A 57,671-nucleotide genomic window follows, 5' to 3' on the forward strand; every position below is an offset into this window, starting at 1 on the left:
CCGAAACCCGAAACTTCGGCCAAAAGGCAGCGGTATGGAGCCACCACGCAGTACGTAAATCACGCCCATGCCGGCCAATTACGCACCCATCCGCTCAGATCACCAGGTTGATGGAGGTGCCCACCTGTGTCCCGCCCCGAACAGACGGCGCACCGTGCTGACAAGGCGAGCATCTGCAAGAATTCGCTTCGATCCACGCAGCGGAGACACGCATGAAGAACAGGCGCAGCCGGCTTCGACGGCATCAGGGTCGAAACAGTCTCGCACCTGAAGATCCTACGATCGTGAACCGGCTAAAATCGGTAATCTGCAGGAATACGCAGATCATTTAGGCGGCCGGGCACGCAATGCGACGATAACGCACAGGACAATATAGGATGTCGGCCAGAAGATCGCAAAAATCCTGTCACCGAAGGTAATTTTAAAGCGATCTCTCGCTTTGTTCTGCTTTCGCCAAAGGGAAACTCCGCCAGCCAGCCACACTGCCAGGAATAATCCGGCAGCAATATACACAATGCTCGTAGTCATAAATAGCCATGATTACGGCAAAGTTCACAAGTCAACAGCACGGTCCGACCCATCGCAGTACAAATATATTGCAATATCAATTAGGCGCTAAAGGTGACCATTTACTTAATCCCGGAGTTACCGTCATATCCGCTCGACCCGATCCGCGTGATCACCAGGCCTGTCCCGACAAGATCGCCCGCTCGATAGATGTTGCGAAGATCAACAAGCGCATTGCCGTTCATGGTCGCTGCAATGCGCTTGAGGTCCAGTGCGCGGAAGATATCCCACTCGGTGACCAGCACGACGGCGTCGGCGCCCTGCGCTGCCTCATAGGCGTCCTTCACCATGGTGACGCTGGCCATCATGGGGGCGGCGACTTCCATGCCTTCGGGATCGTAGGCGACGATGGTCGCGCCGGCATCTTCGAGCGCCTGGACGATGGCGATGCTGGGCGCGTCGCGCATGTCGTCGGTATTGGGCTTGAAGGTGAGGCCGAGCAGGGCGACCTTTTTGCCGCGGGCGTCGCCGCCCAGCGCCTTGACGATCTTGCGGCCCATGGCGCGCTTGCGCAGGTCGTTGACCTGCACCACCGTCTCGACGATGCGGCTGGGGGCGTCATGGTCCTGGCCGGTCTTGACGAGCGCCAGCGTGTCCTTCGGGAAGCAGGAGCCGCCATAGCCGGGGCCGGCGTGGAGGAACTTGGAACCGATACGGTTGTCGAGGCCGATACCGCGTGACACGTCCTGCACTTCGGCGCCCACCGCCTCGCAAAGATCCGCCATCTCGTTGATGAAGGTGATCTTGGTCGCGAGGAACGCGTTGGCCGCATATTTGATCAGTTCGGCCGTCCGGCGACCCGTGAACATCAACGGCGCCTGATTGAGGCTGAGCGGGCGATAGATCTGGCTCATCACTGCAATGGCGCGTTCCGATCCGGTGGTGCCGACCACGACGCGGTCAGGGCGCTTGAAGTCGCCGATCGCCGCGCCTTCGCGCAGGAATTCGGGATTCGAGACGCACTGGATGTCGAGGTCCGGGCGCAGTTCGCGGGCGATGCGCTCAACCTCGTCGCCGGTGCCCACGGGCACGGTCGACTTGGTGACGATCACCGCCGGGCCGTCGAGCGCTTCGACGATCTCGCGCGCGGCGGCATAGACATAGCTGAGGTCGGCATGGCCGTCGCCACGACGCGACGGCGTGCCGACCGCGATGAAGATCGCGTCCGCGCCCTTGACGCCTGCCGCCAGATCGGTGGTGAAGGTCAGGCGACCCGCCGCGGCATTGCTGCCGACGAGCTGGTCGAGGCCCGGCTCATAAATCGGCATCCGACCGGACTCGATGGCCGCGATCTTGCCCGCATCCTTGTCCACGCAGACGACGTCATGCCCGAAATCCGCGAAACAGGCTCCCGACACCAGACCTACATAACCTGTGCCGATCATCGTGATTTTCACTTATGCCCCACCCACCAGCTCCGACGAGCCAACTATTATCACTCTGCTGGCGCTGTAAAAAAAACTACCGATTTTGTAAAGTGTTATACACGCGCGGTACGAACAGCGCACAGTTGCGCGGCTTCAGCCAAGCAGTGAACAGGCGGCCAGTCTAGTGCGTGAAGCCAAAGCACGCCTTCAGTTGCTCTCTCGTGGCAATTTTTCTGGGCGCGGAAGTCGATCGCGAGACATATTCGTAAACGCCCGGTTTGATTTCTCGCCACCAGGGCAGATCTATGGCAGCGTTGCTCCGAAGATGCTCTAGATATTCCTCCAGGCTTCCGAACGCGCGCCCTCGCGCGTAAGGCAGGCCGGACACGGCGCCTGTCGCATCATCTTTCTGCCGCCGGGGAAAGGTCTTGCAGGGCTGAACCGGGCTGCCCTCGTTTGTCACCTTGCCACCCCCGTCCAAAGCGCTGATCGACAGAAGAAGAGCAGTTGCGAACAGCATGCTGAGAAGATGGCATAATAGCTTTGCAAGGTCCATTGACAATCTGCCGCTTTAAGTCCTTCATCTCCCCCAGCGGATTGGGGCACTGCTAAAGAGGGGAGTAAACCATGTCATCTCCGTTCATTGTCGTCGAAAAAGATGCTGCTGGAAGCTATTCATTTCTGGACGCGAAAAGTCTGGGGCTTTCACAATCGTTGCGGAAGACTTCTGCGCTATCGGATAATGGCGCGCATAATTACGCTTCCGTCTCGACCGGATTGTCGGGCGCCAACCTGTCGTATCAGCCGCATATTGCAATGAGCGCCGCCATCATGACGGACGGCAGTATCTCTGCCGGAGAGATCGACGCTTATGGCATGGACCTTGTCGCAGGACAGACTTATCTCTTCTCGGTGCGCGGCAGCGGAAGCAGCCCGCTTTCCGACACCTTCGTCTATCTCTTCGATAACACGCTCAGCGCTGCAGGACTGCTCCTCACCGATGATGACGGGGGAGATGGCACCAACTCCCTCATAACCTATACCGCCAGCTATACCGGCACACATTATCTGGGCGTGGGAGCGTATCCGGATTCCGGTCTGGCCGGAAGCTACACGCTGGACATGGTCACCCCACCATCTGCCGATGCCGTACCGGACAGTTTCGCTTCAGCGCCTGCGCTGGCGCTGAACGCCGTGACCTATGGCTTCATCGACGCTGGCACCGGCCCTTATGGACCTGATTATAGCGAAGTGGACACCTACGCCATCGAGGTGGTCGCTGGACGATATTACACGGTCGAGATGGCTGGCGGCGCCGACTATGCATCCGATTATGGAAATTTGCCGGCCGGAGAAGTTGATCCGAGACTGGCTCTTTATGACGCGCAGGGCAACGTCGTAGCGTTCAACGATGACATCAATTTCGCCTCTGGCGACCTCAGTGCGAAAATCGGCTTCTTTGCGCAGGAATCCGGCACATATTATCTCGATGCCCACAGCTGGGCGCCATGGACCGGCGGATATTCCATCACGACCCAGGAAGTGGATATCGAAGACAAGAACCCGCTTGACTCGATCGACTGGGAAAGCGCCAGCAACGTGCCGTTTGTTGACGTGAACGGCACGCCGACCGCTTTCGTCTACTTCGGCGATTCGGACGAGAATTTTAATCAGACCGCCGATGACGGCGTTTCACCCATGATCACCTTTGACTGGAACAACTTCGAAAAAAGCCAGATTATGGCAGCACTCGAGCAGTATGAGGCAATTCTCGGCACAAATTACGAGATCACGACTGACCTCGACCAGGCCACTTTCCGGCTCCTGAAAGCTGAGTCCGAGGATTATGGTGCATATTTCTTCCCCCAAGATCCCGTATACGGGGCTGACCAGGGCGTTGGCGTCTTCAACATCCTGAGCGGCGGATGGAGCTTTGATCAGCAGCAAAGCCTCCAGCAGGGGGGCTATTCTTTCGGGGTCATCCTTCACGAATTTGGTCATGCACATGGTCTTGCGCATCCTCACGACAATGGCGGCGGGTCTGAGGTCATGCTGGGCGTGACGGCGGCAACCGGATCCTACGGTATCTACGACCTGAACCAGGGCGTCTACACCGTCATGTCCTATAACGACGCCTGGGATTTTCATCCTGACGGCCCCTCGCCCTATACCGGAGCAGGCATCGACAATGGATGGTCCGGCACGTTGAGCGCCTTCGACATCGCCCAGTTGCAGATCCGATATGGTGTCCATGAGCATAATGGAGGGGCAAACGTCTATCGGCTGACCGACGTGGTCAACGACGCTTTCTACCAGACGATATGGGACACCGGGGGCGTTGACGAGATTGCGTATAGTGGAACGCTAAACGCAACCATCGACCTTCTGGCTGCGACACTCGACTATTCTCCCACAGGCGGCGGTGTCCTGTCCTACCTCAACGGGCCTGGCGACAGCGGCCTGCGCGGCGGATACACCATTGCAAATGGCGTCGTTATCGAAAATGCAACCGGCGGTTCTGGCAACGACACGCTCCTGGGCAATGACGGTGCCAACAAGCTGGTTGGCAACAGCGGGAATGACAGCTTCTATGGCCGGGGCGGCGACGATATCATCGTGGGGGGGGCAGGATATGATACTGCCGTCTATACCGGGGATATCGACGACTATGTCATTCTGCGCGAGCAGGATGGATCGTTCAAGGTCATCGATCGCGACCCTGGCAGAGATGGTAGCGACGTGCTGACGGGTATCGAGAAATGGACATTTGCTGATGCCTGGCTGACGACCAACCAGTTGCCGGCAACCCAGATCGTGCGTGGAACCGCTGGTAACGATGATGTGCGAGCCAATTCACGCTACGAAAGCTATCTGGAGACAGGCAGCGGAAATGACGTTTTGCGTGGCGGCAAATTCGATGACATACTTCTCGGCGGTTCGGGAGACGATCAGCTCTGGGGTGGCGGCGGCGCCGACCAGTTCCGCTTTTATGGTAACCAGATTGGCGGAAGCTCTGATCTGGACCGGATATATGATCTCAACTTTGCACAAGGGGATGAGCTCGTATTCGGCGCATTTGGCGACGATACCTTCTACGACTCTGCCCATGTCAATGCATTTGACGGTGGAAACTCAGCGATAATCGCAAGTCTGGAGGGGCTGCGCGAAGCGGATCTCGGGTCTAGCCGGATCAGCGTCTCGCGGCAGGCGCTGGGTAACAACAATCTCGCGGTTGCGCTTACCAATGAGGATGGCCAGGTTCAGCGGATCGTGATCACCAATATGTGGTCGACCTACATCAATTCCTTCTCGGATGCGAACCAGGCTGGGCAATTGCTGGTGTAAACCTTTCCCGGACGACAGGATGCGCTGCCTGGTATCGAGCAGCGGATCCTGGTCCGTCATGCCCCGCGCCTTGCAGCTCTTGCTGACAGAGTTTCGCGATTGTGCAGCTTGCATTCCTGACCCTTGGTACATGTCCGCGGTGCTGGCAGAGATTGCACAGAGACCCGGACCCCCACTGTCCTGTAAAAGGACAGTGGCATCAGATTCCCGGCTCGTCCATGAAGGGCGCACGTTCAGATAACAGTCCGCTCTGGATCGCCCGGCCCAGCGCAAACGTCTCGCTTCAGACAGCAGCCGGAAGAACAGTGATTTCTGCTCTCCAGCCGGGAGATTCTGCTGCCTGGCACCGTCCTTATCCTGATGTCCCTCCTCCTTCCGCCGCGTTTTGCCGGCGACAGACTGTCACGGACGGCGAAGACCAAGGAGCCTAATGCCGACCGCCAGAACCTGCGACCAAGCTGCGGGAGGACCGGAACGTACTGAGGTCCATGTCGCGGGATGCAGATTGACGGGGAAGCTTCCGATCATGGGGTTGATGCCCTCACGCGCACCTGTCGCCAAAGCAGCAGCCCTGTCGTTCTAACCCGTGCTATGGCAATGATGCGGCCCGCCACCATCTGGGGATGCAGGGTGTTTCCCGATGCCCCTGCAACCTCCGGTCACTGATGAGCCTTTCCTTGCCATATCCGCCGATGTCCCGTCGCACCCGCGTCAGGGACGCCCGTGCCCGGTCGGTCCGGTCGCACGGCCATAAGGCAAAGCCGCGCGATCCTCCGGCCGCTTCCCGGGCCTTGCGAAACTCGCAGATGGCTGGCCGGCAATTCAAGGCAACCTAATCTGAAGCTGGCTGATCATCTTTGATCGTTATCAGATCGCGGAAACTGACGACCTCGACCACTTTACCGTCTGCGTCTGCGATCTCGATGCGATCATGCAGGTGGATCGGTTCTCCAGCCAGCAGTTGCTCCGCCATGACAGCCCTTCCCCCGCGGACGGCTTCCCTCATGGCGTCGGAGCGATCGGCAAACTCGGTGCCGTCGATATCGATCTCCTGACCGCCATGATAGAGATTCAGGTGATAATGAGGCATGGCTGCGTGTTTCGGAAAATCCCGGACAGTGATTTCACTAAGTCGCGGACAGGCATTTCATTAAATACGGGACAGTGATTTCGCTAAATCCCGGACAGGGTTTGGGACGGGATCAAGGTTGGGCTTTGTGATGCGCCGCTCTGGCATTGTTGCTCCTCATCGTTGCGATGGGAGGGGTGATGCCAAGGCGGAAGCAGACGAGACGAACCGACGTGAAAGACATGCGATCGATCCTCCGGCTGACCTACGAGCAGGGTTTGTCGGTACGGGCCGTGTCAGAGCGGCTGAAGCTGAGCAAGACGACAGTGTCGACGTACCTGCTGCGCGCGCGGCAGGCGGGGCTAACAGTCTGGCCATTGCCGCCGGGCTATGACGATGACGCTGCGGTTGAACGGCTTGTATTCCGGCGCGTGGGCCGCCCTGCGCAGGATCGGGAAGAACCGGATTGGCCGCTCGTTGCGCGGGAGATCAAGCGCAAGGGCGTGACGCTGGTCTTGCTATGGCAGGAATATCGGGCCGCTCATCCCAACGGGTACGGCTATACCTGGTTTTGCGATCGATTCCTGTCCTTCCAGCGGCGGACCCATGTCAGCTTCCGCAATCGGCATGAGGCGGGCGCCGTGATGCAAACCGACTATGCTGGTCAAACCGTTCCGCTGATCGATCCTGTGACTGGCGTCATCACTCCGGCGCAGATCTTCGTGGCGGTTCTTGGCGCTTCCTCGTTCACCTTTGCGATGGCAAGCCTGAGCCAGCAGCTGCCGGACTGGATCGACGCTCAGTGCCGTGCGCTGAGCTTTATCGGCGGGGTCCCGCGCGCGATTGTGTGCGACAATCTCAAGTCAGGCGTTGTCAAAGCGCTATGGTTCGAGCCCACGCTCAGCGCGACCTTTGCAGCGATGGCCGAGCATTACGATACGACGATCCTGCCAACCCGGAGCCGGCGACCACGCGACAAAGGAAAGGTCGAGGGCGCTGTGTTGATAGTAGAGCGCTGGATCCTGGCGCGTCTGCGCAATCGGCGCTTCTTCAGCCTGGCGGATCTCAATGCTGCGATCGCGGACCTGCTGGTTGATCTCAATGATCGGCCCATGCGCCATGTCGGCAAATCCCGCCGGGCGATCTTCGAGGAGATCGAACGGACAGCTCTGGCAGCGTTGCCCACGTCAGTGTTCGAATATGCCGAGTGGAAAACGGCCCGCGTTCACCCTGATTATCATATCGAGGCGGATAAGACCTTCTACTCGGTACCGCATCGGCTGATCGGCCGGCAGGTGGATGTTCGGCTGACGCACCGGGTGGTAGAAATCTTCTACGATCATGTGCGGGTCGCCAGCCATATGCGGACATCTCAGCGCCGCGGGCATGTCACGGTGAACGAGCATATGCCCAAGTCGCATCAGCGCTATGCGAACATATCACCAGCAAGCCTGATCGAACGTGCCAGGAAAACCGGTCCTAACACAGCGATTTTCGTGGAAAGGTTGATGGTCGACAAGCCGCACCCCGAGCAGGGTTATCGCTCTGCGATGGGCATCCTCTCCCTTGCTCGGCGCTATGAGCACGATCGGCTCGAAGCGGCCTGCGACCGGGCGCTGGTGATCGGTGCCGTCACCTACTCTTCAGTCAACGCCATCCTCAAAGCCGGGCTCGACAAGATCCAACCGACAACGGGGCCGCTCAAACCAACACCGGCGCACGGCAACATCCGTGGCGGGTCCTATTACCAATAATGAAAGGACGATCTTGTGCTGACGCATCCTACCCTTGATCAAATGCATAGCTTGGGGCTAGCGGGCATGGCGGCCGCGTGGCGCGACATTGCCGAGCAGGACACTTCAGGCGACCTGACCCGCGACGAATGGCTCGGGCTCATGCTGGACCGCGAGATCGCCGCTCGTGCCGACCGGCGGCTGACCAACCGGCTTGCCAGCGCAAAGCTTCGCTTCGTCGACGCCTGTATCGAGAATGTCGACTTCGCCGCACGCCGAGGCATGGACCGACGTAATATCCTCTCACTCGCGCAAGGCGCGTGGCTCAATGCCCGCGAAAATCTCATCATCACTGGCCAAACCGGCACAGGAAAGACGTGGCTGGGTTGCGCATTCGGGCGACAAGCGGCGCGTCAGGATCACTCCGTCTTATATCTGCGCATGCCGCGCCTGTTCGAAGATCTTGCACTCGCGCGCCTCGACGGTCGCTTCCCACGCGTGGTCGACAAACTTGCACGCGTCCAGCTGCTCATTCTCGACGACTGGGGCACGCACAGCCTCAATGATCAGCAGCGTCTCGACCTCTTGGAAATCTTCGAAGAACGTTACCGCCGGAAATCCACTTTGATCACTGCCCAGCTCCCCGTGGCGGCATGGCACGAAATGATCGGCGAGCCGACCATCGCCGACGCCATCCTCGATCGCATCATCCATAACGCTCATCGCATCGCCCTCGAAGGCGACAGCATGCGACGACAAAAAGCGCCTTCAGGCTTGACCCAGGATCCAAATCCGGAAATCACTCAACCCTAACAGCAACCAGGCATCCAATGCCTAAACCAGCTGTCCCGGATTTACTGAAGCGCTTGTCCGGGATTTAGCGAAGCAGCTGTCCGACTTTTGCGAAATACGCAGCATGGCAGCATAAGGCTAGGTTTTTCCATTACATTCTTCATAGCGGTCGTCACTGCCGGGAATCAATAAAGATAGTGCGGTCAGAGGCGGAAAAGTGGTTTCTCCCAGGTGACTGGGCCAGACATATGTGTTGCTCCTGATACGTAAACGCTGCTCCCGAGGCCGGCAGCCGCCACGCTTGAAGCAAGCGCTGAGGCAAGGTCGCTTTGTCCGGCTCGGCGGCAAGACGCCCATCCCGATGCATGGCGAGCCTTCGGAGGCCTGCCTGGCCGCCCGATCCTGCGATGGTGACGCTGGCGGGATCCCACTGCGCAGCGCGGCCATGTCTGGCTACCGGAAGCAGCTTTGTCCCCAAGCCTGATGCCATCACTACCCCCTACCCTGACGCCAGACGCACGAGTCCTGCGCCCGATCGCAGGTCAGTCAGCGCCCGGCAACGCAACAGGTCCGCGCAACCTGGCAAGATCAGCGATCCGCCCGAAATCGGTTATCTGGCGGACGCCCATAGTTGAACAGACGGGTACACGACGCATTTGCGGCAGGATGCGGGCCTGATGCACCTAGCCATTTCCGGCGCTCATATCGCCTGCCCAAGCTGAAGCGTAGATGGACAGCAGCGGGGCGGCAAACGCGCTGATCGGAAACAGCCCGACAATATGGGTAACAGTTCGTAAACCATCCAGTGCTAGGCAGGCGGTGGAGGCTTGGTGATGGAACACAGAGACAATCATGCGGTGCTGGAAAACGCCCGCCGGGAGGCAAGAAATATGCGCCGCGCTGTTGAAGGCGTCGACAGGACAAATTTTGTCCGCATCAACGTACAGAAGTTTGAGGCCTTGTCCCTGCTCATCGATGATCTTTGCAAGGTCATCTCCGAAAGAAGCGACCATGATATGGGCGGGACGCGCTATTGGGTTCCTCTCCCCGAATTCAGCAAGCTTCGGTCTTCACGCGAAGCTTTGTTGAGCAGGTGCGCGGCGCTTGAAGCAAATCAGAACTGGCAAACCGCGTTGCTTCCGCTCGACGATTGGGGTTGATTGTCCGACTGCTTCCATGCAGCCTTCTCCTGTTGCCAAGGGTCGCTACGCCTTGCTATCCTGAAACATCGCGGGATGCGGCGGGCAATGCAGGGCGGCTTTGTGAGAACCGCATGTGTCCCGATGACGGATCAGCGTTTCGAAGGGTCGGGACGACGCGCCCGAGTTTCCATCGAGGGTCCGCGACGTTGGCCTGCACGTTGTGCCGTCAGATACGATGTGAACAGGCCGTGTCTGGTCTGGCCTGGACCAGACAGACCGGTTCCACACCGATCGCTGCCCGGTGCTCGGCCCATAAGGGTGTGATCAGGGGCCATCGGTGTGAATCTGCACAATTTACAGGTCCTTAGGATGTTGCAGGTAGGATCGACTGGCACAAAGGAAAGAATGATGTCCGGAGCCATCAACGCTAAGATCGCGCGCGTAGGCCGCATGGGTGAACGTCACAAGATCGGACGGGCCTCCACCATGCGCGATCTCGATTTCGTGCCCACCGATGTGATCATAGACGATATTTCGAGCGACGGATGCCGGCTGTCCGCCGTTCACGGCCTCGCGCCCCGCGACCGCATCAGCATTGGCTTGCCCGGATTTGGCATGATGACGGCCGATGTGATCTGGGCCGGGGACGGGTCGGCAGGTATCAGGTTCAATGCGCCGCTCGGCCCCTATGATATCGCTGGGATCAGAGCGGCTGATACTGTCATCGCGGCACCGTTTCCAGCCTGCGCTGCGCCAAGAACAGAAAGCGCCCGCGTGGAAGGCTGGTCGCTTTCCAAACGCGCCCGAAGCCTGGTCATTTCAGCCGCTGCGTTGGCAGCATGGGCGCTGGGCGCTGGCGGCGCCTGGCTTGGCATACGCCTGGCTGGTTTCTTCTGACAGATTGGTCGCAGGCCTCCGTCTTTCCGGAAGGGCAGACAGACTGGACCGACCGGCAGGCAAATGGCAGGCGCAAGCCCGAGCAGTCATCTCGCCCCGTATTCGCTCACCAATGACAACCGGATCGAAGCGGCGCGCATGCCATCAACCGATCAATCCACAGTCGCTTCCGCCCGCAGCGGCCCCTGGTCCGCGGTTCCCAAATCAATGGCGTCTATCGCGTGCCTGACGGCATCTGCGACTACCCTTGCCAACGGCCTGGCAAACATCATCTGCGCCCGCTGAGGCACTCGCGTTTGGCGAAGCCTTGTCCGAGGCACGCTGGGCCAACCAACGTAGCCATAAGGACAGTGCGCGGCGCCCTCTGCTGCACCTTTGCGCCTGCCCGATTGCAACCAGCCCGCTCAAAGGGGGCCGGTCTTCCTCGTAAGGCGCGGCGGGAACATGGGACAGGTCGGTGGCTTGAGACACGCAGGCGCGCCAGCGCCGCTTGCGGTGGATCGGCCTGCTACCGAAACATGCTCCACGCCTGACACGATCGCGGCCTGGCTACACTTTCCCTGACCGAAGGATCGGCCGGACTATATGGTTTGCTCTGGCTCTGCGATCCGGGCGAACGGGCTCGTGCAGGCTTCCCCGCCTACAAATGTGACCGCGTCAGTTCTGGGATTGATCTTGAGATAGTCCGTCCGCGTGAGAAATGCAGTTACCACGCGCCGTTCGTATTTCTGGTAGCTTTCGCTCATTCGTGAGGGCGCCAGCCTCAACAATGTATCGGGATCCGTGATCGCCACCATATGATAGAGAGCGAATCTTACTCGCCCCTTGTCATGTGGCTCCTCCAGATCTTCTATCAGGGCCTCAAAATGGTCGTCGGCCATTTTGAAGTCGCCTACAGATCGCCGGATAATTGTTCGCACAAGTTCCTCACGATCATCGGCGAGAAAACCGACACCGGCCATTGCAGCAGCTCCTCCGACTGCTATCAGGGCCGCCACTGTCTGGCGGCGAGTTAGAGCGCCCATGCCTTGATATCCTTTAGATGAGGCTAGCTGCCCGAAGCGACAGCGCTGCGGCCGTGAGGCTCGGATTGGCTATTCCGCACGTTGGAAACGACGAAGTGCCCACAACCGTCAGATTCCGCCACCGGTGGTGCACCATCTTTTCATCAATGACAGACGTGCGAGGGTCCTTGCCCATCCGCAGGGTTCCTTGAAGATGGGACTCGGTAGCCCGCTGCGAACGGAAGGAAATCTCCTCGACCGGAAGGGGATCAAGCAACCTCGGAAGCTCGGCCAGCGCCCGCTCCTGACCCCGCCTGGCGTAGTCAGACGGGCCGGCGTACGTTACGACTGCCTCACCGGCGCTGTCGACAGTGACTTTGTTGTGATCTTCGACCGCCTCCTCGATGACGATCATGAGCGGCAGCGTCTGGCGCCATTTGCCAGGTGTCGCGCGCAAACCATGCGTCCAGCGGTTGTCGAAATAGACCAGTGCAGCGCCGGCGGTCCGACGGTGATCCCCGTCATAAAGACCATAATTCAGCCCGCTCGTAATCGTGCTGCCATCGAAATTGTCCACTCCGTCCAGGAACACTTCAACGTCGCAACCGTAAGTTTCGTGCAGGCCGGCTCCGGTCAGTTCATCAGCCATGTCGGAGCGATGCAGGATCGCGGGACTGTGAATTGCGTTTGCACCCAGAACGAACCGGTCGCCGCTGACCCGCACTTCCTTACCGCCGGTTTCCACTATGGCGGCGACGACAACATTCCCTCGCGTTTCAAGCCGAACGACCTTTGCGTCCAGCGCCAGCTTCACCGCGTCGTTATCATAGAGCTCGATCAGGCCATTGTTCAGCGTGAATTTGGCGTCGACCGGACAGAGCGTGCAACGGAAGCTGGCGCAGCACCCCGGTCGTCGCTCGGTTGCAACGCGAGCACGTGCGGTTGGCATGGGAAAATGCTGGTCAGGCTGCGCGGCCGCCATCAATTTGTCCGGCGTTGTGAACAAATGGGGTGGTTGCGGAAAAGGGGTCGAGCGGGGCAGAATCTTGCCCATCCTGTCGTCGCCGGATATCGACATGATTTCTTCAGCGGCAGCATAATAGGGCTCAAGCTCGTCATAGCCAAATGGCCAATCCATGCCTACGCCATATTTGGATCGCAGCTTGAAATCGCTGGGATGGAACCGCGGTGTCTGGGCAAACCAGCAATTGGTTCCGCCGCCCAGGCCGACAGTGAAGTTCCAGGGCTTTGAAGATTTGGAAACGAATGTCTTGTGAGCAGGGATATCACTATGCCGGTCCTGCTCGATTTGCCAGTCGTGCGGCCTATGCTTTCCCCACTCCAGGACAAGAATGTTCGAATGGGCGCCGCTATTCAAAAGTCTATGCAAATAAAATGAAGAACCAAATCCGGAACCTATGATGACGAGATCATAGGCATTGCCGCTCGCACTGCCAAGGTCGATTATGTTGGGCATAGTTTGATCAGGCGCTCCAGAGGATTATGCACGCTTGCCGCGAACATCGGTTTGAAGTCAAGGTATGACTTCGCTATTCTTCATTACTGAAGTGCAATTTGTCCGATTGCGATACATTATTGGCAGAGTAATATGCGCCGACCAGCCCGTATGATCGCCAGCTGTATCGGGTACGAATAGTGGCGGGTTCAACAGGGGTTGTGCCAGAACATGCCATGGCCCAGTTTCGACCAGCACTTCTCGAGGTGGCGATCATCGATGGCAAAGCCGTAACCCCACCCTCCATCGAGAAACGGCTTGGTCGTGATGTCCACCGTGCCATAGCCGACGGTAACAAATTCCGGGTTCAGCTTCGCGATCGCCGACGGCCACTGGTCTTTGGGAATGTAAATCCAGTCTTGCGTCGCCCGTACCGGATGAGCCGCCATCAGGAGCCGCGCATCGGCCGCGACCGCCTTGAGCGTGATCTGGTTATGCGTAGGCCGCGGCGAAGCGCTATATATTCCAAGCGCGATCAAGACGATGATTGGAAATCCAGCGCGTAAGTATCTGCTTGATCGGGCGTATCTCGGCACATCCATAAAATGGAGCCTACACCTGCCTGAAATGTCTGCAAGTCGATTACCGCGCCACGTCCCTGGCGACATCATGGTGCCGCTCTCGGTCGGCTTGCATGCTCATCATGCCGATAACTTCGCGCCGGATCTGGGACAGATCCGGTACCCCGGCTGGCAGGGGCCTGTGCGATCAAGGGCAGGTTGTCACACAGAGGACGCCCGAGTCCGGCAGCCCTGTATCCGGTGAAACCCGTCCTTCAGGTGGCCGCCAGCTGATCAATAGGCTTTCTTATGCACCACAACCCCGGCAGTTGCCAGAAGTATGCCGATATCCCTGAGTATTGACCAGTTTCTCAGATACTCCAGATCGTATCGTAAACGCTCGGTCAGATCGCGATGCGTATCTGTTGCGCCCCTGAAGCCTCTCACCTGGGCAAGGCCGGTAATGCCGGGCTTGGTTGAATGCCGGAGCCAATAACGGACATCGACATGCCAGAACAGATCGTTGCCGGCCTTCGATCCCAGAGCATGCGGCCGCGGACCAACAAGGGACATCTCGCCTCGCAGAACGTTGAAGAGTTGCGGCAGCTCATCAACCGAGGTCGCACGAATGATGCGGCCTACTCGCGTGATCCTGTGATCATCGCGCGAGGCGGACTGGACACCGTTCATGTCCGTCGCCTCGTTCCGCATGCTCCGAAACTTGAAAACATAGAAGAGCCTGTTACCGCGGCCCATCCGGAGTTGCTTGAACAGAACCGGGCCCTTGCTGTCAATTTTTATTGCAATGGCGATCACGATAAAAAGAGGAGCCAGGGCAAAGCACAACAGGCATGATATCGTTAAGTCAAATACTCGCTTTACCATCCGACTTCGTAAATCCAGGGGGCCGGTCGAGACGCGAATGGATGCCGCTTCCAGATCAAGTTTCGAGTGATCAGAAACCACCGATTGCAGCTCGGGGATGAGGAGATTTCCTATGCATCCCGCTGCCTGCAAAAACAGGGACCACTGTTCGCGATGATCAATCCGGCAATCCACCAGAACGCGATCATATTCCATGATGGTCATGCTGAGCGCGTGCAGTATGACAGGATCGTTGAGGTCGAGCTTCAGGCCAAGCTCCGTGCAGTCCACGACTTCATAACCAGCCATCTGCCGCAGGCCGACGCCGTCGACGATGAAGAGCTTTCGCACGAAGCGGTCGCCTATGACCCGATCGACAAAAAGAAAAACGGGTATACGCACCAGCATCAGGAGCGGAAACGACATCGCGCCGCCGAGGAAGAACATCGTCCGGGAGACATTGTCGGTGTATTTGATGACGAAGAAAGCGAATAAGATGATCGCCATGGTCGACATCAGCGCAAAAATGGCTCTTTGCGTGGACTTTCGCAGGGACTTCATGGAATCCAGCGTGTAGAGCCGACCGTAGAAGCCGACGACCACATAGAGCGGAATGAGAACAAGTACCCAGTCCCAGCTATCTCCCGGCGATTGCTCACCAAATCGGATCAGGCTTGCGAGGAGAAAGCTGCCCGACAGCACCAGCAAGTCCAGAAGCAGCTGAAGCGCATAAACTCCGATACGGACCTGGCTACCGCCGCCGCGAAAATTCGCAACCGCAGCATCCTTTCTGGTCATCATATGCACCGTTGACCCCTTCACTCTACCTGCCGGTCCCTCATGACCCAAGTCCCCTTCGGGCCTATTCTTGTTTTGACATCCCTAACGCTACATTCATATTTTCGCGGCCTAAACCGATTCTTTCAATAGTCCAATCGATTTCTTCGCATGTGCGAAATGCCCCGAATCGGGATTCACCGATCCCGACGAATGCGGGACAGAGCAGCCGGGCGCGTCCGCCCCGGCGGCGACACCGGAACAGCCCTTTCCTCCATGCCGCCAGAATAGCGGCTGTCCGGGCTGAGGAATGCTGCTTCAAGAATTTCTGACGCCTTCATCTTCCTGCGGAATGCACCATGAACGACGCCGGCCCTCCGCGCGCCAGGCAACCAGCGTCATGAAGCGTTGAAGCATCTGCACTGTTCTTATGGAAGTGGAGAAATCGGGGTAGTATTTCCACTCTCTGCCTGCGCCCTCAGCCATGAGCGGTATCATCAGGACAGTTTGACAGCGCAGGGAAAGGCATCCGGGACATATCGGGCCGGGGCCGGCCCGCAAGGATCCTGTCAGGCCGGGGCGCATCGCCCTGTCAAGGGCGAGGCGCCGGCGGTATGGGCCCAGGAGGGGTAATGCGCACGCCGGCGCCAGGATCGGTGATCGGACGGTCGTCGACCCGTGGTCCACCTCCAAGGTGATCCAGACCGGAAAGAAGGGGAGTGAGAAGGGGAGTATCCCCTCTCCCCCGGACCTTTTCAAAATGGACATTCGGATCGTATCGCTCGACATCGGGCACCATCTGCGTGGCGTCCAGCTCACCTACCGCTGCCAGCAGTCCAGCCCGCAGGATATACTCGTCCGCACGGGCCGAGACATATCCATTACGCACGTTCAGCAGATCGCGCGCGAGATCAAGAACGTCAAGTGTCGTGCGGGCGCCGGCGGTCTCCTGCTCCACCGCGCCGTCATAGGCCTTGCGCGCCGCCGCTACGGCTCGCTCATAATTCGCAAGCGAGTCGCGCGTCGTGGCGAGCTGCTGCCAGCTCGATGCTATTGCTTCATTTGTGTCCCGGACGGCCTGGTCAATGAGCCGCCAATCGGCCGAATTCGCCTCCTGCACCTCGCGAAGGCGCGAAAGACGTAGGTTTCCGTCCAGCAGCGGCATGGTCAGAACTACCTCTCCGCGAAGTTCTGTAGCACGCAGATTATCGGCATAGGGCGTGACAGAACCATAGCTGCCTGTGCCCCGCAGGTTGATATCCGGGCCGAACTCGGCTCGGACTGCATCGACAGAAGCGCGCGAGATCTTCTCACGGGACTGGGCCGCCCGGATGACAGGGCTGCGGCGTTCACTCAACGCGTAGGCCTGATCGATCGTCCCGAGCCCGATATCGAGTTCGGTAGGCGGCGCCAACTGGCTCGGCGCCATGCCCACCAGCTGCACGAACTGGGCTTCACTGCCGGCCAGTCGCCCCTGAGCCAGCAGCAGCTGCGCCTGGCCCAGTTCGACGCGTGTTTCGATCTGCTGCAGGTCGGCAGAGGTGATATCGCGCACCTCGTAGCGAGCGCGACTGTCAGTCAGCTGTCGTCCGAGCAGACCAAGATTCTCCTTTGCGATCGACACATTCTCTCTGTCGCGAATGACCGAGACATAAGCGGTCACCGTGTCGAGAAGCGTCTGGGTCTCGGTAAGGCGCAATGTGTCCCGGGCAAAGGCAATCTCGGCAATGGCGATCTTTTCGCCACCTGCACTTCTGCCGGACGTAAAGAGTGGCTGGGTCAATATTGCTGTCGCCGTGCTGGACCATCCCTGGTTGCCTGCCCATCCCAGGGCGGTCTGGAACCGGTCACGCTGGTATCCATATGATCCTTGCGCGCTGAGATTGAGTCCATAAGCCGCACGCGCCTGAGGCAGCCGGTTATCGGACGCACGCACGCGCGCGCGCTGGGAAAGAAGTGTGGGATTGTTCCAGTAGGTCATCCTGATCGCATCGGAGAGTGTCCGGATTTCTCCGGCGACCGGAGCAACCGCGTGCGATGGCGGACGCCGCCGCTCCAAACCGGCATCGGGTCCGGCAACCTGTGCCTGGACAGCCGATCCTGCGCAGGCGACAAGCCCCGCAAGAAGATAGTGATACGCCGTTCGCTGCATTAGATAAGCCCCCACATGATATATCCCCTGGCTGCTGCGACAGGCTTCGCGCGATAAGGGACTGACTATATTTCCGCCATGGACGGCCGATCTTTCAACCGGCCGGACGCTCATGCCCAAGCCTGTGTGCAGCGCTCGCCTCCCGCAACTCTTCCTTCCGCCCCGTCCGGCGCTTGTCCCTTATCAGATCCAGCGCCGGCTTTTCGATCAGATGCCAGGAGAAAACGGCTAGCGGAATAACGCACAGGAAGTTGATGGCGGCGAGGATCAGCGCATTGTCAAAATCAGCAAGGCTTCCCACCGCCATCATTGCAGGAAAAGCATAAATATAGATACCATAGCTGTAATCGGGCCAACCACCCGAAACGGCGCGCTTGCGGGCTGACAGGAAACCGCAGCACAAGATGGCATATCCCACAAAGACGGTCTGGACATGGATATTGACGTTCCAGTGATGGGCGATGAGATTGAGGATGAACAGCGCCCCAAGCCCGCGCCATGATAATCTGATGTAACCCTTCCATATCCTTGCAGCGATGCCGAGGGCGAACAGCGTCCACAAGCGGTCGATATTCTCCGCAAAGTACAGCGCGCCCTTCCCTCCGGAAATCCCGATCTGGCTATTGATCGCAGGGACATGACAGGCAAATGCCCCTATCAGCGTTGCAGGCAAGATCAGGCGGACCATCCATTTGCGCCCCGACATGCCGACAAGCGCCAACCCGGCAAGGACGAGATAGAACAGGGCTTCCCAGTGGAGCGTCCATAACGACCCGTTGATGATGCAGGGATGCGCGCCGCACATGATGCCGGACAGGCTGTAATGCCCCCCGAGCAATGTCAGATTATAGAAGACGAACTTCATCGTCTCGCCTGTCATATAGACGGGAAACGCCAGTGGCGTGACAAGCGCGCCTGCCAGTACCGTGAGCGACACCGACACGAGCAGGCCCGGCATCATACGCGTCAGGCGCGCCGTTATGAAGCGTCCGGCGTTGGCGCGGCGTTCCAGGCTTCCATAGACAAGAAATCCGCTCAGGAAGAAAAACCCGTCTACGGCATAGACCGAAAGCGGAACGCCGAGCCAGCGGCTCAGGCCATCCTGACCTGACACATTGTAGACCCGCCAGTAGCAGTGCGTGACAATGACGGCCGAGGCGAGGACCAGCCGGACAAGCGTCAGGTTATTGCGTTCCGGTCTCAGCCGTTCGTCCGTGATTGTCATGCCACCCCTGTATCAGCCACCCGTTTTGCGACATATCATCGAATGGAGTGATTAGAAATTATTGATTAGAAACGAATTAACTTTAGCACTAGTAGAAGCGTTGTTTCCAACGGAATCGGATCGGTAGGGTAATCAATTTGCTTAGCGGCGAGTCTCGCAGTATGTGCCATTTAACCCACGGGCTGAAAGGGACAATAGCCGGCTTGTTGTTCCTTACGACGGTGCTGGCACTGTTTCCGGTCGTGCTGGCAATTTTCAGCATCCTTCTGTTTGATGTCGCGATGGTGGGCCGTAGCGGGGAAACCCTTGTCGGTGTGATGGCGCTGACGCTTGTGGCCGTTGCGTTCATGACGGCCTTTGCATATCTGCGCTCGCAAGCCCTTCGCCATCTTGCCGACAGCCTCGATATAAGGCTCGGCGAAGCAGCGATCGAGGCGCGCAGCCATGCTGGAAACCCCGATGGCAGCCTCGCTGAAGACATGCAAATCACGCAGGCGCTTGACGCCATGCGCCGTGCATTGTCATGCCAGGGCGCCTCGGCGGCCCTCGATCTGGCCGCTCTCATTCCCCTGTTGATCGTGATGATATTCCTGAGCGCCTGGTTAGCCCTGACGCTGCTTCTTGGCGTGCTCATCATGGCGTCGCTGCTCTATCGCGCTGCAAGGCGCATCCGCGCAGCCAATCGCATGCTGCTGCCGATGCTGAGCGACCGGCATGTGGTCACCGAAAGTCACCGACGTCACTCCGAGCTGGTCCGCGGTCTGGGCATGCGTCCTGACGTCGTCATGGCTCGGCGGCGCAGTACACGGCGCTTCGCAGTGCTCGAGCAGCAGATCAGCGACGTCGAGACGGTGAACATCCTGGTCCAAGATACCATGGCCGTGATCATGTTCATCCTGTTGATGATAATCGGCGCTTGGCTCGCGATGACAGACAAGGCAAGTCCGGGCGTCGTACTGGCCGCTGCAATATTGGGCTGGCGCTCGCTTGCTCCCCTCGTGAGGGTCTCGGAATATCTGAAGCCATTGGTCGATGGGCACGACGCCTTCAGGAATCTGGGCAGACTGCTGGATGCCGTATCGGTTCGGGTCGACAGAACGGCTTTGCCTTCGCCCTCTTCCACCTTGAGCGTCGAACAGCTCGCAGTGGCGCCTCCAGGCACCCGCACGGTGGTCCTGCGCGATGCCGCCTTCCGCCTGTCAGCAGGTGACGTGCTTGGCATCATCGGTATGTCGGGTTCAGGGAAATCCTCGCTGCTGAAGGCTCTTGCCAATATCTGGCCCACCGTTGCCGGCAAAATCCGCCTCGACGATGCGGCGCTCGATCAATGGCAGCCGGACCAGCTTGCGCGGCACATCGGTTACATGCCCCAGACCCTGGATCTCTTCAGCGGCACGATCGCCCAGAATATTTCGCGATTTGATCCCGCGGCAACCGCCGAAGCGGTTATAGCCGCAGGTGCAGCGGCAAAAATCCATGATATGATCGTCCGACTGCCACAGGGGTATGAGACGAGCATAGGGGAAGATGGCGTCACCCTCTCGGTCGCCCAGCGCCAGTTGCTGGCTCTGGCGCGGGCGCTTTATCGTGATCCATTCCTGGTGCTTCTTGACGAGCCTGCCACGCATCTGGACGGGCGCGGCCAACAGGCCCTCAGCCAGGCCATAGCCGATGCAAAGGCACGCGGCGCCATCATCGTCATTGTCGGCAATGCGTCTGCGACCGTCGACGTTGCAGAGCAGATCATGGTATTGCGCGATGGTGCCGTACAGGACTTCGGTCCGAAACAGGATGTGCGTCAACGGTTGCTGGAAGGCCGCAACCCGCCCCGGTCGCAAGAGGCTTCCAGGCCATCCGCAGACGCCAAGGAGTAAGAACAGTTGAGCTATCAGTTGCCAAGCCCCTTCCCTGTCCGGGATCTCAGTGAAGAAAAGCTGTTTGCCCATCCCGAGATCGCGCTTCGGCGCAGCATCCGCATCGGGATTTTCGCGATCGGGGGATTGTTCCTGACACTGTTTCTTCTCTCCGCCATCATCCAGACGCGGGGGGCGGTCATTGGTCAGGGGGAAGTGACAGTCGAAAGTCGAGTAAAGAAGATCGGCCATCCGACCGGCGGGGTGATCTCGCAGATGTTCGTCAAGGAGGGCGACCGCGTCCGTAAAGGCCAGATCCTGATGCGCCTCGACAGCACCGTCTCCCAGGCGAGCGCTGCCAAGACCGGGGAGAGCGTGGATCAGTTGCTGGCCGCGCGCGAGAGGCTTCTGGCCGAACGCGACGGCCGGCCGCTGCGCTTTCCCGTTGACATGACCGCCAAGGCTACGCCGGCCCTGCAGCAGGCCATGGCCGAGGAAGCCAGCCTGTATGCCCTGCGTCGCCGGGCCCGCGAGGGTGAACAGGCGCAATATGCAGAGCGAATTCGACAGGCGAGCCAGGAGATAGCCGCACTGGAGGCGCAGACACAGGCTGCCCAGAAACAGTCGAAGCTCATAGTCCCGGAACGCGATGGCCTGCGCTCGCTGTACGAGCGCAAGCTGGTGACTATCTCTCGCCTGAACCAGCTCGAACGCACCGCCGTCGATCTTGACGGCACCACAGCCTCGCTCGGGGCCCAGATCGCGCAAACCCGTGCGAAGATCGCCGAGCTGCGTCAGCTCTCGATGCAGTCAGAACAGTCTGCCCGAAGCGAGGCGGGCGCACAGTTTGCCGATGTGCAGGCAAGGCTCAACGAGCAGGAGATACGGTCTGTATCCGCAGGCGATACGTTTGATCGCAGCGTCGTTCGCGCACCCTATGACGGCATCGTCGACAAACTTGCCTATACCACGGTTGGCGGCACGGTACCCTCGATGCAGACCATCATGGAAATAGTCCCCGATTCCGATCGTCTGACAGTGGAACTGCGCGTCAGCCCCTATGATATCGATCAGCTTCATATCGGCCAGAAAGCGGTTGTGCGTTTCACTGCATTCAACCTCCAGACCACGCCCGAGCTTGAGGGCACGGTGTCATATATCTCTCCCGAACGCGCCACCGACGAGAGAACCGGCAACAGCTTTTACAAGCTGCGCGTTGAGGTCGATGATGAGCAGATCAAGCGTCTCGGGCGGCTTGAACTCAAGCCGGGAATGCCGGTCGAGACGTTCGTCCAGACCGAGAAGCGGTCGCTGCTGTCTTACATCGTCAAGCCCCTGACCGATCAGTTCAGGCGTGCTTTCCGCGAGAATTGAGGAATGGCCGGGAACTTCTGACCGGCAACCCCCGAGTGCGGCGTCACGAGACTAGTGGAACGGGCATCCCCGGACGCTGTCTGTTGGACCTTGCCTCCCAGGTCCTGGGGCCGACGGACAGCGTAGCCGGTGTGCGGCCCGCCACCAGGCTGGGCTGATACCTTGAGATGGCCGGCAGACATGGCCAGCAGACATGGCGCTGGTTCTGGTCGCGGGCTACCCGGGCCGCTCCGCGCCGGATGTCCTTGAAAGATCCGGGGGCAACTGGCGTCCTGCAGCCGGCGTTGCGCTGGTGACAGGACGTCGGGCGCGAACGGCAGCCCCATGCCTGCGCACTCATGGAAGGCCATGACGCCTTCTCTCTTTTGCGATTCCCTGGTATCTGCGTGCCCGGCCAGAGAATCTCGAGCAGGGCAGGCGTTTTCGCACAGGATATCGATCCGCGGACATGTCCTATATAGGGAACGAGCGAGGCTGAATTTTCTTGTCCAACAGTAAATTAACTTACATATTGCGGTTGCTAATCCATATGACATTCGGTCATTTCAGGTCAGGGGGAATGAGCGGTGCCAATTCTTGAAACTGTAAAGATCATCGTCTCCAAGCAGCTTGGTCGCGACCCTTCGGAATTCACGGCAGAAACTGACCTGGCCGAAGCCGGTTATGAATCCCTTGATGTGATCGAGACCGTCTTTGCTGTCGAGGAAGAGTTCAATATCGATATCTCGTTCAATGCGAACTCTCCCGACACACTGGAGTTGCGGACGGTCGGGGATATTGTGAGTGTTGTCGAGGCCATGCTGGCAAAGCAAAAACCGGCATGACGAGAGTAGCGGTCACAGGTGTCGGCGCGATTTCGCCGGTCGGTAACAATGTGACTGATGCCTGGCGTGCAATCGTTGCCGGCGAGAATGGTATCGGCCCCCTGGACATTGCCCGCGGCCACCTGGTGACTTGCCCGATAGCGGCGCAGGTCCGCGATTTCCGGCCCGCTGACCATTTCTCGCTGAAACAGTTATCGGTCCTTGATCGAACGTCGCAATTTGCCATTCTGAGCGCGCGCGAGGCACTGAGCGACAGCGGCCTCGATCCCGCCGCGACCGCGTCGGCCAATACGCCTGTGATCATCGGTACAGGCGTGGGAGGCATGAATACGCTGGATGACAATTTCCATGCCATTTATGGCGAGGGGAAACCGAGGGTGCATCCACTGTCCATTCCCAAATTGATGACCAATGCGCCTGCCAGTCAGATCAGTATGGATCTTGGCCTGCATGGCATGACGCTTGCCATAGCAAGTGCCTGCGCGTCCGGCGCGCATGCAGTAGGCATGGCGTTCCAGATGATACGCTCGGGCGCCGCACGGATCGCGGTGTGCGGTGGCACGGAGGCATGCATCACCGCAGGCACAATGCTGGGCTGGGAAGCACTGCGCGTCCTCTCGTCGGACACATGCCGTCCCTTCGCGGCAAACCGATCCGGACTCGTGCTCGGCGAGGGTGCAGCTACTCTCGTCCTGGAAGAATGGGCTCAGGCTGTGGATCGCGGCGCCAGGATATATGCCGAAGTGACCGGCTTTGGCGCGAACGCGGACGCGGCCGACCTGACATCGCCTGATCCGGGCAGTACCCGCCAAGCGATGGAAATAGCCATGAAGGATGCCGGGCTCGTTGCAAGCCAGATCGACTATATCAACGCGCATGGTACCGGGACAAACATGAACGACCGGATTGAAAGCGGGATCATCTGCGATTTGTTCAGGGACGCGCCGCTGCCTCTGGTCTCGTCGACGAAGGGGGCGCTGGGCCATAGCCTGGGCGCTACAGGCGCCATGGAGGCGCTGCTGACCGTCAAGGCATTGCATCATCAGGTTGTTCCGCCGACGGCCAATTGCGAACAGCCCGACGAGACGCTGGGACTGGATCTGGTGACGCAGACCGCGCGCCATGTTCGTATCCGTCATGCCCTGTCGAACAGTTTCGCGTTCGGAGGGCTGAATGCGGTCCTCGCGTTCTCGGCCGTTGACTGAACCATCATGGTAATTCTGGCATGGTAACTCTGGCATGGTAACGCTGGACCTGCGGAGCGACATCGCCCGGGGCTATATGCTGCTGGGTGTTTTCTATCTGCATATGCTCTTTGCAATGCTCAAGACGGTGCCGGATCCGGCCTCGGCGACGGCGGCACTTCTTCAGGTGAAGCTGCTTGCCGGTCATGTGTCGGTGTTCTTTTTTCTGAGCGGCATGGGCGCGCGCGGCCTGGGTCGCAGAAGATTCGATACAGTGGCGGTGCAATCGATAATGCTGGTTGCGCTGGCCGCCCTGTCCCATGTCGGCGGATTCGTGCTCAACGCCCTGATCTACGGACCGCCCGAGACCTTGCGGGATATTTTCCGCGCGCTCGTGCGCCCTGTGGTCTACGGCACGGGCTATTCAACCTTTGTGGCCTGGTTTTTCATTGTTCTGGCTGCCGTAAGGCCGCTGGCCTATTTGTTCGAATACAGCAAATTGCGGTTCGCCATCCTCGCTGCGGGGATCGTGCTACTGATCCAGCTGGCCCATGTCATGCATTTTCCCGGAAATCTGTATGAGTGGCGCAATTGGCCATATGCCCTCTTCTTCTTTATCGTGGGGATGCGCATTCCGCGCAACCAGGACGTGCCGGCCTGGCTGGGCCTGAGCGGTCTTTCCATTTCGCTGGCCGCGGCCTGGTTCAATGGACCCGACCTGTTGAACGACGGCTTGTGCTGGACCTGCAATGCCGATTTCCTGCCTTTTCCGATAGTGGGGAGCGAGGGCTTTGTGCCGTTGGTTGTGGCGCAGGAAATTGCGTTTCTGCCATTCCTCCTGTGGGCCTCGCAACTCCGGCTCATTCCGCAGCTGCCCCAGATAGCGCAATGGTTCGGAAAAGCCTCGATCCAGTTCCTCCTCCTCCATGGCTGGCTCATCGCGGCCTTCTATCCCGCGCTTGTCAGACTCTTCCCCTTCCCGCCTGGGCCTGTCCCCTATCTGCTGACGCTCGCGCTCAACCCGATCGTGCACGCTGCGGCGTTTCTCATGCTGCGTCCCATGCTGGACCGATCGCTTGCATGGTGCTTTTCCTTCAGCAGATGGTCTGTTCAACTGGTGACGTCGTCTCTTGGGTCCCGCGGTCGCATTGCGGCATCCTAGGATTGCCCGCGGTGGCCAGTCGAAACCTCTCGCCAAGGTCGGTCAGGCGCCCGTCACCATCGACCAGTTCGGAATTGAGTGCGCTGCCGTCGAGCCCGGCATAGCTTCCGAACCATGCGTGACGCTCCACGAAAGGCAGATCGTCCAGCATCCGGACCGCCTTCTCAAAGAAGGCACGCTGCTGTGCGGCAGAAAAGCGGATTGGTCCGACCCAGTCGGCAAGCGCCCATTCTGTCACCCAGATCGGCCTGTTGTAGCGGGCATGTACATTCTGCAGAAAAGCCTCGAATGCTGCAACATCCGGATCCGTGGCATAGTAATGGACCGCCATGAAATCGATGCGATACCCCAGCGCCTCGGCACGGGACATGAAACGCTCCTGCCAGCTGCGAGGCCCCAGGGTCTCGAAACGCGATGTTGCCGGTGAGGACAGTCTGGCGCCTGTGGCCATAAGCTTTGGCCAGAGCCTGATGGCTTCGCCCACCGACAGGGCAGCCTGTCGCGGCTCATCAGGTTCGTTGAAAGCGAGGAGGATCGCAGTGCCCGGCGGCGCCGACCTGTCTCGTCCCCAGACCATCGGCACAAATCGCCTGTCATCCTGACCCTGTCCCTCGCTCCAATCGTAGAACCAGCGGGCGCCTGTCTTGTCCACGTCAGTCACCATGCGTTGCCGTCCATGCACCGGCCAGGTGCCAACACCGATTTTTTCCGGCCAATCGATCCGGTCTGGATCCACCCTCTCCTGTCCCGATGCCGGCAAGGCAGGAGCAAAGAACAATAGAAAGTAGAATAGAAGCGGGATGAAAGCTGTCGATCCACCTCGATTATGGCCCATCATGGGTCAACTTCCTTTCAGCCGGCGGTTGCGAGTCGAACGACTTTGCTGCATTCAACTTCAGTCCCGCCGGGGGACGCAGCAACGCAGTCGGGGTAGAGTGTCAAAGGGCCAATCGCAACCTCTGCCGGCACTTGCCGGCCTGCTTGGCGTGAGCCATGTCGATCTGGACGTTTGCGGCACAGGCGCTGTTGCCAGCGACGAGGCGGCCATGACCATATTCTGGCGGTCGGGCTATCCGGTGGGGCATATTCTGCAACTGGATGATGGTCGGCAACGACAGGTCTGGGGTACGCCGCAGGACCGGGGGACATCGGCGCCCTTGTCGTCCCTTTCCGCCAGTGTCGTCATCTGCACCCGCGACCGACCCGAAGAACTGGCCCGTTGCCTTGCTTCCCTGCCCCTGCAAAGCTTCCGGCCCAACGAGATTGTGGTCGTGGACAATGCCTCGAGGGACGGACGCACGCGCGAAGTGGCCATCCAGGCCGGCGTGGTATATGTCCGAGAGGATCGACCGGGTCTGGATTTTGCACGCAATACCGGGGCCAAGGCCGCGACGGGCGACATCATCGCCTATACAGACGACGATGTCCTGCTTCATCCACGATGGCTCGAGAATCTGGTTGCAGCATTTGATGCGCCCGAGATCGGCGCGGTGACCGGCCTTGTGCTCCCGGCCGAACTCGAAACCCAGGCTCAGCGTCAGTTCGAGAGCTTCTGGTCCTTCGGGCAAGGATATGACCGCGTCGATTATCCTGCCGCCGACTTTGCGCTTACTTCAGGCGCGCATGTTTTTCCGGCCTGGAAAGTCGGCGCAGGTGCGAGCATGGCCTTCCGCCGCAGCGTTTTCGAGAAGGTCGGCTATTTTGATGAAAGGCTTGATGTCGGACAGGCCGGTTGCTCGGGCGACTCTGAATACTGGTACCGTCTCCTGGCAAACAGGATCGATTGCCGGTACGAGCCAATGGCGGTCGCATTCCATTTCCATCGGCGAGCGATGGAAGGCCTGTCTTTTCAGATCTACAGCTATATGCGCGGCCACGCGGCTGCACTGATGGTGCAGGCCGAGAGAACAGGCCTCGTGGCCAACAGGCACAGGGCGCTTTGGACCATGCCGAAATGGTATCTTGGCCGTCTCTGGCGACGAGCAAGGCGCGGGCCCGCGCTGGAGGATATCTTCCTGCGTCAGGAAATCACCGGATATGCTGCCGGCCTGTACTTCTATTTTCGACAGAAACGTCCCGATGGTTGATGCCCCCCGGATTTCGGTCATCATGCCCGCTCGCAACGCCCGGACAACGATCGCGGCGGCACTGGAGAGCGTGTTGGCGCAAAGCGTCCCTGACTGGGAAGTCGTCGTTGTTGATGATGGATCAACCGACACGACCGGCGCTGTGATAGCGAATATGATGCGCGATGAGCCTCGCATACGCCTCGTCCAGGGGATCGGCGAAGGGGCCTCGGGCGCACGCAATCGCGGTATCCATTCAGCACGCGGCCGCTATCTCGCGTTCCTCGATGCCGATGACTGGATCGCGCCGGAATTCATGGCAACGATGCTGGATGCACTCGAAGATTCGGCCGCCCATGAAATAGCCTATTGCGCCTTTCGCCGGGCCATGCCTGACGGCAGGATGACGAGCGGTTTCGCAGACCCGCGGGTCGAACGCGAACCCTTCGAGATCTTTGCGCGAACCTGCGCTGTCGTGACGATCAACTGCCTCGTGATTGACCGTCAACTGGTTCTTGACGCAGGCGGCTTTGATACGTCGCTTCTCACATGCGAGGACTGGGACCTGTGGCAGCGCCTGTCCCGTGCAGGCGCGCGCTGGCTGATGGTTGATCAGCCAATGTCCTTCTATCGCTCGTCAGACGGCTCGCTCACCAGGAACAGCCGTCAGATGCTGGCGGACGGAAAGACCGTCATCAAAAGGGCCTTTGGCCCGGACCCGCGCGTCGCTCGCCCTCTTCCGGAATATGCGCAGGGGCTCCAGGTCGCCAACGGGCTGTCGGCAGACGAGGCCTTTGCATGGTTCGCCTTCTGGAACATTGTCGTGGCCACCGTCCAGGGGCAGGACGCGTTGCCGGATCTGAACGAGCTCAGGTTTCTGAGCCATGGTCCCGATCGGGCGGAGGCGATCGCCGACAATATCATCGAGGCCTTGTCTGTGACCCTGCGCGTTGTGCCGCAACAGCTTGCCGCAATCTGGCCTTGCTACGAAGCCGGGCTGGATCGACTGCTCGGCCGGCTTGGACGATTATGGCAGGATCCGGTCGCCGAACGGCGCGTTCGTTACGCACTCGACCGCAAGCTCCTGGCCTATGACGATCTGGCAGAACCCCGGCAGCTCTCGCTCACCACAGGGTTGCGTGTCCGGATCGACGCTCCGCCGGTGACATCGATGCATCAAGGCCAGGATCGGCTATACGCCTATATCGACTGGGACACGCAAACGCGCGCGATCCTCGAGATCGGCGCACTGGGCGATTATGGCCAGTTCGAATGGGTCGACCAGATTTTTTTCCCTAAGCCCTCGCGCAAGGCAATCGGACCTTTCATCGGGGCGCTGGGCCGACCGGCACCTGTTGCGGCCCTGTTGCAGGCGCACGGGCTCAAGCCGGAACGCAAATCGATATCCCGCCGTTTGCGCGAAAGGCTGGATATCATCAGGGGGACAGCGCCGTCCGCCTTTCAGACCAGCATCGCCGAAGGCGAGGCGCTGATCTTGCGACAGCAGCATATCTATGCTCCGGGCAGCCACAATCTTGCGCTTGCACGATTGGCAAATCATGCCCGTGCGCAAGCGCTGGCCCTTCCGCCTGCGCGCTTCAAGGATACAGGACAGCGGCAGACGCCTCGGGAATCAGACCGGGGCGGAGATCGCCGGCAATTCTGGGACAGCTATTTCAGCAACACCGATCCATGGAACTACGGCTCGTCCTATGAGCAGGAGAAATATCGTCTCCAGCTCGACTGCGTACCCTCCGGGCCTATCGGCAACGCCCTCGAACTGGCCTGCGCGGAAGGCATGTTCACTGTCCAGCTGGCCGAGCGGGTCGATCATCTGCTGGCGACCGATATTGCCAAGCCAGCGATTGATCGTGCTCGCCAGCGTCTTTCGGGCCGGGAGAATGTGGAGTTCGCTCTCCTCGACCTGTCGAAGGAAAGCCTGCCATGCAATCTGGATCTCATCATCTGCTCTGAAGTCCTTTATTATCTCGACGACCGTGAAGAGCTCGCATCTGTAACGGCACGGCTTGCGGCCGCGCTTGCTCCTGGAGGCGCAATCGTCACGGCCCATGCCTATCTCGCCGTGGACGATCCCGGTTCCACGGGCTTCGACTGGGCCAATCCGTTTGGCGCAAGGGTCATTTCCCGCGCATTTGCGCAGACGCCGGGCCTGGTGCTCGAACGATCCGTCCGGACCGAATTGTACCAGGTCGACCGCTATCGCAAGTGTGCAGCCCCGTCCCGTCTGCCCGAGCCGGAGATATCCCATGTGAAGATGACTGCCCAGCTGGAACCGGCTGTGGCGAGACATGTCATCTGGGATCGCACGATCATGTCACGCGGTGAGGCGGCCGCGCAGCGCCGGACCAGCCTGCCCTCTCTAATGTACCATTCCGTCTCGGACGATGGACCCGTGGCGCTGCGACGCTACCGCCTCCCGCGTGACATGTTCCAAAAGCAGGTGCGCTGGCTCCGCTCCAACGGCTATCATGCAATAACCACCCACGAGATCGCATGGCATCTGAGCAATAACGTGCCGTTTTCCGGGCGCCCGGTGTGGATCAGCTTTGATGACGGGCTGCAGGATTTTGCGGATAATGCCTGGCCGGAGCTGCGCGCTGCTGACCTGACGGCAGAAGTGTTTCTGGTAACCGATCATGTCGGAGGAGGGGCCGTCTGGGATGCCGGATATGGCCCGGCAGCGCCATTGATGAACCACGATACGATCGCGCGGCTCGCGCAAGATGGCGTTCACTTCGGATCTCATCTTGCCACGCACCGGGCTGCCGACGGGCTCTCCACCCAGGTGCTGGCAGAGGAAATGCTGCGGTCTCGCGCCATGATCGAGCGCTGGATAGGCTGGACGCCGAATGCACTGTGCGCACCCTATGGTGCGACGGACGGGCGGTTTGGAAGGTTGGCGGAGCAATGCGGATACGGTGTGGCTATCGGCGGCGGTACAGGGCCTGTTCGCCTTGGTGACGCCATGTTTGACCTCAGGCGCATGGAAGTGCGAGGCGACGGGTCGTTCGAAGGATTTACTGGCATGATGGAGGCGCTCCTGTGAGCGAGGAGCAGCTGGTGAGCATCGTCATTCCCGCCTTTAATGGCGCGTCGACGATCGATGAGACGCTCCGCAGCGTCCGCTCCCAATCACACCGGGCGCTGGAAATCATCGTCGTTGACGACGGATCACGAGACAATACAGCGGCCATAGTCACGGCGCATGCCGCTGTTGATCCGCGCATCCGCCTGATAAGGATCGCCAATGGAGGCGTGGCTGCTGCCCGAAACCGCGGCTGGCAGGAAGCGCGCTCAGATCTGATCGCGTTTGTTGACGCGGATGACCTTTGGGCGCCTGACAAAATCGCTCGCCAGCTTGAGGCGATGGCTGCTGCTGGTCCGCAATGCGGACTGGTATATTGCTGGCATGCCAAAATCGACGTGAACAGCCATGTGACGGACAATCGCGAGCGGCCGATGCGGGAAGGCAGGGTGCTCGATCACCTGTTTCGCGGCAACTTCATCGGCAATGGGAGTGCTGCCCTGGTCCGGCGCCAGGCGCTTCTCGATGCAAATGGCTTTGAGGCCAATCTCTGGCGCGCCGGCGCCCAGGGATGCGAAGACATATTATTCTATGCCCGCGTGGCCGAGTATCACGACTTTGCCGTCGTTCCAGACTTCCTGGTCGGCTACCGTTATCTGCCGGAGAATATGTCGAGCAACATGCGTCGAATGCTGCGATCCTGGATGCTGGTCGTAGACGAGATGCTCGTCCGACATCCCGACAAGCATGACATTCTCATGGAAGGCCTGTCCTCCTACGGCGGCTGGCTGACGCGACGAGCCCTGTATCTCAGGGACATGGGCCAGTTTTTCGGCGTTCTGACACTCCTCTTGCAGCGGTATCCGCGAACCGGCCTGAGCGTCATGAAGAGGGACATCCCGGCGGCAGGCGGGCAATTGCTGCAGCGCAGTGCCCGACACATATATCGAGCGCTGCGCCGCTTTCGACACCGGCGCAGAGCAGCGCCTGCTCCAGCGCCCTATATTTTCCAGATCGGGGAAATCGCGCCATGACCGAGGTGCCAGGCGAAGATATCGCGCCAAAGGCAGCAGATCGCAGCGCTGCCCTTTCATCCCTGAGCGACCTGCGAAAACTGCTCGCCATGGTGGACAAGCCTCGCTGGACCACGCCTGCGCTGATCGTGCTCGGCCTGGTCTCGTCCTTCGCCGAGACCGTGGGGATCACATTGATCCTCCTGTTTCTCTACACTGCAAGCGGCCAGGTATCAGCGGCGCAGGGCGATGGCCTCATGGGCCAGTTCCTGCGCGAGGCCGTAAGCTGGTTTGGAAGCACGACCGATCTTGCGCTGATGATCCTTCTGCTCATCATTGCCCGCGGGCTCCTGGCCCTTCTCTACACCCGCATCAGCTCGGCGATCGGTGAGCGGATCAGCGAGTCGGTGCGCAATCGCATCCACAAGCAGTATCTGACCGTCTCCTACGCCTTCGTGCAGAAACATGAACAGGCCGAACTGATGGAAGTGCTGGGAACAGAATCCTGGGTCATCGCCAGCGCCTACGCCGGCTTCACTCGCCTTATCATCAACAGCTGCTCGATCCTCGTATTTGTCGGCTTCCTTCTTGGCATATCGGTCCCCATCACCCTGACCGCCGTTTCGGGCACGTTGCTGATCGCGACCGTGCTGCGCTTTTTCGCCAATCCTGCGCGTTCCTTCGGCAGTCAGGTGAAAGGAGCGCATCGCCTTCTGGGTGAGCATATGCTGGTGACCCTGCAGGGGATGCGGACGATCCGGGCATATGGACAGGAAGACTATCATCATCGCCGGTTCACCGATGCCTCGGCCCGCGCGCGTGAAAGTTCCCTTGCGATGTTAAGGCTGTCAGCCTGGATCGGACCGTTGACCGAGATCGGCTATCTGGCAATCCTGTGTACGATCATCGCAGCGGCTGGATGGTGGCATACAAGTTTCGCCATCACCCTTGGCGCCGTCGTATTGTTGTATCGGCTCCAGCCTCATGTCCGCGAACTCGAGTCAAACCTGCTCTATATCGCGCAAGTGCAGCCACAGTTGCGATCGGTATGGGAGATGATCGAAGAGCAGGACAAGGAGTATCCAGCTGCCGGAACACTTCCCGTAGACGCGCTTCACGAACGCCTGGCCTTCTGTAATGTCGATTTCAGCTATGGCCCTGATCAGCCCAGGGTGCTCGATGGCGTGACCTTCGATATACCGGCGGGCAAGACCACCGCCCTGATCGGCGCGAGCGGTGCTGGCAAGACAACTATCGTCAACCTGCTCCTGCGTCTGTATTCTCCGGTTTCCGGGCATATCGAAGTCGATGGTGTACGGCTCGAGGACTGTTGCCGCACCGACTGGGTCCGCATGATCGGCGTTGCAGGCCAGGATGTCGATCTAGTCGAGGGAACTGTCCTCGACAATATCATGATGGCCCGCGAGGATGCGACCGAGGAGGAAGCAATCGCGGCCGCCCGTCGCGCAGGCGTTGCGGAATTTGTCGAGAATCTCCCTTACGGATTTGAGGAATGGGTGGGCCAGGAAGGTCTCCGCTTCTCGGGAGGACAGCGCCAGCGCATCGGTCTGGCCCGTGCGATCCTTCGGCGCCCGGCGTTCATGATTCTTGACGAGGCCATGAGCGCACTTGACCGCGACCTGGAGGACCGGGTTCGAGCTGCGATCGACACGCACATGCACGGCCGCACGATGCTCATTATCACCCACCGTCTCGAGACGGTAAAGACTGTCGACCACATCGTCTGGATCGATGACGGCAAGGTTCAGGGCTCCGGACCGCCTGCGGATCTCATGGCGCGGTCGCCGCGTCTGGCATCGATATTCGGGAACAGGAAAAGTGACGCTTTGACTTCCGCCTGATATGGATGCGCTCAGCCCATCCCGTGCGGGATTCCGCGCTTGTTGCGCAGCCCCGCCATCCAGCCGGACAGGCCATAGCCAAGCTGCTTCCACGCTCCCCGCCGAGCGAAACGCAGAAACAGCATCGCAAGGGAAAGCGTGACAGCGACAGGCAGTTTGGCAGGACTTGTATCACGCACCACGTTGAGCTTGTTGCGTTCGTCGAGATAGATCGGCAATCGCGGTCGCTGTTTCATGGCTCTTGCCGAACCTGTCGTACCGCCCTGGCCATGGAGAACCCGTGATCCGGGCGCAAATCCCAGGCGCATCCCCAAATGCCGGCCTCGCAAGCACCATTCAACCTCCTCGGCATAGAGAAAATAGTCCTCCCGCATCAGGCCGACGGCTTCGACATACTGCCTGCTCATGAGCATCGAGGCGCCCAGAAGATAGTTCATGCCAGCCTCGACACGATCAGCCTCGATCGGGTCAGCGCTATTGCGGCCGTGCCCGATGGACTCACATCTGGCCATCCATGGTTTCCATCGACCGCCATAGGCCTGGACCTTGCCATCAGCATGGTAGAGCAAGCTGCCCGCCGCTTCGCAGTCACCGCGTTGCAGACGTTCGACCAGAGCACCAAGCGCGGCGCTTTGCGGACGGGTATCGGGGTTGACGATCCACCAGGCATCCGCAGACGATGCTGACGTGATGCAGTGATTGACGCCGCCTGCATATCCCAGGTTGCCAGGCGCCGCCAGGATCGTGACCGGCTGGCCGCCGTTCAGGGATCCGGGCAGCAGAGTTACAAGTGCCTCATAGGCCTGAGAACCCCCATTTTCGCAGATGACCACCTGGAAATCATGATGATCACATCCTGAGAGCGCGTCCAGGCAGCCCTGGATCTCTGGCGCGTTACGATATCCCACGATACAGACACACACGTGCATCCGGTCTAGTCCTTCTGCATCAGAAGACGATGCGCATGGATGAACCGCCAGCTGCGAATACGCGCCAGCGTCACGATCGCGGCCCGCCGCTCGGCCGACGTCTGAAGGGCTCGGCTTTTCAAGACAGCGGGCAGATGACCGAAAATGGACGGAAGCAGGATCCAGCTGCGCAGCAGCCATTGCATTCGACCAAAGCGCCGCATGCGAAACAGGGCAAATGTTTCGATATTCAGTCGTTCCCATTTCCTGCGCAGGTCAGCCCAATTCTCCCGCGCCGGATGGCCCACCCGTGCGTTCCGGGCGTAGCCGATACGAAAGCCCAGGTCGCGCGCGCGATGGCACCACTCCTTGTCCTCCGACACCCCGTTACAAAAACCACCCACGCGTTCGAAAGTGGATCGTGAGGTAAAGAGATTGGCTGTTACCGTGAAAGATTCCTGTTCGACATAGCGGCGATTGTCGAAGGCGAACACGCTTTCGAACGCCTCGGCCCCGCTAATTGACCGCTGGCGGTCGACAAGTACCTTCATTTCACCGCCCACCAGATCCTGTCCGCGCAAGGCCGTCACACCCTCTGAAAGCCATTCGGGCTCGGCAATACAATCGCAATCGATAAACGCCAGTATCCTGCCTTTCGACACCCTCACGCCTTCATTGCGCGCGATCGCCGCGCCGCGCTGCTCCACCCTGACATAGCTTGCCCGGCCAGCCGTAACGGCTTCAAGCTCGTGCGGCGCGACCGGTGAGCAGTTATCTGCAACAATCACTTCGAACGTGTCGCGCGGCTGCGTTTGGCTCGCGAGGGAGGCAAGACAAAGGTCAAGAGATCGCAGATCGTTGAAATGCGGTATGATCACGCTGATTTCAACCATCTGGCAGGCTCGCGTCGAAGTCACGGACTTCCCGGGCCGGAACAGGGCCACGTCGATAACGGCCCGTGCGCCAGCGGAACCTGCAGGCACGGTCGCGGCGTGGGAAGGACGTCTGCGTCACCGCCCCCCCCCGGCGCGGTTCCTCGACCATTGCCTCAGCGCACCTGGAGAAGGATGGAAGACAAGGTCGGGATCGGTCTGGATCAGTTGCCCCAATTCCTCGACATTCAACTCCCACCAGCGGCTTGCCTCGAGCTGCTCGGCCAGTTCGGGCGAAAACCGATCGCGGAGTTTCCTTGCTGGATTGCCGGCCACGATGACATAACGGTCGACATTCCTGGTCACGATCGCTCCGGCGCCAATGATGCTGCCCCTGCCGATGAACTTGCAGCCCGGCAGGATCACGACGTTGTGAGCGATCCACACATCGTCCTCGATCACCAGAACATCGTCCCAGCTTATGTCCCTCGTCACAGCCCCGAACTTGCGTTCATACAGGGCAGGATGCGTGGTCAGGGCATCATAGGGATGGTTGATCGGCGCAGAACGCACCGTACTGGCGATCGAGCAGTAGCGGCCCACCTGGATCGGACCGGGCATCCTCCAGCGATCAAAGCATCCATAGGAGTACATGCCGACATCGATACGATAGCGATTGCTAAAATGACGGCGCAGCTCGAGATTATCATGCTGGGAGCGACGCCAGTACCAGAGCCTGCCGCGCTCGATCAATGTGGCGATAAAGCTCATGCTCCAGAAGGACTTCGCTGCTGATAGCCAGGGTTAACAGCGCCCTCGATCGACTGCATCCACAGATAGACCGGCACACCCTCCTCCACAAACCGGAAGCGCTCGCCCACTTCCTCGCCAACCGGCTCGATCAGCTGTGCCTCAAGGCCGATCCTGAGCGCCTCGCCAAGTTCGGTGCTGCTGCCCACCAGGTCCACGATGCCGGCATGGTGAAGTGCGACATCCGCCAGCTTGAGAAGCTCGGCATACTTGCCTGCGACCTGCAGCCGCTTGGCTGCACGCAGACTGCGGTCGGACAGCCGCTGGCGGGTCTCATCGATGACAAGTTTCAGCGCATTCGTGACGTCGCTCCGCAGAACCTGCGTGCTACCGCGATCCACAGCGCCGATACCCGCATGCTGTCCCAGCAAACTGGCGATATAGGGCAGTCCGCAGGATATCCGGGTTATCAGTTCAATCGCGTCGTCATCATAGCGCAAGCCGCAGCTCTCGCTGCCGCGACCGATCAGCTCACCAACCTCGGCGGCGGTCATATTGGGGATCTGCAGGCCCAGAATATTACGGCGCACCGAGGGGATATGCTCGACAAGCTCGGCCAGGTTGCCGGCGACGCCCGCAATGACCATCTGCACGCGCGTGGAGCGATCGGACAGATTCTTGACCAGCTCGGCGATCATTCGACGGAACGCGCCGCTTGGACTGCGATCAAATTCGTCGAGAATAACCAGTACGCGGGTTGACGAAAGTTTGGAGAACAGATCGCTGATCTGGTGCGGTGTGACTTCCCCGGCAGGTAACAGATCTGCCAGAGTACCGCCGCTCTCTATCTCCGACTGGGTCGGGGCATAGTCGGAGTGAAACAGCATGGGGATCGCTCCGGCAATAGAGCGGAACATGTCGCTGAAGTTCGAATTCTCACCGCACGAAGTGTAGCAGACGATGTATTTTGCCTCGTCCGCAAGCCTGGTGAGGATCCGCAGCAGCGACGTCTTTCCGATCCCTCGTTCGCCATAGACAACAACATGCAGCTGCTGATCCTCAATTGCGCGGATGAGACGCGTCAGGACCGCTTCCCGGCCGGCGAACATGGAAATGCGCGAAACCGGCTGAGACGGGGTGAATGCTTCGCGCAACTGGGCACGGGCCTTGTCCGCCTCGCTGCCGCGGCCCCGGTGAAGCTGATCGGTGGCAAGAACCTTGAAAAAGGGGAGCTCGGCGCTCCCTTCAGCCTTGCCATGCATGCCACCGATAGCTGAACGCACAATCGGATCAGGCGCAGACGCCGCACCTTTCAACTTTTTAGAGAACCAGTTCAAAATCTCGCTCCTGACCCGAATTTGCCCGACCCATCCAGGGGTCCGGCAATTTCTCGACCCGTCGTCATAATGCGCCCATGCAAAGGCCGCTGCATCCTGTATCGCGCGGCAGCCGCCCTCTGCCGCCGCACTTGCGCAACTTATGCAGGGAAATGTGCATCTGCGGCCAGCAAAATTTCATGCACGGGGATCGATTTTGGCACAGCGTTCGCCATACCCGTCATCTGGCTGCACGATGGCGCCGAGCGCTGTCAGGCAGCTTCGTTTCTGATCTCCGTCTCCACGTGGAGTTTCTGAAAATACTCGATTGTCTTGATCAGGCCTTCCCTGAGCTGAACCTTGGGGCGCCAATTCAGCTTCGCCTCGGCAACGCTGATATCGGGTCGCCGCTGGGTGGGATCATCGCTGGGCAAGGGAAGGTAGACGAGCTCGGACCCTGATCCGGTCAACTCGACCACCGCTTCCGCCAGCTCGCGGATGGTAAATTCAATCGGATTGCCAAGGTTAACCGGTCCGGTAAAGTCGCGCCCGGTGTCCATCAGGCGCAGAAACCCGTCGACCAGATCCTCATAATAACAGAAGGAACGCGTCTGGGATCCGTCACCATATATCGTTATCGGTCGACCTTCGAGGGCCTGAACGACAAAGTTGGACACCACCCGTCCGTCATTGGGATGCATGCGCGGGCCGTAGGTATTGAAAATACGGGCGATCTTTATGTCGAGGCCATGCTGCCGGTGATAATCCATGAACAGCGTTTCAGCGCAACGCTTGCCCTCGTCATAGCAGGATCGCAGCCCGATCGGATTGACATTGCCCCAATAGCCCTCGACCTGCGGGTGTATGGAAGGATCGCCATATACCTCGCTCGTTGATGCCTGGAAGACACGCGCTTTGAGACGCTTCGCAAGTCCTAGCACGTTGATCGCGCCGATCACCGATGTCTTGGTCGTCTGCACCGGATCGTGCTGGTAGTGGATTGGCGAGGCCGGGCAGGCCAGATTATAGATTTCATCCACCTCCACATAGAGCGGAAAGCAGATGTCGTGTCGAAGAAATTCAAACCGCGGATGGGTATAGAGATGATCAAGGTTACTCTTGTCACCCGTGAAAAGATTGTCGACGCACAGCACTTCGTCTCCGCGGTCGAGCAGGCGATCAATCAGGTGTGAGCCAAGGAAACCTGCGCCGCCGGTGACCAGGATTCGCCTGCGACGATAATGATTATTGCCCATGCCAAAACAACTGCCCCCTTGTTGTCAAATGCACATCGCGTGAAGCAGAATCATTCAAGCAGCGATGTTGCACCTCTATGAGCCTATATCTGTCCCTCGACGTTGATAAGAGAAATCTTCATCAAACGGAGCAATAGTCCCAAATAGAGACTGTCCAGGATCAGCCGGCGGAAGCGGCTTTGCCCTGGTCAGGCGCGCAGACCAGGCGCAGCTGCTGCCGCATCCTCCTTGCGCGCGCGGTCAATGAGCGCAACCGCTGCTCCCAGCATCGCAAAAACCAGCGGATGGTTGTCGAGCTGGCTCAGGATCGTCTTGATCACCACGAAATTCGCAAGCGCTATCGTTACGGGAATGAGCAGCATGGTTTCATGTTCCCGCGCACCCTTTACCGCCATGGCACCAGCGTAGATCGTGACGATAAACATGCCAAAATAGGCGATCAGGCCAGGTATCCCTACTTCAAGCGCCACCGCCAAGACATAGGTGTCGATCGTGCCGATCCCGGCGCGATTGACAAAGCCCAGCTGAGCGGCGCCCCGACCAAGGCCGTAACCCCATGGCCGGGCGATGACCATCGGTGTGCCCGACCGATACTGATCCTGACGTGCATTGGTACTCGCCTGCTGGGCGCCTCCGCCCCAGACCATGACGCTGATCTGTGGCACGAACATGGTGGACGCCAGGAATGCAACCAGAACTGCCGGGTAGGCGACAATCACGGCTGTTCCGATCAGGCTATCCTTGCGACGAGCCCGCCTCAGATATCCCCAGAAAAACAGGTAGAAGAGAAACGAGAGCATGAAGCCGACCACGCCCAGGCGCGAATCGGTCATGATGATGCAATGAAACATGACCGGTAGGGTGATTAGCGCTGCAAACCGGACCACCAGTTTCCTGCTCGTTACAAGAAAGTGCAGCACGAAAGGCGTTGTTATGCCCAGAAATTCCGCAAAGCCCAGGCTTGTGGTAAATTTGCTCTGGACGCGATAGATCCCGGTAGCGGCACGGGCGGCGCCTACAAGGATCCGTTGCACGCTCTCGTCCTGCACAGCCAGAAATGACGGGATATGTCCCGCCCAGGGGACCTGGCCCAGGCGGTGTTCCCAGTAAGCCAGCACAGCAAGAAATATAATTACGCCCCACATCAGCCAGGCAAACGCGGTAACCCTTCCCGGCCTCGAAAACTGGTAAACGCTCACGAAGAATATAAGCATCCAATAGAGAAGCGCCACGACAAGCTTGTTTAAGGACACCTCTACATTACTGGAATAAGCTACAGATATTGCAGCAAGTACCATGAATGTGGTGAGCCATTTCCACACTTTGGGCGGTGCTTGCAATGTCGTCTTGAGCTGGTTACGCATCGATGGCGATACAGACAGGCTGATCAGAAACAGCAGAGCAAGCGGGAAACCGAAGAGACGCAAGGCCGTGATCCAGGGCAATCCGGCGACATCGAGCGCAAGATAGTCGGGCCAGATCATCTGTGCGACGAGGAAGCTCCAGAAGAATACCGAAACCGCCCGCATCGGCGGGTTTTCAGTATCCGGCAGCATCCAGATGATGAAGAGCGCAAACAAGGCAAGAGGCGCCAGCAACGGCATCAGCATGCTGTAGGCATAAAGCGCCAGCGCTATGCCATAGAGAAAGGCGAGGTTCGCGACCAGCGCGATCTTCAGTTCCCGCCTCCACCCTCGGATGGGCGGCGCAGTGTAGCCCCCGAGAACGAATTTGGCGGGAGGCTGGGGGCGTCGCCATTTCAACGAGAGCATGGCGCTGCCTCCATGTCGAGCGAACCTCTGATGGTCATATGTGAGCTGAGGGCGAGAATTTCACGCGGGATTGATACTGGCTGGATTGCCAATTGCCCGGCTTCTGCTGGGCATATCCTTGGTAACGACTGCCCCGGGCTCGATCACGCAATCCGCTCCGATCGTGACACCTGGCATGATGATCGCGCGCGGACCGACCCGGGTCCCGGCACCAACCCTTGTATCCAGATAGACGCCCCGAGCCATGTCATGGGTGAGAAGAACCGATTCCTCGGCAAATACGCAACCCTCCGCGATATGCACCCCCTTGGGCCAGGTGCGGTCTATCAGGGCGCTCCCGGCGATATGGGCACCGGGCGCGATATCCATGCCCCAAAGATATCTCCGCACCAGCTGAGAAATCATGCCCTTCCATGAAATACGGACACTATGCGGCTGTGAAGTCATGCCCTTGGTGTAATTTGGTTTCTTCGTCCTTTCAACCTCTGCTATTGGCCTGCTCGGAGATTTTATGGCACTTCATTCCTTGAACAAGCTTCGCGCCGTGCGACGGTTTCTGGTGGGCATCCGCCGTTCGTGGCTCAGATATGGCCACGGGGTGCTTGTGGATCCGTCTGCAAGCGTGTCGCTTTCGAGCCGCTTCATCGCAGGACGGCGCAACGATATTGTCGTAGGCGCCCAATCCCTCGTGGCGTTCAAGACCCTTGTCTATACGCAGGACCACGTATCTGGAGAACATAAGCCTGTTCGTATCGGGCGTCACTGCTTTATCGGTGGCGGAAGCGTGATCATGCCTGGAGTGACTGTCGGGGACCGATCGATCGTGGCAGCAGGCTCTGTCGTCTTCAACGACGTGCCTCCCTGCTCGATCGTCGGCGGCAATCCTGCTCGACTGCTCCGTGCCGATGTAGAAGTTGGCCCATATGGCCGGCTGAAGAACGCGGACGAAAACGTGAAGCAGATGTGGCGATGACGACGCTTGACCTGGCGCCAGAACCCGATGATAGATTTTCAGTGATGGATAGATATAGATGACAGCTGGTTCTCTGATTTTACAGGAGCCTTCTTTCTCGCCACTTGCAGAGTTGAAGAGCAGACTTCGCGGGGGAATGGTGTGGGTCGGCGTCCTGAGCGCTGTTCTTAACATATTGCTGCTCAGCGGCTCCGTCTACATGATGCTCGTCTATGACATGGTTCTGCCCAGCCGATCGATACCGACGCTGATGGGACTCCTGATCATGGTGATCCTCGCCTACTCCTATCAGGGGTTCCTGGAAACTGTTCGCGCGCGGATCTTCACTCATCTTGCCTCCACGATGGAAGTCGATCTCACGTCTTTCATTCACAAGCTGGTCATCACCATGGCCCGGGGCGGTTCGGCAAAAGATCCTCTTCAGCCCATTCGCGACCTTGAACAGATGCGCGCATTTCTGTCCGGCGCCGGCCCTATGGCGCTGATGGATCTGCCGTGGATGTTTTTCTTCATAATCGTTCTCTTCCTGCTGCACCCACTGCTTGGCATCACGGTGTTCGTAGGCTCGCTCGTCCTCATCGGTCTGACGGTTCTGACCAATTCGCTCACGGCCGCACGAACCGTTGAGATGACTGGCATAACCAACGACCGCACCAGGATCGCCGACACGTCGCGTCGGCACGCGGAGGCGCTGTACGTGATGGGAATGGAAGGCCGCTTTCGCGATCGCTGGACGGCCATCAGCGGGCAGTATCTTCAGGCACACCAGAAAGTCACCAACGTCACTGCCACGATGAGCACCATCAGCAAGATGGTGCGACTGCTATTGCAATCGCTCGTTCTGACCGTGGGCGCACTACTTGTGATGAACGGGCAGGCCAGTGGCGGCGTGATCTTTGCCAGTTCAATTCTCTCGGCACGCGCCTTTGGACCGGTGGAACTTGTCATCGGCAACTGGAAGGGCCTGGTCGCGGCCCGCGATAGCTGGACGCGCCTCCAGTCCTGGCTGCCTTCGGTGATGGGGCAGCGCGCGCCGCTCAGTCTGAAACCACCGCTTCTATCCCTTTCTGTCGAGAACCTCTCGCTTGCACCGGCAGGCTCTGATGAGCGAACGGTCACTGGCGTGACGTTCCTTGCCAAAGCGGGCGAGGCGGTCGCTGTTCTTGGACCAAGCGGTTGTGGCAAATCGACCCTGGTTCGAGGCCTGGCAGGTATTCTGTCGCCGCTCAGCGGCAGTGTCAGACTGGATGGCGCAGCGCTTGATCAGTGGGATAGCGAGGCCCTTGGCCAGCACATCGGCTATGTGCCGCAGAATGTGGAGCTGCTGACCGGCACGATAGCACAGAATATCGCCCGTTTCGAACCCAACGCGCCTTCGGACCTCATCATCGCTGCGGCGCGCCAGGCGGGCGTTCACGATCTCATCCTGCATCTCCCCGAAGGCTATGAGACACAGGTCGGCAACGACGGCTCGCGTCTCTCGGCAGGACAGCGGCAGCGCATAGCGCTGGCCCGAGCGCTCTATCGAGATCCTTTCCTGATCATCCTGGATGAGCCAAACTCCAATCTCGACATCCCGGGAGAGGAGGCCCTTGGAGAGGCCGTATCTGCAGCCAGCGCACGAGGTGCCATCGTGATCGTTGTTGCGCATCGTCCTTCCATCCTCCGGGCGATCGACATCGTCCTCCTGATGCGCGACGGCCGTGTTCAGGCCTACGGTCCGAAAGAGAAGCTGGTTCCTCATCTGCTTCCAGATTATCATCCGGCCGCTTGAGCCAGACGCGCGCAAAGCATTGTTGCCCCGCACCGCCCCATTGGCTGCCTCCGCGTGTTCCTGTTGCATCTGACAACGGCTGCGCGACAGGGCAGGAAGCTTTCTCGGGTGCCCAGACCTGTCTCGTCAGGAACCCGAGGTGGGGGCACATCATGAGCCGGTAAAGCATATGTCGGCGCGCTGGCACCAAGGCGCAAAGTCTGGAATCAGTGCGAGGTCACCGGCACGGGTCACCTGATTGCCAAAGTCAGGGCCCCTGATCAATCATTCAGGCAGAATGCCGCGCAAATAGCGGCCATAATCGGACTTGCCGAGCATGCCGATCGCTTTTTCCAGCTGAGCGCTGTCGATGAAGCCTTGGCGAAAGGCGATTTCTTCGGGTGCGGCGATCTTGAAGCCCTGCCGCTTTTCCAGGACCCGAACAAATTCGGCAGCGTCGAGCAGGCTGTCGGGCGTGCCCGTGTCGAGCCAGGCATAGCCGCGGCCCATGATCTCGACATGGAGGTCCCCGTGCTCGAGATAAGCGCGATTGACGTCAGTGATTTCCAGCTCGCCGCGGGGCGAAGGCTTCAGGTTGGCGGCAATATCGACCACCTGTTCGTCATAGAAATAAAGACCCGTAACAGCCCAGTTGGACTTGGGTTGTGCGGGCTTTTCCTCGATCGTGACGGCTTTCATGGCATCGTCGAAGCTGACCACACCATAGCGTTCGGGGTCATGAACATGATAGGCAAAGACACTGGCCCCTTCTTTGCGTGACGAGGCGCTGGCAAGGATCTCCGGCAGACCGTGGCCATGGAAGATGTTATCGCCCAGGATCAGCGCGGACTGCTTGCCAGCAACGAAATCGGCACCGATGATATAGGCCTGCGCCAGGCCGTCGGGGCTGGGCTGTTCTGCATAGTCGATCGCCATGCCCCAAGCCGATCCGTCGCCCAGCAGCGACTGGAAGGCAGGCAGGTCGCGCGGCGTGGAGATGACAAGAACCTCGCGAATGCCCGCCAGCATCAATGTGGTGAGGGGATAATAGATCATCGGCTTATCATAGACCGGCATGAGCTGCTTCGAAGTCGACAGCGTCATGGGATAGAGGCGGGTTCCGCTGCCGCCAGCGAGAATGATGCCCTTCATAAATTAATGTCCTCAAAGAAAATCAGCGGGCCGCCGGTTGCAGGCGATCCATCACATCGGACAGCGATACGCGCCAGTCCGGCAAGGTAACGTTATGAACCTGTGCGATCAGTCCGCTATCGAGGCGCGAATTGGCGGGCCGAGAAGCGGGCGTGGGATAATCGCCTGTGCCTATCCGCCGGACCGTTGCCGACGGTCCGCCGCGTACCGCTGAAGCCGCAAAGACAGCTTCGGCAAGGTCCGCCCAGCTTCCTTCACCCTGTGCGGTCATATGGAACAGGCCGCGCAAGGCCGGGGAGCTATCAGCTACCATATTGGTAGCCACCTGCAGGATGGCGTCAGCGATCGCTAGTGCGCTGGTCGGATTGCCGACTTGGTCCGCGACAACCGAAACTTCGTCCCGGTCGCCTGCCAGGCGAAGCATGGTCTTTACGAAGTTGCCGCCGTATGGGCTATAGACCCACGCAACGCGCAATATCACGCTATTGTCCGCATAGGTCGCCAACACTGCCTGCTCCCCTGCCAGCTTAGAGATACCATAGACGCCGCTGGGGTTAGTCAGATCGCTTTCCCGATAGGGCCGGTCCAGCGTACCGTCGAACACATAGTCGGTAGAAATATGTATTAGCGGCACGCTCAACCTCTTGGCCGCTTGCGCAACGGCGCCGGCGCCGGCGCCGTTGATGGCATGGGCGATCTCGCTTTCGTTTTCCGCCTTGTCGACCGCAGTGTAGGCTGCCGCGGAGACAATGACGTCGGGTACCGCGCATTCCAGCGCCTTGGCCACTGATGCCGGATCGGCCAAATCCAGTTCGGGACGGCCCAGCGCGACCACCTCATATCCGGCAGCCGCACCGCGTTCGATCAGGCTGGTCACGACCTGCCCGACTCTTCCGGTGACGGCAATCTTCATGCAGGCACCGTGTAAGCGGTCGACGCGCTCGCGAGGCCAAGCCTTTGGCCGTCATACTGCTCGCGCAGCGGCTGCCACCACCACTGATTTTCCAGGAACCAGCGCACCGTCTTCTCAATGCCGCTGTCGAAATTCTCCTGCGCACGCCAGCCCAGTTCATTTTCCAGCTTGGTCGCATCGATTGCATAGCGGGCGTCATGGCCGGGACGGTCAGTAACGAACTCGATCAGCCCTTCGCGCGGCGAACCGGCTGGCACCAGTTCGTCCAGCACCGCGCAGATGCGGCGGACTACCTCTATATTAGTCCGCTCGTTGCGACCGCCGACATTATAGGTCTCGCCCGGCTCGCCCCTTTCGATGATGAGATCAAGCGCACGGACATGATCGTCGACATAGAGCCAATCACGGATATTGTCGCCCTTGCCGTAGACCGGCAGCTTCCGGCCCGCGAGCGCATTGAGGATGGTCAGCGGGATCAGCTCTTCCGGGAAGTGATAGGGGCCGTAATTGTTCGAGCAGTTCGAGACAACGACCGGCAGTGCCGCGCGACAATCAGGATGAGAGAGCAGCGTCAATCAAGATGAGAATCGCCACCTGCTGATGCGGCGTAGGGCGTAGCCCGGAGCCGGATCAGCAGGTGGCGATGTCGCCCTTTCCGGGGCGTTTCTGATGGTTGCGGCCGGTCAGGTATTCAAAGGCATAACTTCGCGAGAGGGGATGTCGTTCATGCCGGGCCGCCACGTCAACGATCATCAGATGAGGCTCTACATGAAGCTCCGACATACCCATGCCGTTCCGATCGCCGCCGCAAAGGCCAGTATCAGCACGGCGACCGCATATCGCATCGAGGGAGATCCTCGGCTTCCCTCGCAAAGGCAGGTCCAGCGAGAGCGGCGACGCCCGGACCCGTTAGCCGGGATCTTCGACGAGGATGTGGTCCCCATGCTCCAGGCTGCGCCTGGTTTGCGGTCAGTGGCAATTTTCGAGGAGATATGTCGCCGTCACCCTGAGCTTGATGGGCGCATTCGGCGCACATTGGAGCGAAGGATCCGAACATGGCGGGCGATCCATGGTCCCGAGCAGGAAGTGATCTTCCGGCAGGTGCATGAGCCGGGACGGCTTGGCCTGTCGGACTTCACCGAGATGAACGATGAGCACGTAACGATCGTCGGCGTGCCGCTCGATCATCGGCTCTACCATTTTCGGCTGATATGGTCGGGCTTCGAACACGTCCATGTCATTCTGGGCGGCGAGAGCTATGTCGCGCTTGCAGAAGGGTTGCAAAATGCCCTGTGGGCCGTCGGCGGTGCCCCGGTTGAGCATCGCAGCGATAGCCTGTCGGCCGCGTTTCGCAACTTGGACGCTGATGCCCGGCAAGATCTGACGCTGCGATATGACGCGCTGTGCGAACATTATGGCATGACGCCGACGCGCAACAACCGCGGCGTTGCCCATGAGAATGGCGGGATCGAGAGCCCGCACGGGCATTTGAAGGCAGCAATAAAGGACGCGCTGCTGATGCGTGGTTCGCGAGACTTCGATGATCTGGCGAGTTACCGGCACTTCATCGACGAAGTCGTCAGCCGCAAGAACCGGCGCAACGGCCCACGCATAGACGCCGAGCGTGCGGTTTTGCAGCCCCTGCCTGGCGCGCGCACCAGCGATTATGAGGAGACGATCGTCACGGTCACCTCGACCAGCAGCTTCACGCTTCGTAAGGTGTTCTATACCGTGCCCTCACGGCTGATCGGGCATCGGCTGCGCGTTCGGCTTTACGATGATCGCCTCGATCTGTTCATCGGCGGCACTCACCTCATGACATTGCCTCGGGGGCGGTCGTTCAATAACGGCTCCCACGGCCATGTGGTCGATTATCGGCACGTCATCCATAGCCTGCGGCGCAAACCCATGGCGCTCCTGAAGTTGGTCTATCGTGACCAGCTCTTCCCAAGGGAACCTTATCGTCAGACCTTCGACCGGCTCATCGCCGCATTGCCTGAACGGATCGCTTGTCGGCAGATGGTAGAACTGTTGGCAATGGCGCACGAAAGAGCCTGCGAAGCCGAACTCGCGGAACTGCTGGCAGCCGACGTGGCTGCTAACCGTCTCCCCGACATGGATGCCTTGCGAATACGCTTCGCTCCCGATCCGGCGGCGCTTCCCGACGTGGTGGTGGAACTGGTCCCCCTTGTCACCTATGATGTTCTCCTGGCGGGAGAAGCCGCATGAGCCGGAACGCACCCGCTATCGACGCCCAGCGTCTGAGCCTCATCCTCAACGACCTGCGCCTGCCAGCAATCAAACTGATCTGGCCCGACTTTACCACGCGGGCAGACAAGGAAGGCTGGCCTGGGGCCCGACTGCTTGCGGCGCTCGCTGAGCATGAGATCGCAGAACGGGACCGACGCCGGATCGAAAGGCATCTGGGCGAAGCCCGCCTGCCACCTGGCAAGACTCTCGACAGCTTCGCCTTCGATGCAGTGCCAATGATCTCCCGCGCCCGGGTGACGGCGCTGTGTTCTGGTGATGGCTGGCTCGAAAAAGGCGCCAACCTCATCTTCTTTGGTCCACCGGGTGGGGGTAAAACCCATCTGGCTGCCGCAATCGGCCTTGCGTTGATCGAAAATGGCTGGCGCGTCCTGTTTACCCGCACCTCCGACCTGGTCCAGAAACTTCAGGTTGCCCGCCGTGAACTGGCGCTCGAAGCCGCGATAGCCAAACTCGACAAATATCATCTGCTGATCCTCGATGACCTCGCTTACGTGACCAAGGATCAGGCTGAAACGTCCGTCCTGTTCGAGTTGATCAGCGCACGGTACGAACGGCGTTCCACGCTCATCACCGCCAACCAGCCTTTTGGTGAATGGAACCGGGTCTTCCCCGATCCCGCCATGACGCTCGCCGCCGTAGATCGCCTCGTTCACCACGCGACAATCTTCGAGATGAATGTCGAGAGCTACCGCCGCCGCTCGGCGATCCAGCGACAATCACGCGCTGGTCGGCCACCGACCTTCGCGACAATCAAGTCCAACGAGGAAATGTCGCGCAGCGACAATCAAGCCTGCGAGTAGCGCTTGCCAGCGTCAATCAAAGCAGGCACCACTTGAAAACCGCGACGATCAGTTCTCATCCTGATTGACGGAAACTTCTCATCCAGATCGCCGCGCCATACGGCAGCCCATAGGTGCGCTTCCACGCCTTGGCGAGGTGGTCAGACGCGGCCTTGGACGCCGAATAGGGCGAGCTAGGATCGTAGGGCGTAGTTTCCTCAAACAGCCCTTCGTCGCCAAGCGAACCATAGACTTCGTCTGTAGAGACGTGGAGGAAGCGAAACGCCGCTTTAGCCGCGCCTTCAAGGTCATTCCAGTAGCCGCGTGCGGCTTCCAGCAGGGTGAAGCTCCCCACGACATTTGTCTGGATGAAATCCGCTGCACCCGTGATCGAGCGATCAACATGGCTTTCAGCCGCCAGATGCATGATGCGGTCAGGCCTGAATTCTGCGATCGCTGCATCCATTGCGGAACGGTCACAAATATTTGCGTTAAGTAAGCGGTGGTTCTGTTTGCCGTCGACGGCTTTAAGAGACGCTCGGCAGCCGGCGTAGGTTAAGGCATCAATAGTAAGAACATCATAACCCTTGTCCAGCACGAGATAGCGGACAAGGGCAGAGCCGATGAAGCCGGCGCCGCCAGTGATAATCACGCGCATAAATCAGGCACTCCAACAAAAATAAGCTGGCAGATCGGATAGAAGGGGCTGCCCTCGGTCTTTGGACGAAAGCGTTTCCGCGTCTGCTGCATCGGGCCATACGATACCTATAGCCGGGTCGTCCCAAGCCAGGCCTTTGTCGCATTCGGCGCTGTAATAATCTGTCACCTTATAGGCGATGACCGTATCCGGTTCGAGCGAGCAGAAGCCGTGGGCAAAGCCCGGTGGCACCCAGAGCTGCTTACCATTATCGGGGGTCAGTGTTTCGCCGACCCATTGACCATATGTAGGTGAACCACCGCGAATATCGACCGCGACATCAAATAGCGCGCCCGCAGTACAGCGGACCAACTTGCCCTGCGCACGGGGATCGCTTTGATAATGCAGGCCACGAACTGTACCCACCTTGGCACTGCGAGATTCATTGTCCTGCACAAACGCATAGTCACCGACATGCTGCGCAAACAAGTCCGCACGAAAAACTTCGGCAAAGTACCCCCGCTCATCACCAATGTGGCGAGGCGTTAACGACGCTAAACCAGGGATACTGTAAGTCTCAATTTTTATATCTTTTCCCGGAAACGCGCAACAGGTCTACTTCAGTTGCTGTTCTGAATGACTGACACCGCAGTTGCAACCGTCAGGACCGGCGAGAAAAGCCGACTGGTCAACTAAGCGAGCTTGCTCGGCCGATCCGCAACAACATTAGGCCGACCCCTGAATAACGGCATCGGCGCTCACCATCGCTTCAGCCAAGACACCGGCTAACGCCTAAAGGGCACCCGCTCCGCCAGCACCGACTTGGTCAGGATCGGATCATACAAAAGCGTCATCCAACCATCCGGATGGATGTCCATCAGCGCCAAGCCTTCGATCCGCAAGGCAGAAAGCCGCTGTTGGATCCGGGAGAAAGTTGCCACGATATCGACATTAGGAAACGTGAAAAAACCCTAAGTCTCGTTGATGACAGTGCCTGTCACCTCGACCCGGTTCGCGCGCAAGTCAGCGATCAGCGTCCGGACATCATTGACATAACTGTCGTCCTTGCGAACGATGATCAGGGCGTAGCGCAGCAATGTCGCGAGAAGCTGCGCGTCGGCGCAGTTATTGCTGGGCGCTGTGTCCACGATGGTGATCTCATATTCGCGCAGGCAAAGGTCGACCAGCAGGTTGAGCTGCGGGCGTGCGAGCAGTTCCTGCGCATTTGACGAGGGCTCCCCGGCATAGATCACGGACAGATGCGGCAGTACGTCGTCCTGGATAATGTCGCCAAAATCCGAGCCGGCCGTTTCCAGGCATTCACGCAACCCGGACGTTCCCCGTGGCGGCACAATCATTCGCTGGATCGACGGCGCCCGCATATTTGCGTCTATCAGCAGCGTCTTGATACCTGCCTGTGCAAGGGACACGGCAAGATTGACAGCTACAAAAGCAGAACCGGCCTTGTCGTCGGGCGAAAGGATTGCGAGCGCACGTCGCCCTTCCCTCAAATGCTGCGATAGAAGCTGCGTGCGCAGTGCACCGATCGATTCGGCCTGAGCGGCGAATGTCTCGCCCTGCAGCATCACGACATCCTCCGAGAAGCGAAACGAACCGCCTTGTTGCCCTGATGGTGTCACCGCCGCCTCCATCGTTATCGCGTCATCTCTATTCATTGTGCACCTGTCTCAAAAGCGGGACGTGATTATAGGCTTCAGGCCATACCGGGTCTGCGGAAGCCAAGCCGTTGCTGCCAGCCTTTCCTTCCGGCCTTCTGGCCAAATCCGACAATGACGCCGATTACCGGAACGCCGGTCATGCCAAGATCTTCAGGCCCGCGCACGCGACGCCCCAGCAACTCGCTTGCAAGCGCAATGAGGATACCCAGGATGAAGCCCGCCATGAGTGCAACGCCCGTAATCATCGGCACATTAGGCCAACTGGGTGCAGCAGGCGCCACGGCGCTGCCCAGCATTGTCAGTCCGCTCTCGGTCGATTCCGCCTCCACTCCCAGTTCCGCGGCTCGGCCCATGACCTTCTGCGCCTGTGCTCTCAGAACGTCGATCACAGCCTGCATCTTGCGCAACTCGTCGATTTTCTCCCGGTTGGCCAGCACCTTGTTCTGTTGAGCTGCAACTTGGCCATCAATCGAGGGCCCGCCGGCAACCGAACCGCGCGCAGCTGCCAGGGCCTGCGACTGTTCGCGGGCGGCCGTCGCGGCCAGCGATGCGCGGCTGTTGCGCAAGGCGACCAGCTCGGGATGATTGGGTCCAAGCGTTCGCGCGATGGTCGTGATCTGCGCGTCCAGTTGCGCGAGCTGCGCCTGGGCCGGCGAGGCCTGGGGGATCATCGCAGGGCCAAGGGCTGGTGTGGGCAACTGGGATGAAAGCGCCTTGAGCCTGGATGTATCCGTGTCGGACCAGTCATCCTGAAGCACGATGCCATTTGCTTTTTCATAGGCCGTCTTGCGTTCCTGCGCCGCGGTCAGCTGCTCGCGCAGACTTTCCCCCTGCTGGCGGAACCATGCTGCATTGGAACTGGCCCCCTCCTGGCGGAAATTCACGCTCTGATCCACGTAGGATTTCCGAATGGCGTCCGCGACCTTGCGCGCCGCCTCTGGAGAACTGGACGAATAGCTGATGTCCAGGATCGCCGTGGCTGGAATAAGCCTGACAGCGGTGTTGGCAATGACCATCTGGGTCAGCCAGCGGCGAAAGCCGCCATCGCCGGGTCGCGCCTGCGCTTCATAGGCCTTCTTGAATGCTGGAACCTTTGCCCACCCCAGTTCGTCAACGACCGCGCCGGCAAACCGGTAATCGGTGATGAGCTCGATTTGGGTCTTTGTGTAGGCCCGTGCGAAACTGTTCGAGATCACGTCTCCGGTAATGGGATCCGGCTTCATCACGTCAAGCATCACGCGGGAGTGCGCCTCATACCGATCCGGGATCAGCTTGGCGAAAATGAATGCGCCGCCAACGCAGGCGAACGTCGTAAGAAGGATAAGGAAGCGGTACGCCCACAATATCCGAAAAAATTGCACGAAGCTCATGATAAATTCCCTCCGGATATCGCGATCAGAAGAAACGCTGGCCGACCACAATCACGTCCTTGTCACGGATCTTGTCATCCAGGTTCAGCCTGATCTCATTCCCGTCACGAGTTACCTTGACTTTCTTTGTCGAACCAAGCGTCGTGAGGCCACCGCTGCGTGCAAGTGCCATGCGAACAGTCATATCGGAATCGATCCGGTAATTGCCCGGAGAATTGACCTGACCATAGACATAGAAACTGGGCGCTGCAGGCAGAAAGATTTTGTCACCTGCGCTCACCAGCGGATCAGCTTCACCGGAACCCATGGCGATATCCTTGAGATTAAGCTTAATCTCTGCGCCTGACTGCCGCGTTATCGTCAACGTATCCGATCCACTTTCCTTGGCACCACCCACACGCGCCAGGATTTCAGAGATGCGGTAAGCCCGGTCGATCGGGACAATGCCCGGCGAACCGACCTCGCCAAGAACCACGACATAGCGGCTGGCATAGGTGACCACGGAGACGTTGACGGCGGGGTTTGTGAAATATCCGCCGCTTTTCAGTTTGGCACGGACATCTTCCCTGAGCTGGAGGACCGTCTTGTTGGCTGCCACGACATTGCCCACGAGCGGCAATTCTATCGTGCCATCAACCTGGACCTGGACGCGGGACCTGGTTTCTTCGCGACCAAGCACTCCCAGTTCCAGAACATCGCCTGGCCCAAGCACATATCCGTCCGACAGTGATCCTGGCGGTGAAGCTGGCACCGCATTCTGTGCGATGGCGGGATCGACAATCAGCAATCCCAGAAAGATCCAGCAAAAGCGGACCATAGCCTTTAAACCCATAACGCCTCCCGGACCTGCGGCCCAATCCCTAAGTTTCAGAAGCTGGTGCTTACGCCCATCCCGACCTGATAGCTGCTATAGTCATACAACCCGCCGTTCGCGTTGCGCTTCTGATAGCCGCCGGTAGCATCGAGCGACACCCGGCTTGTCAGCTGATAGGCAAGGCCAAGTGACACGCGCTTCATATTGTCGTGGACGATTCTGCTGACGGCAACGGCCGGTTCATAATCATAATCCCTTACAGCGATGCTGCCGGCCAGACTGCTTGTCAGACGAGCGCTTAGCGCATAGCGGACCGTCAGGCTGTGATTGCTTTGAAGAACATAGTTGGCATCAAAGCCCAGCGATGGATCGACGGAGCGACTTGTCTCAGCAATAAACTGCAGCTGCGTGAAGGATATGGTGGTGGCAAAACGCCAGTTCGTGCCGCTGAACGCATCACGGCCATTCCCCAGCTTGACATCAGAGTAAAGCAATTCGCCTTCCAGCTTTACCTGAGACCCGATATCGCGATTGAACAACACACCATAGCGTGAGGCGCTGAAGCTGTTCAGCGCAGTCGTCAGCAAGGGATCGCGATTGGGATAGTCGACCTCCCTTTTGCCGGCATATAATGTGATATTGCCTATCACCGGGTGCGTGTAGAGAAGTCCACCGCCGTAGGTTATCGACTTGTTGTCGGCCGTCTGGCGGAGCGAGGCGCTGTTTTGCGCGTCGGACCAGTCCACGATAGCCGAGGGCCTAAGACCAATGCTGCCCCCGCAGCTGGCCGTTGCTCCGGCTGTCACCACATTCTCGATATTTTTCGAGCTGGAAGCAGGATCGCTAGGCACTATGGCCAGATCGCCAAGGTCGCTCTGGCGACGACTGATGCCGCTGCGAAGGTCCAGGCTGCAAATCGGAAATCGAAACGAGCCTGTGGCGTTGGCCTTCAGCCGTTCGCGATTGAGACGCTCGTTGCGGGAATAGAAATCATATCCGGCGGTTCCGACCAGGGTCGCCGCATGCGGGCCGAAGGACTGGTTCAAGGTCACTCCGACGCGCGGGGAGAAGCGCACGTCCTCAGGCTTGATCCCTCGCGCGATGGCAGCCTGCTCGCTGCCACGGGCAACATTACTATCATAGAGCATGTCCGCGCCAAGATCGAACTCCAGCCGCTTTCCTTCCTGCGCAAGGGCCCTCGAAGCAACAAGGCTTGCCATCGCTCCCAGAGACAGAGTTGCGATCCGTCCAATGTTCATAGTTTTGCTGATCATCGCCCCGCTCTGCTGCCCCTTTCCCCATAGCGTAACTTTAGCTGACTGCGCTAGCTGCGCTTTATCTTCGTCCCAAGACGATACGGCGAGCCGTCCCGATGAAATTTTTCGCTTTTTCCTGCAAGGTGGCGTGACGAGAGGCCACAGCCACGTCGAGACCTTTCATTGCGGGACGTGGCTGGAACAGGATCGCGCTTGCCGCCAATCTCGATCCGACCAGGCGTTTGCGCCGGGCCTGGGCAGGCTGCATCAGGTCCACTTCCTTGATATCGAGCGGTTCTGCAACCAGTGCTCCGCTACGGAGCGCGCCGTCCAGCAGAGCCTCGCCAACCGCGGTCCGGCTCATGATCAGACTGCGGCCATCCTGCTCGTCGAAGCTGGGATAACCACTCTCGCCCCCGTACCAGGCGTCAGCGCACGCGATATCAGCGACGCCTCCGACGGCATCGGGACAGATCTTGCAGCGAAACTGCACTTGAGCCGAGAGGTGACGGCCCCAGCTTTCGGCATATCGCATCTCGCCAAGCCGCCCGTCGGCAGTTCGGGCGCGCGTCAGGCCCGGCCAGCCATTGCCGCGATAGCGGAATGCCGTGACCTCCTCCGGTTCCAGCCCCATGGCCCTGATGATACGATCCGCGCCCGCATGGGCAGGAAGGCCACCGCAGAAAAAGGACAGCTTGATCGGAATCTGCCGATCGACCCTGGGATCGGACAAAGCCAGCTGGCGCACGGCGGACACGTCGCAAGGCTTTCCGACGAACGCAAATCGTCTGCCATCATCAAGCGCCTCATCCATAAAGGCGAGTGGCGAAGATGCTGCGTAGCGTGATCCCGCGCCTTCGATGATCTCTTGCGGGCTGTGCGACCAGTGCATGATGTTGCGGGTCGGGTTGTCGGGGTCCGCCACGACGTGCAATACGCGCTCGACAAGCCCGCTGGCCATGGCCTCGATCAGAAGAGCCGAAATGGCACCTCCCGAAGAGGCCGCATGACGGACCGAGCTGTCCCCTGCATAGCCTGTCAACGTCCGGTGCCATGGCCCCCAGCTGGGATGCCGTTCAGGCGCGCGCATCCACGGCGCGACGACAGATCCCGGGCAGGCGGTCGCGACCACCTGCTCGATGTCCGGTGCCAGCGGGGCCTTTTGGACCGGGCGGCTATAGCCAGGTTCGGCTGTCTCCATTGCGATCGCACCGCGCGACAATCCTGCACACAGACCACATCCGGCACAAAGTTCGCCTTTCGCGACCCGCTCAAGAGTTGGGGATGAGGGGATCAATCTGCCCTCCTGGCCATCGCTTCGGCAAAAACCCTGTGCAGTTCGCCACGATAGATATCGAGCAGTCCGTCCACGCGCGTCATCCCGCGCCGTTCTGCTGCGGCTATCTGCTCGCGTTGCTCAACTGCACCCAGAACATAGTCGACAGCGCCATCATCGGTCATGCCCGTGACAGGCACCATCCATTCATGCTCCAGCATTCCGAAAAGGCCGCTGAACTTGCGGCTATACGCCACTGCCACCATCGGAACATTGGCAGAATAGGCGCCAATGCAGGCGTGCATGCGTCCAGCCACGAGAAAATCCAGTCCGGAAATATAGGATTTCGCTTCGCTGGCGCCGGAGAATTCAGCCACGCGCACGGCCTGAGGAAATTCGCTTGCCAGTCGCTCGGCCAGGCTGCCGTCATCATCCTTGGGATCACTCTTGCTTGTGGCATGGGGTACAAGATGGACCTCGGCACCGGCTGCAATGAGCCTGGCAATCAGCTTGCGCGTAAACTGAGCATAGTCATAAGAGAGGCCGAAGCGATTCCGGCCCGTTTCAGCCTCATGGAACAGGAGACCTGACGCGTTCACCCCTATTTTCAGCCGGCCTGTGCCTGCCGGGCCGCGCCGGCTCTGAAATGGCAGTACGAATGCGACATCGACCGCCAGTTTGATCGTGGCGGACGGAGCCATGGCCTGCGCGACCTCAAGCGACTTGTCATCCCGCGCGATGATGGCGCTCGCGCCCCGCATCGCCATTGCGCCCAGGGTCCGATATCCAGGCTGCGTAAAGGGACCGATCGTCTGGGGCGAAAGCACAAGCGGCTTGCCCCGTGCCAGCGCCATCATCTTGGTCAGCCACAGAAAGCCGAAACGCTTTGCACCGTAAATATCCGCAAAGCTGTCTCCAGCGCCGATATCCAGCACACAGTCGACCGTGCCAACCGTCCGCCAGAAGCCCGTCGGGTTCAACATCCGGCGGGAGTTGATGATATATTCCTCGATGTCGGGGCCAGTGATACGCGGCGCATCGCCATCACGCATGCCCATCACGACAAACTGCGGCGCCAGCCCCATATCATACGCGACCTGCCGCGCCAGCGCCATGTTCGCAAGGGTAAGGGCGCCGACACCCAGATTCCCAGAACTCAAGGAATGCCACAGCAACCCGATTCGTATCGGCGCAACTGATCCAGCCGATGTCGACAGAGATGATTCGGAACTTGCGCGCGACCCTGCTTCATCAAGCATGAATATCTCCAGACACCCAAACAAATATATGCACCCGCACCCGGCGGCAAACCGTGCTTTTCACATCCGCTACTACCTACCGAAGTGACGGAATGCCCTCATAAGGCCGCTTTGCAGAGGATAATAGCATCTAAGCTTTTCGACCGTCCCAAATTTGGATGCCCCATTCTTATGTTCGCACTTGCAAAATGGCCATAACCTAATTCAAAGAGACGGAACAGAATGTTTACCGGATGTTAATCATCTTTCTGTTCGGCGGACCGGGGGTACCAAGCATGCATACAAGACCGATCCGGATTTGCTTAGCGGGGTCTGGCGGAGGGCATGTCCGCCAGTTGCTCGATCTTGAACCCCTGTGGTCAGGCCGGGACTATTTTTTTGTGACCGAGAATACCGCACTCGGCAGATCGATTGCAGCTGCGCACGAGGCCTATCTCGTACCCCATGTCGCGCTGGGTCAGGCGAGGCTTGGCGCACCGTTCAGAATGATGGTCGCGGCGGCCAGAAATCTCGTGCGCTCGGCCATGGTTGTCTGGAGGAAGCGGCCCGATCTCGTCATCACGACAGGTGCAGGATCCGTCTTCTTCATCGTATTATGGGCCAGACTTCTTGGAGCAAGGATCGTCGCGATCGACTCTTTCGCACGGTTCAAGGGCCCCTCGATGTTCGCGCGGATCGTCGGGCCGATCGCACATGTTCGCATCGCTCAATCACCTGAATCTGCAAAATTGTGGCAGAATGCGCTTTGTTTCGACCCGTTCCTCATTCTTAACGAGCCACGGCCGGAGAAAAAGCCGCTGCTCTTCGCGACGGTTGGCGCCACCCTGCCCTTCGACCGGCTGGCCGAAATGGTGGCGCGGGCCAAGGCTCGCGGCCTCATCCGGGAGGACGTTCTCATCCAGACAGGCGTCGGCGGCGTCCGTCCGGCGTCGAGACGGTCGAGACCATGCCGTTCGACGAGATGAAGCGCCAGCTCTGCGACGCGGATATCGTTGTCTGTCACGGCGGGACAGGATCTCTGGTTACTGCGCTGCGCCAGGGATGCCGGGTTATTTCCGTACCGCGGCGGTTCGACCAGGGTGAGCATTATGACGATCACCAGCACGAGATAACGAGTGCGATGTCGATGCGCGGCCTTATCGCTACCGCCGAAACAGATGAGGAGTTCGCTGCCGCGCTAACCCTCGTCCGTTCACGCGACCCAATCCCGGCGACAACGGATCCGAGCGCGCTTATCGAATATCTGCGCGATTTTGTCGACGATCTCGAAACCGGTGCGTTGCCGCCAGTCCAGCCCCTAGCAACATGAACGCTGCCCCTGTCAGTTCCAG

Annotated in this window: 50 protein-coding genes and 1 pseudogene (1 of these 51 running past the window's edge); 19 read left to right on the plus strand and 32 right to left on the minus strand. The window is 59.4% G+C overall.

The annotated features are described in order from the left end of the window. Positions 1–324: 324 nt before the first annotated feature. From F4U94_RS16980 to F4U94_RS16990, 3 genes are all read right to left on the minus strand, one after another. On the minus strand, positions 325–528 hold the full coding sequence (locus F4U94_RS16980) for a hypothetical protein (protein ID WP_150412054.1): 204 nt from the start codon (positions 526–528) through the stop codon (positions 325–327). A 101-nt stretch (positions 529–629) separates the two neighbouring features. Further along, complete coding sequence (locus F4U94_RS16985) at positions 630–1,964, minus strand: UDP-glucose dehydrogenase family protein (protein ID WP_150412055.1); 1,335 nt, start codon at positions 1,962–1,964, stop codon at positions 630–632. Between the two features lie 151 nt (positions 1,965–2,115). Then, positions 2,116–2,454: a hypothetical protein gene (locus tag F4U94_RS16990; RefSeq protein WP_150412056.1), complete on the minus strand. Its 339-nt coding sequence runs from the start codon at positions 2,452–2,454 to the stop codon at positions 2,116–2,118. A 107-nt stretch (positions 2,455–2,561) separates the two neighbouring features. Here F4U94_RS16990 and F4U94_RS25380 point away from each other — a divergent pair, with 107 nt between their 5' ends. Continuing rightward, the gene (locus F4U94_RS25380) at positions 2,562–5,279 is read left to right on the plus strand and encodes a M10 family metallopeptidase C-terminal domain-containing protein (RefSeq protein WP_150412057.1); all 2,718 of its coding nucleotides are present in this window, start codon (positions 2,562–2,564) and stop codon (positions 5,277–5,279) included. Between the two features lie 832 nt (positions 5,280–6,111). On the opposite strand, the gene F4U94_RS17000 is transcribed toward F4U94_RS25380, so the two are convergent. Beyond that, positions 6,112–6,369: a DUF6894 family protein gene (locus tag F4U94_RS17000; RefSeq protein WP_150412058.1), complete on the minus strand. Its 258-nt coding sequence runs from the start codon at positions 6,367–6,369 to the stop codon at positions 6,112–6,114. A 179-nt stretch (positions 6,370–6,548) separates the two neighbouring features. Here F4U94_RS17000 and istA (F4U94_RS17005) point away from each other — a divergent pair, with 179 nt between their 5' ends. Continuing rightward, on the plus strand, positions 6,549–8,102 hold the full coding sequence (gene istA, locus F4U94_RS17005; protein WP_150412105.1) for an IS21 family transposase: 1,554 nt from the start codon (positions 6,549–6,551) through the stop codon (positions 8,100–8,102). A 42-nt stretch (positions 8,103–8,144) separates the two neighbouring features. Continuing rightward, positions 8,145–8,894, plus strand: a complete 750-nt coding sequence (gene istB / locus F4U94_RS17010; RefSeq protein WP_428842954.1) for an IS21-like element helper ATPase IstB — start codon at positions 8,145–8,147, stop codon at positions 8,892–8,894. A gap of 662 nt (positions 8,895–9,556) precedes the next feature. Here the strand turns inward: istB (F4U94_RS17010) and F4U94_RS24780 are convergent. After that, positions 9,557–9,886, minus strand: coding sequence for a hypothetical protein (locus tag F4U94_RS24780; protein ID WP_211363313.1), 330 nt, complete (start codon positions 9,884–9,886; stop codon positions 9,557–9,559). 615 nt (positions 9,887–10,501) lie between these two features. On the opposite strand from F4U94_RS24780, the gene F4U94_RS17020 reads away from it, so the two are divergent. Beyond that, the gene (locus tag F4U94_RS17020; RefSeq protein ID WP_150412061.1) at positions 10,502–10,912 is read left to right on the plus strand and encodes a hypothetical protein; all 411 of its coding nucleotides are present in this window, start codon (positions 10,502–10,504) and stop codon (positions 10,910–10,912) included. Positions 10,913–11,493: 581 nt separating this feature from the next. Here the strand turns inward: F4U94_RS17020 and F4U94_RS17025 are convergent. The 6 genes from F4U94_RS17025 to F4U94_RS17050 form a co-directional block, all read right to left on the minus strand. Continuing rightward, positions 11,494–11,937 carry a hypothetical protein gene (locus F4U94_RS17025; RefSeq protein ID WP_150412062.1) on the minus strand — a complete coding sequence of 148 codons (444 nt, stop codon included), beginning with the start codon at positions 11,935–11,937 and terminating at the stop codon, positions 11,494–11,496. A gap of 13 nt (positions 11,938–11,950) precedes the next feature. Continuing rightward, positions 11,951–13,393, minus strand: coding sequence for a GMC oxidoreductase (locus F4U94_RS17030; RefSeq protein ID WP_150412063.1), 1,443 nt, complete (start codon positions 13,391–13,393; stop codon positions 11,951–11,953). A gap of 188 nt (positions 13,394–13,581) precedes the next feature. Further along, positions 13,582–13,911, minus strand: a complete 330-nt coding sequence (locus F4U94_RS17035; RefSeq protein ID WP_150412064.1) for a hypothetical protein — start codon at positions 13,909–13,911, stop codon at positions 13,582–13,584. 315 nt (positions 13,912–14,226) lie between these two features. Next, positions 14,227–15,597, minus strand: coding sequence for a sugar transferase (locus F4U94_RS17040; protein ID WP_249042074.1), 1,371 nt, complete (start codon positions 15,595–15,597; stop codon positions 14,227–14,229). 568 nt (positions 15,598–16,165) lie between these two features. Continuing rightward, positions 16,166–17,839, minus strand: coding sequence for a TolC family outer membrane protein (locus F4U94_RS17045; protein WP_150412065.1), 1,674 nt, complete (start codon positions 17,837–17,839; stop codon positions 16,166–16,168). Next, positions 17,820–18,950: an acyltransferase family protein gene (locus F4U94_RS17050; RefSeq protein WP_150412066.1), complete on the minus strand. Its 1,131-nt coding sequence runs from the start codon at positions 18,948–18,950 to the stop codon at positions 17,820–17,822. Before F4U94_RS17050 ends, F4U94_RS17045 begins: the two co-directional genes overlap by 20 nt. Positions 18,951–19,153: 203 nt before the next feature. Here F4U94_RS17050 and F4U94_RS17055 point away from each other — a divergent pair, with 203 nt between their 5' ends. The 5 genes from F4U94_RS17055 (at position 19,154) to F4U94_RS17075 (ending at position 25,347) form a co-directional block, all read left to right on the plus strand. Further along, positions 19,154–20,824, plus strand: coding sequence for an ATP-binding cassette domain-containing protein (locus F4U94_RS17055; RefSeq protein WP_170271954.1), 1,671 nt, complete (start codon positions 19,154–19,156; stop codon positions 20,822–20,824). A 6-nt stretch (positions 20,825–20,830) separates the two neighbouring features. Then, entirely contained in the window at positions 20,831–22,177 is a 1,347-nt protein-coding gene (locus F4U94_RS17060) for an HlyD family type I secretion periplasmic adaptor subunit (protein WP_249042075.1), read from the plus strand. Positions 22,178–22,743: 566 nt separating this feature from the next. After that, positions 22,744–23,001 (plus strand): phosphopantetheine-binding protein, encoded by a 258-nt coding sequence (locus F4U94_RS17065; RefSeq protein ID WP_249042076.1) that lies wholly within the window; start codon positions 22,744–22,746, stop codon positions 22,999–23,001. Continuing rightward, on the plus strand, positions 22,998–24,206 hold the full coding sequence (locus F4U94_RS17070; RefSeq protein WP_150412068.1) for a beta-ketoacyl-[acyl-carrier-protein] synthase family protein: 1,209 nt from the start codon (positions 22,998–23,000) through the stop codon (positions 24,204–24,206). The genes F4U94_RS17065 and F4U94_RS17070 overlap by 4 nt, the downstream gene beginning before the upstream one ends. A 34-nt stretch (positions 24,207–24,240) precedes the next feature. Next, positions 24,241–25,347: an acyltransferase family protein gene (locus tag F4U94_RS17075; RefSeq protein ID WP_150412069.1), complete on the plus strand. Its 1,107-nt coding sequence runs from the start codon at positions 24,241–24,243 to the stop codon at positions 25,345–25,347. On the opposite strand, the gene F4U94_RS17080 is transcribed toward F4U94_RS17075, so the two are convergent. Continuing rightward, positions 25,280–26,185 carry a glycosyl hydrolase gene (locus tag F4U94_RS17080; protein ID WP_150412070.1) on the minus strand — a complete coding sequence of 302 codons (906 nt, stop codon included), beginning with the start codon at positions 26,183–26,185 and terminating at the stop codon, positions 25,280–25,282. The two genes, F4U94_RS17075 and F4U94_RS17080, sit on opposite strands and share 68 nt — an antisense overlap. 148 nt (positions 26,186–26,333) lie before the next feature. Here F4U94_RS17080 and F4U94_RS17085 point away from each other — a divergent pair, with 148 nt between their 5' ends. The 4 genes from F4U94_RS17085 to F4U94_RS17100 are packed head-to-tail and all read left to right on the plus strand — an operon-like array spanning position 26,334 to position 33,334. Continuing rightward, positions 26,334–27,434 carry a glycosyltransferase family 2 protein gene (locus tag F4U94_RS17085; protein ID WP_249042077.1) on the plus strand — a complete coding sequence of 367 codons (1,101 nt, stop codon included), beginning with the start codon at positions 26,334–26,336 and terminating at the stop codon, positions 27,432–27,434. Next, on the plus strand, positions 27,427–30,480 hold the full coding sequence (locus F4U94_RS17090) for a glycosyltransferase (RefSeq protein WP_170271955.1): 3,054 nt from the start codon (positions 27,427–27,429) through the stop codon (positions 30,478–30,480). The genes F4U94_RS17085 and F4U94_RS17090 overlap by 8 nt, the downstream gene beginning before the upstream one ends. Beyond that, the gene (locus F4U94_RS17095) at positions 30,477–31,493 is read left to right on the plus strand and encodes a glycosyltransferase family 2 protein (RefSeq protein WP_150412072.1); all 1,017 of its coding nucleotides are present in this window, start codon (positions 30,477–30,479) and stop codon (positions 31,491–31,493) included. Before F4U94_RS17090 ends, F4U94_RS17095 begins: the two co-directional genes overlap by 4 nt. Further along, a complete protein-coding gene (locus F4U94_RS17100) occupies positions 31,490–33,334 on the plus strand; it encodes an ABC transporter ATP-binding protein (RefSeq protein WP_150412073.1) in 1,845 nt (614 codons plus the stop codon). Before F4U94_RS17095 ends, F4U94_RS17100 begins: the two co-directional genes overlap by 4 nt. Positions 33,335–33,345: 11 nt before the next feature. Here the strand turns inward: F4U94_RS17100 and F4U94_RS17105 are convergent, their stop codons facing one another. The 7 genes from F4U94_RS17105 to F4U94_RS25385 all read right to left on the minus strand — a co-directional run bounded on the left by F4U94_RS17105 (position 33,346) and on the right by F4U94_RS25385 (position 40,577). Then, a complete protein-coding gene (locus F4U94_RS17105; RefSeq protein WP_150412074.1) occupies positions 33,346–34,263 on the minus strand; it encodes a glycosyltransferase family 2 protein in 918 nt (305 codons plus the stop codon). A gap of 5 nt (positions 34,264–34,268) precedes the next feature. Continuing rightward, positions 34,269–35,135, minus strand: a complete 867-nt coding sequence (locus tag F4U94_RS17110; protein WP_249042078.1) for a glycosyltransferase family 2 protein — start codon at positions 35,133–35,135, stop codon at positions 34,269–34,271. Positions 35,136–35,252: 117 nt separating this feature from the next. Then, positions 35,253–35,885 (minus strand): CatB-related O-acetyltransferase, encoded by a 633-nt coding sequence (locus tag F4U94_RS17115; protein WP_150412075.1) that lies wholly within the window; start codon positions 35,883–35,885, stop codon positions 35,253–35,255. Further along, positions 35,882–37,201, minus strand: a complete 1,320-nt coding sequence (locus F4U94_RS17120; protein ID WP_150412076.1) for an ATP-binding protein — start codon at positions 37,199–37,201, stop codon at positions 35,882–35,884. Before F4U94_RS17120 ends, F4U94_RS17115 begins: the two co-directional genes overlap by 4 nt. Positions 37,202–37,452: 251 nt before the next feature. Then, on the minus strand, positions 37,453–38,436 hold the full coding sequence (locus F4U94_RS17125; protein ID WP_150412077.1) for a UDP-glucuronic acid decarboxylase family protein: 984 nt from the start codon (positions 38,434–38,436) through the stop codon (positions 37,453–37,455). A gap of 188 nt (positions 38,437–38,624) precedes the next feature. After that, positions 38,625–40,208 (minus strand): O-antigen ligase family protein, encoded by a 1,584-nt coding sequence (locus F4U94_RS17130; RefSeq protein WP_150412078.1) that lies wholly within the window; start codon positions 40,206–40,208, stop codon positions 38,625–38,627. Between the two features lie 60 nt (positions 40,209–40,268). Continuing rightward, positions 40,269–40,577 (minus strand): acyltransferase, encoded by a 309-nt coding sequence (locus F4U94_RS25385; protein WP_282957474.1) that lies wholly within the window; start codon positions 40,575–40,577, stop codon positions 40,269–40,271. 157 nt (positions 40,578–40,734) lie between these two features. Between F4U94_RS25385 and F4U94_RS25390 the strand changes: the two genes are divergently transcribed. Both F4U94_RS25390 and F4U94_RS17145 read left to right on the plus strand, forming a co-directional pair. Further along, positions 40,735–41,181 (plus strand): acyltransferase, encoded by a 447-nt coding sequence (locus F4U94_RS25390; protein ID WP_282957475.1) that lies wholly within the window; start codon positions 40,735–40,737, stop codon positions 41,179–41,181. Between the two features lie 58 nt (positions 41,182–41,239). After that, positions 41,240–42,955: a type I secretion system permease/ATPase gene (locus F4U94_RS17145; protein ID WP_150412081.1), complete on the plus strand. Its 1,716-nt coding sequence runs from the start codon at positions 41,240–41,242 to the stop codon at positions 42,953–42,955. A 264-nt stretch (positions 42,956–43,219) separates the two neighbouring features. On the opposite strand, the gene rfbA is transcribed toward F4U94_RS17145, so the two are convergent. The 3 genes and pseudogenes from rfbA to F4U94_RS17160 form a co-directional block, all read right to left on the minus strand. Beyond that, positions 43,220–44,086, minus strand: a complete 867-nt coding sequence (rfbA, locus tag F4U94_RS17150; protein ID WP_150412082.1) for a glucose-1-phosphate thymidylyltransferase RfbA — start codon at positions 44,084–44,086, stop codon at positions 43,220–43,222. Between the two features lie 22 nt (positions 44,087–44,108). Next, positions 44,109–44,999 (minus strand): dTDP-4-dehydrorhamnose reductase, encoded by an 891-nt coding sequence (gene rfbD / locus F4U94_RS17155; RefSeq protein WP_150412083.1) that lies wholly within the window; start codon positions 44,997–44,999, stop codon positions 44,109–44,111. Further along, a pseudogene (locus tag F4U94_RS17160) lies at positions 44,996–45,538 on the minus strand (dTDP-glucose 4,6-dehydratase); the annotation flags it as partial. The pseudogene F4U94_RS17160 and the gene rfbD, both read right to left, overlap by 4 nt. 187 nt (positions 45,539–45,725) lie before the next feature. Here F4U94_RS17160 and istA (F4U94_RS17165) point away from each other — a divergent pair. Together istA (F4U94_RS17165) and istB (F4U94_RS17170) are read left to right on the plus strand one after the other, a co-directional pair. Beyond that, on the plus strand, positions 45,726–47,228 hold the full coding sequence (istA, locus tag F4U94_RS17165; RefSeq protein WP_150412084.1) for an IS21 family transposase: 1,503 nt from the start codon (positions 45,726–45,728) through the stop codon (positions 47,226–47,228). Next, positions 47,225–48,070, plus strand: coding sequence for an IS21-like element helper ATPase IstB (gene istB, locus F4U94_RS17170; RefSeq protein WP_150412085.1), 846 nt, complete (start codon positions 47,225–47,227; stop codon positions 48,068–48,070). The genes istA (F4U94_RS17165) and istB (F4U94_RS17170) overlap by 4 nt, the downstream gene beginning before the upstream one ends. A 55-nt stretch (positions 48,071–48,125) precedes the next feature. On the opposite strand, the gene F4U94_RS17175 is transcribed toward istB (F4U94_RS17170), so the two are convergent. From F4U94_RS17175 to F4U94_RS17210, 9 genes are all read right to left on the minus strand, one after another. Next, a complete protein-coding gene (locus F4U94_RS17175) occupies positions 48,126–48,707 on the minus strand; it encodes a dTDP-glucose 4,6-dehydratase (protein ID WP_282957476.1) in 582 nt (193 codons plus the stop codon). Between the two features lie 3 nt (positions 48,708–48,710). Next, positions 48,711–49,274: a dTDP-4-dehydrorhamnose 3,5-epimerase gene (rfbC, locus tag F4U94_RS17180; RefSeq protein WP_150412086.1), complete on the minus strand. Its 564-nt coding sequence runs from the start codon at positions 49,272–49,274 to the stop codon at positions 48,711–48,713. Between the two features lie 197 nt (positions 49,275–49,471). Then, positions 49,472–49,627, minus strand: coding sequence for a hypothetical protein (locus F4U94_RS24435; protein ID WP_170271956.1), 156 nt, complete (start codon positions 49,625–49,627; stop codon positions 49,472–49,474). Positions 49,628–49,657: 30 nt separating this feature from the next. After that, on the minus strand, positions 49,658–50,362 hold the full coding sequence (locus tag F4U94_RS17185) for a CpsD/CapB family tyrosine-protein kinase (protein ID WP_150412087.1): 705 nt from the start codon (positions 50,360–50,362) through the stop codon (positions 49,658–49,660). Positions 50,363–50,400: 38 nt separating this feature from the next. Further along, positions 50,401–51,735 (minus strand): Wzz/FepE/Etk N-terminal domain-containing protein, encoded by a 1,335-nt coding sequence (locus F4U94_RS17190; protein WP_150412088.1) that lies wholly within the window; start codon positions 51,733–51,735, stop codon positions 50,401–50,403. Between the two features lie 25 nt (positions 51,736–51,760). Next, complete coding sequence (locus tag F4U94_RS17195; RefSeq protein WP_249042079.1) at positions 51,761–52,567, minus strand: polysaccharide biosynthesis/export family protein; 807 nt, start codon at positions 52,565–52,567, stop codon at positions 51,761–51,763. A gap of 35 nt (positions 52,568–52,602) precedes the next feature. Further along, positions 52,603–53,823 (minus strand): outer membrane beta-barrel protein, encoded by a 1,221-nt coding sequence (locus tag F4U94_RS17200; protein WP_150412089.1) that lies wholly within the window; start codon positions 53,821–53,823, stop codon positions 52,603–52,605. A 61-nt stretch (positions 53,824–53,884) separates the two neighbouring features. Further along, positions 53,885–54,937, minus strand: coding sequence for a Coenzyme F420 hydrogenase/dehydrogenase, beta subunit C-terminal domain (locus tag F4U94_RS17205; protein WP_170271957.1), 1,053 nt, complete (start codon positions 54,935–54,937; stop codon positions 53,885–53,887). A 161-nt stretch (positions 54,938–55,098) separates the two neighbouring features. Continuing rightward, positions 55,099–56,340, minus strand: a complete 1,242-nt coding sequence (locus F4U94_RS17210) for a polysaccharide pyruvyl transferase family protein (RefSeq protein WP_150412091.1) — start codon at positions 56,338–56,340, stop codon at positions 55,099–55,101. A gap of 335 nt (positions 56,341–56,675) precedes the next feature. On the opposite strand from F4U94_RS17210, the gene F4U94_RS25050 reads away from it, so the two are divergent. Beyond that, positions 56,676–57,305, plus strand: coding sequence for a UDP-N-acetylglucosamine transferase subunit ALG14 (locus F4U94_RS25050; RefSeq protein ID WP_249042080.1), 630 nt, complete (start codon positions 56,676–56,678; stop codon positions 57,303–57,305). Continuing rightward, positions 57,302–57,649 (plus strand): glycosyltransferase, encoded by a 348-nt coding sequence (locus F4U94_RS25055; protein ID WP_249042082.1) that lies wholly within the window; start codon positions 57,302–57,304, stop codon positions 57,647–57,649. Before F4U94_RS25050 ends, F4U94_RS25055 begins: the two co-directional genes overlap by 4 nt. Here the strand turns inward: F4U94_RS25055 and F4U94_RS17220 are convergent. Further along, positions 57,573–57,671: the end of a hypothetical protein gene (locus tag F4U94_RS17220; protein WP_150412092.1), read on the minus strand. 492 nt of this gene lie beyond the right edge of the window; the window shows 99 of its 591 coding nt (coding positions 493–591); its start codon lies beyond the right edge, outside the window; the stop codon is at positions 57,573–57,575. The two genes, F4U94_RS25055 and F4U94_RS17220, sit on opposite strands and share 77 nt — an antisense overlap.

This window comes from Sphingobium limneticum, assembly GCF_008710155.1.
Classification (GTDB): domain Bacteria; phylum Pseudomonadota; class Alphaproteobacteria; order Sphingomonadales; family Sphingomonadaceae; genus Sphingobium; species Sphingobium limneticum.

Bases quoted from the DNA above. Each gene is read 5' to 3' on its own strand.
- F4U94_RS17185 (WP_150412087.1), bottom strand. From the start codon at position 50,362: ATGAATAGAGATGACGCGATAACGATGGAGGCGGCGGTGACACCATCA.
- F4U94_RS17070 (WP_150412068.1), top strand. From the start codon at position 22,998: ATGACGAGAGTAGCGGTCACAGGTGTCGGCGCGATTTCGCCGGTCGGT.
- F4U94_RS25055 (WP_249042082.1), top strand. From the start codon at position 57,302: ATGAAGCGCCAGCTCTGCGACGCGGATATCGTTGTCTGTCACGGCGGG.
- F4U94_RS17000 (WP_150412058.1), bottom strand. From the start codon at position 6,369: ATGCCTCATTATCACCTGAATCTCTATCATGGCGGTCAGGAGATCGAT.
- F4U94_RS17090 (WP_170271955.1), top strand. From the start codon at position 27,427: ATGGTTGATGCCCCCCGGATTTCGGTCATCATGCCCGCTCGCAACGCC.
- F4U94_RS24780 (WP_211363313.1), bottom strand. From the start codon at position 9,886: ATGGTCGCTTCTTTCGGAGATGACCTTGCAAAGATCATCGATGAGCAG.
- F4U94_RS17200 (WP_150412089.1), bottom strand. From the start codon at position 53,823: ATGATCAGCAAAACTATGAACATTGGACGGATCGCAACTCTGTCTCTG.
- F4U94_RS17025 (WP_150412062.1), bottom strand. From the start codon at position 11,937: ATGGGCGCTCTAACTCGCCGCCAGACAGTGGCGGCCCTGATAGCAGTC.
- F4U94_RS17130 (WP_150412078.1), bottom strand. From the start codon at position 40,208: ATGCTCTCGTTGAAATGGCGACGCCCCCAGCCTCCCGCCAAATTCGTT.
- F4U94_RS17190 (WP_150412088.1), bottom strand. From the start codon at position 51,735: ATGAGCTTCGTGCAATTTTTTCGGATATTGTGGGCGTACCGCTTCCTT.
- F4U94_RS25385 (WP_282957474.1), bottom strand. From the start codon at position 40,577: ATGGATATCGCGCCCGGTGCCCATATCGCCGGGAGCGCCCTGATAGAC.
- istA (WP_150412105.1), top strand. From the start codon at position 6,549: ATGCCAAGGCGGAAGCAGACGAGACGAACCGACGTGAAAGACATGCGA.
- F4U94_RS16990 (WP_150412056.1), bottom strand. From the start codon at position 2,454: ATGCTGTTCGCAACTGCTCTTCTTCTGTCGATCAGCGCTTTGGACGGG.
- F4U94_RS17125 (WP_150412077.1), bottom strand. From the start codon at position 38,436: ATGGGCAATAATCATTATCGTCGCAGGCGAATCCTGGTCACCGGCGGC.
- istB (WP_428842954.1), top strand. From the start codon at position 8,145: ATGCATAGCTTGGGGCTAGCGGGCATGGCGGCCGCGTGGCGCGACATT.
- F4U94_RS17115 (WP_150412075.1), bottom strand. From the start codon at position 35,885: ATGAGCTTTATCGCCACATTGATCGAGCGCGGCAGGCTCTGGTACTGG.
- F4U94_RS25380 (WP_150412057.1), top strand. From the start codon at position 2,562: ATGTCATCTCCGTTCATTGTCGTCGAAAAAGATGCTGCTGGAAGCTAT.
- F4U94_RS17050 (WP_150412066.1), bottom strand. From the start codon at position 18,950: ATGACAATCACGGACGAACGGCTGAGACCGGAACGCAATAACCTGACG.
- istB (WP_150412085.1), top strand. From the start codon at position 47,225: ATGAGCCGGAACGCACCCGCTATCGACGCCCAGCGTCTGAGCCTCATC.
- F4U94_RS17040 (WP_249042074.1), bottom strand. From the start codon at position 15,597: ATGATGACCAGAAAGGATGCTGCGGTTGCGAATTTTCGCGGCGGCGGT.
- F4U94_RS16980 (WP_150412054.1), bottom strand. From the start codon at position 528: ATGACTACGAGCATTGTGTATATTGCTGCCGGATTATTCCTGGCAGTG.
- F4U94_RS17105 (WP_150412074.1), bottom strand. From the start codon at position 34,263: ATGCACGTGTGTGTCTGTATCGTGGGATATCGTAACGCGCCAGAGATC.
- F4U94_RS17030 (WP_150412063.1), bottom strand. From the start codon at position 13,393: ATGCCCAACATAATCGACCTTGGCAGTGCGAGCGGCAATGCCTATGAT.
- F4U94_RS17195 (WP_249042079.1), bottom strand. From the start codon at position 52,567: ATGGGTTTAAAGGCTATGGTCCGCTTTTGCTGGATCTTTCTGGGATTG.
- F4U94_RS17080 (WP_150412070.1), bottom strand. From the start codon at position 26,185: ATGATGGGCCATAATCGAGGTGGATCGACAGCTTTCATCCCGCTTCTA.
- F4U94_RS17020 (WP_150412061.1), top strand. From the start codon at position 10,502: ATGCGCGATCTCGATTTCGTGCCCACCGATGTGATCATAGACGATATT.
- F4U94_RS17145 (WP_150412081.1), top strand. From the start codon at position 41,240: ATGACAGCTGGTTCTCTGATTTTACAGGAGCCTTCTTTCTCGCCACTT.
- F4U94_RS17210 (WP_150412091.1), bottom strand. From the start codon at position 56,340: ATGCTTGATGAAGCAGGGTCGCGCGCAAGTTCCGAATCATCTCTGTCG.
- rfbD (WP_150412083.1), bottom strand. From the start codon at position 44,999: ATGAAGATTGCCGTCACCGGAAGAGTCGGGCAGGTCGTGACCAGCCTG.
- F4U94_RS17175 (WP_282957476.1), bottom strand. From the start codon at position 48,707: ATGCGCGTGATTATCACTGGCGGCGCCGGCTTCATCGGCTCTGCCCTT.
- rfbA (WP_150412082.1), bottom strand. From the start codon at position 44,086: ATGAAGGGCATCATTCTCGCTGGCGGCAGCGGAACCCGCCTCTATCCC.
- F4U94_RS17110 (WP_249042078.1), bottom strand. From the start codon at position 35,135: ATGGTTGAAATCAGCGTGATCATACCGCATTTCAACGATCTGCGATCT.
- F4U94_RS17075 (WP_150412069.1), top strand. From the start codon at position 24,241: ATGGTAACGCTGGACCTGCGGAGCGACATCGCCCGGGGCTATATGCTG.
- F4U94_RS17045 (WP_150412065.1), bottom strand. From the start codon at position 17,839: ATGAGCGTCCGGCCGGTTGAAAGATCGGCCGTCCATGGCGGAAATATA.
- F4U94_RS17100 (WP_150412073.1), top strand. From the start codon at position 31,490: ATGACCGAGGTGCCAGGCGAAGATATCGCGCCAAAGGCAGCAGATCGC.
- istA (WP_150412084.1), top strand. From the start codon at position 45,726: ATGCCGGGCCGCCACGTCAACGATCATCAGATGAGGCTCTACATGAAG.